The sequence below is a fragment of the Silicimonas algicola genome (genome assembly GCF_003148765.1).
Classification (GTDB): domain Bacteria; phylum Pseudomonadota; class Alphaproteobacteria; order Rhodobacterales; family Rhodobacteraceae; genus Silicimonas; species Silicimonas algicola.
This window is the reverse complement of record NZ_QGGV01000009.1, coordinates 52,931-110,601: the sequence shown is the minus strand read 5'-3', so window position 1 is coordinate 110,601 and position 57,671 is coordinate 52,931. Positions and strand designations below refer to the sequence as shown.

The 57,671-nt window shown below is 63.4% G+C and carries 42 protein-coding genes (1 of these 42 cut by a window edge); 17 read left to right on the top strand and 25 right to left on the bottom strand.

The features are described 5' to 3' along the window. Positions 1-41: 41 nt before the first annotated feature. Both C8D95_RS17135 and C8D95_RS17130 read right to left on the bottom strand, forming a co-directional pair. Entirely contained in the window at positions 42-1,136 is a 1,095-nt protein-coding gene (locus tag C8D95_RS17135) for an ABC transporter ATP-binding protein (RefSeq protein WP_420902646.1), read from the bottom strand. Positions 1,137-1,276: 140 nt separating this feature from the next. Continuing rightward, positions 1,277-2,485, bottom strand: coding sequence for an aminopeptidase P family protein (locus C8D95_RS17130; protein WP_109760425.1), 1,209 nt, complete (start codon positions 2,483-2,485; stop codon positions 1,277-1,279). A 267-nt stretch (positions 2,486-2,752) separates the two neighbouring features. On the opposite strand from C8D95_RS17130, the gene C8D95_RS17125 reads away from it, so the two are divergent. Beyond that, positions 2,753-3,562, top strand: a complete 810-nt coding sequence (locus C8D95_RS17125) for a division plane positioning ATPase MipZ (protein ID WP_109760424.1) — start codon at positions 2,753-2,755, stop codon at positions 3,560-3,562. Here the strand turns inward: C8D95_RS17125 and C8D95_RS17120 are convergent. Continuing rightward, entirely contained in the window at positions 3,559-4,344 is a 786-nt protein-coding gene (locus C8D95_RS17120) for a hypothetical protein (protein ID WP_146203011.1), read from the bottom strand. The genes C8D95_RS17125 and C8D95_RS17120 overlap by 4 nt on opposite strands. Positions 4,345-4,660: 316 nt before the next feature. On the opposite strand from C8D95_RS17120, the gene C8D95_RS17115 reads away from it, so the two are divergent. Further along, positions 4,661-5,680: a Gfo/Idh/MocA family protein gene (locus tag C8D95_RS17115; RefSeq protein WP_109760422.1), complete on the top strand. Its 1,020-nt coding sequence runs from the start codon at positions 4,661-4,663 to the stop codon at positions 5,678-5,680. A 303-nt stretch (positions 5,681-5,983) separates the two neighbouring features. On the opposite strand, the gene C8D95_RS17110 is transcribed toward C8D95_RS17115, so the two are convergent. From C8D95_RS17110 to C8D95_RS17050, 13 genes are all read right to left on the bottom strand, one after another. Further along, entirely contained in the window at positions 5,984-7,447 is a 1,464-nt protein-coding gene (locus tag C8D95_RS17110) for a mannitol dehydrogenase family protein (protein WP_109760421.1), read from the bottom strand. Positions 7,448-7,516: 69 nt separating this feature from the next. Further along, on the bottom strand, positions 7,517-8,521 hold the full coding sequence (locus C8D95_RS17105; RefSeq protein WP_109760420.1) for an ABC transporter ATP-binding protein: 1,005 nt from the start codon (positions 8,519-8,521) through the stop codon (positions 7,517-7,519). A gap of 10 nt (positions 8,522-8,531) precedes the next feature. Further along, the gene (locus C8D95_RS17100; protein ID WP_109760419.1) at positions 8,532-9,362 is read right to left on the bottom strand and encodes a carbohydrate ABC transporter permease; all 831 of its coding nucleotides are present in this window, start codon (positions 9,360-9,362) and stop codon (positions 8,532-8,534) included. Positions 9,363-9,372: 10 nt separating this feature from the next. Then, on the bottom strand, positions 9,373-10,239 hold the full coding sequence (locus C8D95_RS17095) for a carbohydrate ABC transporter permease (protein ID WP_109760418.1): 867 nt from the start codon (positions 10,237-10,239) through the stop codon (positions 9,373-9,375). Between the two features lie 111 nt (positions 10,240-10,350). Continuing rightward, the gene (locus tag C8D95_RS17090) at positions 10,351-11,658 is read right to left on the bottom strand and encodes an ABC transporter substrate-binding protein (RefSeq protein ID WP_109760417.1); all 1,308 of its coding nucleotides are present in this window, start codon (positions 11,656-11,658) and stop codon (positions 10,351-10,353) included. A 97-nt stretch (positions 11,659-11,755) separates the two neighbouring features. After that, the gene (locus C8D95_RS17085) at positions 11,756-12,715 is read right to left on the bottom strand and encodes a sugar-binding transcriptional regulator (RefSeq protein ID WP_109760416.1); all 960 of its coding nucleotides are present in this window, start codon (positions 12,713-12,715) and stop codon (positions 11,756-11,758) included. After that, entirely contained in the window at positions 12,712-13,392 is a 681-nt protein-coding gene (locus C8D95_RS17080; protein WP_109760415.1) for an HAD family hydrolase, read from the bottom strand. The genes C8D95_RS17085 and C8D95_RS17080 overlap by 4 nt, the downstream gene beginning before the upstream one ends. A gap of 32 nt (positions 13,393-13,424) precedes the next feature. Continuing rightward, positions 13,425-14,843 (bottom strand): sensor histidine kinase, encoded by a 1,419-nt coding sequence (locus C8D95_RS17075; RefSeq protein WP_109760414.1) that lies wholly within the window; start codon positions 14,841-14,843, stop codon positions 13,425-13,427. Beyond that, positions 14,836-15,507, bottom strand: a complete 672-nt coding sequence (locus C8D95_RS17070) for a winged helix-turn-helix domain-containing protein (RefSeq protein ID WP_109760499.1) — start codon at positions 15,505-15,507, stop codon at positions 14,836-14,838. The genes C8D95_RS17075 and C8D95_RS17070 overlap by 8 nt, the downstream gene beginning before the upstream one ends. A gap of 73 nt (positions 15,508-15,580) precedes the next feature. Next, the gene (locus C8D95_RS17065; RefSeq protein ID WP_109760413.1) at positions 15,581-16,963 is read right to left on the bottom strand and encodes an ArnT family glycosyltransferase; all 1,383 of its coding nucleotides are present in this window, start codon (positions 16,961-16,963) and stop codon (positions 15,581-15,583) included. Continuing rightward, positions 16,960-17,265: a lipid-A-disaccharide synthase N-terminal domain-containing protein gene (locus C8D95_RS17060; RefSeq protein WP_109760412.1), complete on the bottom strand. Its 306-nt coding sequence runs from the start codon at positions 17,263-17,265 to the stop codon at positions 16,960-16,962. The genes C8D95_RS17065 and C8D95_RS17060 overlap by 4 nt, the downstream gene beginning before the upstream one ends. 23 nt (positions 17,266-17,288) lie before the next feature. Further along, entirely contained in the window at positions 17,289-18,035 is a 747-nt protein-coding gene (locus C8D95_RS17055; protein ID WP_241239748.1) for a glycosyltransferase family 2 protein, read from the bottom strand. 4 nt (positions 18,036-18,039) lie between these two features. Then, positions 18,040-18,720 (bottom strand): phosphatase PAP2 family protein, encoded by a 681-nt coding sequence (locus tag C8D95_RS17050; protein ID WP_109760410.1) that lies wholly within the window; start codon positions 18,718-18,720, stop codon positions 18,040-18,042. Positions 18,721-19,010: 290 nt separating this feature from the next. On the opposite strand from C8D95_RS17050, the gene C8D95_RS17045 reads away from it, so the two are divergent. Then, on the top strand, positions 19,011-20,597 hold the full coding sequence (locus tag C8D95_RS17045; protein ID WP_109760409.1) for an ArnT family glycosyltransferase: 1,587 nt from the start codon (positions 19,011-19,013) through the stop codon (positions 20,595-20,597). 38 nt (positions 20,598-20,635) lie between these two features. Here the strand turns inward: C8D95_RS17045 and C8D95_RS17040 are convergent, their stop codons facing one another. Beyond that, positions 20,636-20,983 (bottom strand): hypothetical protein, encoded by a 348-nt coding sequence (locus tag C8D95_RS17040; RefSeq protein ID WP_109760408.1) that lies wholly within the window; start codon positions 20,981-20,983, stop codon positions 20,636-20,638. After that, entirely contained in the window at positions 20,980-21,924 is a 945-nt protein-coding gene (locus tag C8D95_RS17035) for a DnaJ C-terminal domain-containing protein (protein ID WP_109760407.1), read from the bottom strand. Before C8D95_RS17035 ends, C8D95_RS17040 begins: the two co-directional genes overlap by 4 nt. A gap of 623 nt (positions 21,925-22,547) precedes the next feature. Between C8D95_RS17035 and C8D95_RS17030 the strand changes: the two genes are divergently transcribed. From C8D95_RS17030 to C8D95_RS22115, 5 genes are all read left to right on the top strand, one after another. Next, complete coding sequence (locus tag C8D95_RS17030) at positions 22,548-23,321, top strand: SDR family NAD(P)-dependent oxidoreductase (RefSeq protein WP_109760406.1); 774 nt, start codon at positions 22,548-22,550, stop codon at positions 23,319-23,321. A gap of 257 nt (positions 23,322-23,578) precedes the next feature. Beyond that, positions 23,579-24,769, top strand: coding sequence for a tyrosine-type recombinase/integrase (locus C8D95_RS17025; RefSeq protein ID WP_109760405.1), 1,191 nt, complete (start codon positions 23,579-23,581; stop codon positions 24,767-24,769). A 41-nt stretch (positions 24,770-24,810) separates the two neighbouring features. Beyond that, a complete protein-coding gene (locus C8D95_RS21800; protein WP_146203010.1) occupies positions 24,811-25,389 on the top strand; it encodes a hypothetical protein in 579 nt (192 codons plus the stop codon). 69 nt (positions 25,390-25,458) lie between these two features. Then, entirely contained in the window at positions 25,459-25,644 is a 186-nt protein-coding gene (locus C8D95_RS17020) for a helix-turn-helix transcriptional regulator (protein WP_109760404.1), read from the top strand. 108 nt (positions 25,645-25,752) lie between these two features. Beyond that, positions 25,753-25,926 (top strand): hypothetical protein, encoded by a 174-nt coding sequence (locus tag C8D95_RS22115; protein ID WP_164721764.1) that lies wholly within the window; start codon positions 25,753-25,755, stop codon positions 25,924-25,926. Positions 25,927-26,856: 930 nt separating this feature from the next. On the opposite strand, the gene C8D95_RS17015 is transcribed toward C8D95_RS22115, so the two are convergent. Both C8D95_RS17015 and C8D95_RS17010 read right to left on the bottom strand, forming a co-directional pair. Next, positions 26,857-30,552, bottom strand: a complete 3,696-nt coding sequence (locus C8D95_RS17015) for an ATP-dependent DNA helicase (RefSeq protein WP_109760403.1) — start codon at positions 30,550-30,552, stop codon at positions 26,857-26,859. Between the two features lie 267 nt (positions 30,553-30,819). Next, entirely contained in the window at positions 30,820-31,815 is a 996-nt protein-coding gene (locus C8D95_RS17010) for an HNH endonuclease signature motif containing protein (protein WP_109760402.1), read from the bottom strand. A 498-nt stretch (positions 31,816-32,313) separates the two neighbouring features. Here C8D95_RS17010 and C8D95_RS17005 point away from each other — a divergent pair, with 498 nt between their 5' ends. Next, a complete protein-coding gene (locus C8D95_RS17005) occupies positions 32,314-32,763 on the top strand; it encodes a terminase small subunit (RefSeq protein WP_109760401.1) in 450 nt (149 codons plus the stop codon). Between the two features lie 703 nt (positions 32,764-33,466). On the opposite strand, the gene C8D95_RS22340 is transcribed toward C8D95_RS17005, so the two are convergent. Further along, positions 33,467-33,691 (bottom strand): VOC family protein, encoded by a 225-nt coding sequence (locus C8D95_RS22340; protein ID WP_206508377.1) that lies wholly within the window; start codon positions 33,689-33,691, stop codon positions 33,467-33,469. A gap of 893 nt (positions 33,692-34,584) precedes the next feature. On the opposite strand from C8D95_RS22340, the gene C8D95_RS16995 reads away from it, so the two are divergent. After that, positions 34,585-35,142, top strand: a complete 558-nt coding sequence (locus C8D95_RS16995) for a hypothetical protein (protein WP_126918618.1) — start codon at positions 34,585-34,587, stop codon at positions 35,140-35,142. Positions 35,143-35,183: 41 nt separating this feature from the next. Here the strand turns inward: C8D95_RS16995 and C8D95_RS16990 are convergent, their stop codons facing one another. The 3 genes from C8D95_RS16990 to C8D95_RS16980 form a co-directional block, all read right to left on the bottom strand. Further along, positions 35,184-39,371, bottom strand: a complete 4,188-nt coding sequence (locus C8D95_RS16990) for a hypothetical protein (protein WP_109760399.1) — start codon at positions 39,369-39,371, stop codon at positions 35,184-35,186. A 208-nt stretch (positions 39,372-39,579) separates the two neighbouring features. After that, positions 39,580-39,945: a response regulator gene (locus tag C8D95_RS16985; RefSeq protein ID WP_109760398.1), complete on the bottom strand. Its 366-nt coding sequence runs from the start codon at positions 39,943-39,945 to the stop codon at positions 39,580-39,582. 16 nt (positions 39,946-39,961) lie between these two features. Then, positions 39,962-42,544: a CHASE2 domain-containing protein gene (locus C8D95_RS16980; protein WP_109760397.1), complete on the bottom strand. Its 2,583-nt coding sequence runs from the start codon at positions 42,542-42,544 to the stop codon at positions 39,962-39,964. 671 nt (positions 42,545-43,215) lie between these two features. On the opposite strand from C8D95_RS16980, the gene C8D95_RS16975 reads away from it, so the two are divergent. Genes C8D95_RS16975 through C8D95_RS16965 form a run of 3 tightly spaced genes read left to right on the top strand, consistent with a single transcriptional unit; the run spans position 43,216 to position 50,882 of the window. Continuing rightward, positions 43,216-45,198, top strand: a complete 1,983-nt coding sequence (locus C8D95_RS16975; protein ID WP_164721766.1) for a CapA family protein — start codon at positions 43,216-43,218, stop codon at positions 45,196-45,198. Between the two features lie 3 nt (positions 45,199-45,201). After that, positions 45,202-48,345, top strand: a complete 3,144-nt coding sequence (locus C8D95_RS16970; protein WP_109760395.1) for a poly-gamma-glutamate biosynthesis protein PgsC/CapC — start codon at positions 45,202-45,204, stop codon at positions 48,343-48,345. 2 nt (positions 48,346-48,347) lie between these two features. Continuing rightward, positions 48,348-50,882: a hypothetical protein gene (locus C8D95_RS16965; RefSeq protein WP_109760394.1), complete on the top strand. Its 2,535-nt coding sequence runs from the start codon at positions 48,348-48,350 to the stop codon at positions 50,880-50,882. An 18-nt stretch (positions 50,883-50,900) separates the two neighbouring features. Here C8D95_RS16965 and C8D95_RS16960 read toward each other — a convergent pair whose 3' ends face one another. Further along, a complete protein-coding gene (locus tag C8D95_RS16960) occupies positions 50,901-51,839 on the bottom strand; it encodes a hypothetical protein (protein WP_109760393.1) in 939 nt (312 codons plus the stop codon). Positions 51,840-52,848: 1,009 nt separating this feature from the next. On the opposite strand from C8D95_RS16960, the gene C8D95_RS16955 reads away from it, so the two are divergent. From C8D95_RS16955 to C8D95_RS16940, 4 genes are all read left to right on the top strand, one after another. Beyond that, positions 52,849-55,581: an ATP-binding protein gene (locus C8D95_RS16955; RefSeq protein WP_109760392.1), complete on the top strand. Its 2,733-nt coding sequence runs from the start codon at positions 52,849-52,851 to the stop codon at positions 55,579-55,581. Next, entirely contained in the window at positions 55,574-55,978 is a 405-nt protein-coding gene (locus C8D95_RS16950) for a response regulator (RefSeq protein ID WP_109760391.1), read from the top strand. Before C8D95_RS16955 ends, C8D95_RS16950 begins: the two co-directional genes overlap by 8 nt. 71 nt (positions 55,979-56,049) lie before the next feature. Further along, positions 56,050-56,376, top strand: coding sequence for an Hpt domain-containing protein (locus tag C8D95_RS16945; RefSeq protein WP_164721768.1), 327 nt, complete (start codon positions 56,050-56,052; stop codon positions 56,374-56,376). A 572-nt stretch (positions 56,377-56,948) separates the two neighbouring features. Further along, positions 56,949-57,671 carry the 5' portion of a tyrosine-type recombinase/integrase gene (locus tag C8D95_RS16940; RefSeq protein WP_109760389.1) on the top strand. It continues 558 nt past the right edge of the window, so only the first 723 of its 1,281 coding nucleotides appear in the window; its start codon is at positions 56,949-56,951; the stop codon falls past the right edge of the window.

Genomic DNA, 57,671 nt, shown 5'->3' with positions numbered 1-57,671 from the left:
CTTGGCCGATGCGCCCCGGGCCGGGCGCGCCGGTGATCCGCTCAGGCGTCCAGCGCCCGGCAATCGGACGGAAGCCAGCCGATCTCGATCTGGCGGCCCGGCTCGAGCCGGGCCTGATCGGGGGCGTTCCGTGTCTTGACGACAAAATCGTCCTTGCCCGCGACCCGCAGCCGGGTCCGGAAGATGTCACCCATGTAGATGAATTCCAGCACCTCGGCCTTGAGCGTGTGCGCCCCAGGCATAAGCCGGTCCTTGTTGAACTCGACGCGCTCCGGACGGATCGAAACAAGGGTCTTTTCCCCAGGTTTGGTGACGTTCACGGGCTTGGCGTCGATCAGGTCGCCCGACGTCAGTCGGACGGTGCAGCGATCGCCGTCGATCTTGTCGATGACACCCGACAGCGTGTTGTTCTCGCCGATGAACTGCGCCACGAAACTGTTCTCTGGCTCTTCGTAAAGCTTGTCTGGCGGCGCCAGCTGCTGGATGCGGCCATCATCGAAGACTGCCACGCGGTCGGACATGGTCAGCGCCTCGGTCTGGTCGTGCGTCACATAGACCGTGGTGATGCCCAGAGAATGCGCAAGGTTCGTTATCTCGAACTGCATGTGCTCGCGCAGCTGCTTGTCGAGAGCGCCGAGGGGTTCGTCCATGAGGACGAGCTCGGGCTCGAAGACCAGCGCGCGCGCAAGAGCGACGCGTTGTTGTTGGCCGCCTGAAAGCTGCGCCGGGCGGCGCCCGCCGAAGGCACCCATCTGCACCATGTCGAGCGCGCTCTTCACGCGCTCTTCCCGCGCGGACTTGTCCACCTTCCGGACTTCCAGTGGGAAGGCCAGGTTTTCGGCGACGGTCATATGCGGGAAAAGCGCGTAGTTCTGAAACACCATGCCGATGCCTCGCTTGTGCGGCGGGATGTTGTTGATCGGCCGCCCATCGAGAAGGATCTCTCCGTGGGTCGCCGTCTCGAACCCGGCCAGCATCATGAGGCAGGTGGTCTTGCCCGACCCCGAGGGCCCCAGCATCGTCAGGAATTCGCCCTTGCCGATCGAGAGGTTCAGATCCTTCACGACAAGCGTTTCGCCGTCGTAACTCTTCTGCACATGGTCGAATACAACGAACTCGTCTGTGCCGTCTCTCACGTCGGACAATCCCCCCGGATCCCTGCTGCGTTCCCGCGATTCAACACGATGCGGGCTCCAAGTGCAACTTTCCCCTAGGTAAGGCCGCCTCGACCGCCGTTTGCGGCGTTCCTGATGCGGATTCCGGCATTGCCAGGGTGTCATGCGGAAATCGTGTTCGCTTCGATGCCGTAGGGGAACCCGGTGATGTCGACAGCGCCCTTTTCGTTCAGGACGAGAATATCGTGCTCTCGATATCCGCCCGCGCCAGGCTGCCCTTCGGGGATCGTCAGCATCGGCTCCATCGAAACGACCATGCCGGGTTCAAGCACGGTGTCGATATCCTCGCGCAGTTCCAAGCCTGCTTCCCGTCCGTAATAGTGACTGAGAATGCCGAAAGAGTGGCCGTACCCGAAGGTGCGGGACTGCAGCAGCCCCTCATCTGCGAAGAAACGGTTGATCTCGGCGCAGATACCCGAACATGTGGCGCCGGGGCGGATAAGGCTCATCCCAAGCTCATGTGCCGCGACGTTTGCTTGCCAGATCCGCTGCGTCTCGGGATCCGGCTCGCCAAGGTACAAGGTGCGCTCGAGCGCGGTGTAGTAGCCCGAGATCATGGGGAAGGTATTGAGGCTGAGAAGATCCCCTGCCGCAAGCTTCCGCGCCGTGACCGGGTTGTGCGCGCCATCGGTGTTCAGGCCCGACTGGAACCAGACCCAGGTGTCCCGATATTCGGCCTCGGGGAACGCCTCCGCGATCGCCAACTCCATCGCGTCCCGTCCCGCCATCGCCACGTCGATCTCTCTCGTGCCGATCCGGATCGCGTCGCGGATCGCCTTGCCGCCGATGTCGGCGACGCGGGCGCCTTCAGTGATCAGCCGGATTTCGGCGGGCGACTTGATCATGCGCGCACGCATGACGTCCGGCGCGATGTCGATCAGGTCCGACAGACCCAGCATCTCGCGAGCGGCCCGCTCGGACGCCAGCGTCATGTGGTCGCCTTCGATCCCCAGGCGATCGACGCGGCCCAGGACCGATCCGACCGCGCGCCAGTAGTTGTTTCGCTGCCAGTCGGTATAGATCACGTTGTCCGCGACCGACCGCCGCCAGGGCTGGCCCAAGTCGATGTTGGCCGAGATCGTGGTGCAGCGGTCCGGCGTCACGACACAGCCGTAGGGCCGTCCGAAGCTGCAATAGAGAAAGCCCGAGTAGTAGGCGATGTTATGCATCGAGGTGAAGAGAACGGCGGGGATATCGCGCCTTGCCATGATGGCCCGCAGCGTCGAAAGACGCGCGTCGTATTCATCGCGGCCGAATGGCAGGGTGGCCTTTTCGCCGTTTTCAAGCGTCAGGAAGTCGGGTCGGGTCATGGCGGTCGCTCCAGGTTCGCCACCCCCGGCGTACAGGGGCAATGAACGGGCCATACCGGCGACCGCCGGGCAGCGACGCCATCGCTGCGAGCGATTGGGAATCTATGACACCTGCCCGCCATCCGTCAATCGGTCGAGATGCGAGAGGCGTTGCATCCCTGTCCTCTCCCGGCGGTAAGCGCCAAGGGGTGCTTTTCTTAGGCACTAATCCTCAATATAGTGACCGAAACAGGCGGGGCGGTCCGTTCCAGAAGAAAAGGCAGGGCAGTGGCGCATATCATCGTCGTCGGGAACGAGAAGGGCGGCGCGGGCAAATCGACCGTCGCGATGCACATCGCGACGGCGCTCGTGCGCATGGGCCATGTGGTGGGGGTCCTCGACCTCGACCTGAGGCAGCGAAGCTTCGGGCGATACATCGACAACCGGAAGGATTTCATGGCGGCCGAAGGGCTTGACCTTCCCTGTCCGATCTACCGCGAGCTTCCGAACATCGCCAAGGAGTCGCTCGGTCCGGGCGAGAACGTCTACGACCAGCGCCTGTCGGCGGCCGTGACGGGGCTCGAGCGGGAGGTCGAATTCATCCTGATCGACTGCCCCGGCTCGCACACCCGTCTCAGCCAGGTCGCACACTCCCTTGCCGATACGCTTGTCACGCCATTGAACGACAGCTTTGTCGACTTCGACCTGCTGGCGCACATAGACCCGCGGACGAACCGCGTGCTGGGGCCTTCCGTCTATGCCGAGATGGTGTGGAACGCGCGCCAGCTTCGGGCGCAGGCCGGCCTTGATCCGATCGACTGGGTGGTGGTCCGCAACAGGGTCGGCGCACAGGCGATGCACAACAAGAAGAAGATGGAGGACGCCGTCAACGCGTTGGCCAGACGCGTCGGCTTCCGTGTTGCGTCGGGATTTTCCGAACGCGTGATCTTTCGCGAACTCTTCCCGCGCGGGCTTACCCTTCTCGACCTCCGCGACATCGGGGTTCAGAACCTGAACCTCTCGAACGTGGCCGCCCGGCAGGAGCTACGTGAACTGGTGAAAGAGTTGCGGCTTCCTGGTGTGACCGTCGACTTTTAGCGAATGGTAGCGGCGCTGGGTCTACGAGGCTCGGACGCTGCACCGGGGCGGCGGCTATGGGATCGACGGCGCTGTATGACGGCAGACATCGCCGCAACCGGTGTCACGTCGTCATCTCTCTCATTTCTCTTCCGGTCACGGCGCAGGATCGACGTCGCGCTTCCCATCGACAGGAGTGCGATGCCCGCCAGCAGCGTACCGACGACAGCCAAAGCGTGCCTAACGTTGGTCAATCTGTCGTCCTGAAGGACAACGGCGCCATCCATCGGGTCTGCGGACAGCAGCAAGACATCAGGCATGAGATGCAGGTCGGCACTGTCGAAGGCTGCCTCGACCGCACCGCGGATGGGACGGCCGGTCACCATCTCTCCCCGCACTCCGGTGACGTTGCCTACGCTGTCGCCCCTGGACGCCGTGGATGCGCCCAGAGCGTCGCCATCATGCTCGAACAGGACGGCGACCGGCACGGTCGCCAGTCGGGCGAGGTCAGCCATGTAACGCGCGTGGGTGCCGGCATCGTCGCGCGCAATCGGGCGTCGCGGCAGTCCGGATTCCTTCGAGATGAGATGCAGCGCGAGCGGCAGGGCGTCGGGCCGCACAGGGAAGATGGGATAGGCCGTGATCCAGTGGGGCCTGTCTTTGGTCCCCACGTTGACACGAGCCGCCTTGTCTTTGCCGATGTCGCCCACGACATGGACCTGGCCGATCATGTTGGTGTGACGATCCGCAATGAAATCCTGGACCATCACTTCAGTCGGATTCCCGACCTTCGAAGCGAGCATGTCCGCAGCGAACATCTGGTCCTGATGGTAGCCGATAACAGCCGACGTCCCAAAGCAGAGGACCGCGGCTGACATCCAGACGCGTGGCGACAGAAGCTGGGTCCTCCAAAGGGAGATCAATGTCCGTCCTCGTACATGCGCATTCGTTACGCTTTGATCCTGAGGGTCCAAGGGGGCGGGAACGTGGCGATTGTCTGGAAGATTGACCATGGTGTTTGAACAATGTGTTTATCCACAGGGGAGTTCCGATGCCGCTGCCGATTTCGGCGATCAGTCGTGTCGCGAGCTTTCTAGCAGTGGAAAGCGGAGATGAGGCATGAAGGTCGGGCTTATCGGGACAGGCATGGTGGCAAGGACCTATGCCGATGCCATCGCGAGCTCCAAGGTTGTGGCGCTGGGGCCCGTCTACTCACGAAATCCCCTTAATAGAGACGCTTTTCTGGCCTCGCATCCCGCTTTGGACGGCTCGCCCGCGTTCGACGTGGACCAGATCGCAAACGACCACAGCGTGGACTTTGCCATCGTCATCACGCCGCCAGATGCGCGACTTGAAATCGTCGAGACCCTCGCGCGCGCCGGGAAGCCAATCCTGATGGAAAAGCCCGTAGAGCGCACGCTCGAGAACGCCACGCACCTCGTCGAGCTTTGCGAAGACCTTGGCGTGCCACTCGGTATCGTCCTCCAGCATCGCGCGAGACCCGTGGTCGCCGAACTGAACGCCCGGCGCGACCAACTGGGGCCTTTGCTCTCGGTCGAGGTGGACGTGCCGTGGTGGCGTCCGCAAGAGTATTATGACCAGCCCGGGCGCGGCACCTACGCCCGCGACGGCGGCGGCGTTCTGATCACTCAGGCGATCCACACCATGGACCTCATGGTGAGCCTCACGGGACCCGTCCGCGACGTCACCGCCATGTGCGCGACCACCGGGGCTCACAATATGGAGGCCGAAGATTTCGTCGTTGCAGGACTGTCATTCGAAAACGGCGCGTTCGGCAAGCTTTTCGCCACGACCGCCGGCTTTCCAGGTTCCGGTGAAACGATCTCGCTGCACTGTCGTGACGGCTCCGCGCGGCTCGAGGCCGGTATACTGAGGCTCGATTATCGCGACGGGACATCCGAAACTGTCGGCCGGGCCACGAGCAGCGGCGCGGGAGCCGATCCCATGGCCTTCACCAGCGACTGGCACCGCGCGATGATCGAGGATTTCGCCGAGGCGATCAGGGAAGGTCGTCCGCCGCTCGTTCCAGGCCGGGCAGCGCTCGAGGTGCATCGCCTGATCGCCGCGATCGAGAAGGCCGGCGAGACCGGAAAGCGTGTCACTCTGGAAAGGGTGTGATCCACGTCCTTCAAGCCTGGCGTCTCGGCATCGATTACGGGCAAATCTTCGCCTGTTCATCCAGAGAACCGAAAGCACCATCTAGCTGCGCAAGGACACCGACATCGGGCGTCCGCACGTCAGCAACACTCTGCTTCTGCTGAATATTGACCAGAACGAGCCGATGCTTTGCGGCGAGGCGGGGCTGCCATATTTCCCGCGCCTCGTCGGGGACGTTCAGGACCGGAGGGAAACGGCCGTGAGACTGGCGCATACCTTCACGGTCATGAACTTGGCCGTACGCTCGCAGATGAGGACCGAGGGTCAGGCCGCGTAGGTGTCCAGCGCAGCTTTCATGCCGTCGGCGTGGATCATGCGCAGCCATCTGGCGAAGGGCTCGGCAAACCGCTTGTCATTGCCGAGGTCGCCATAGAACGGAAGCGCCAGCCAGGCCCCGGGATCGTCCTTCGCCGCGGTTGCCGCCGCCTGAAGTTCATCCCACATTGGGTCGTTCGGTTCCACCGTCGTTCCGTTCTCGCGGACTCCGGTGCAGTAGCGGCACCACGCCGCCTCGACCAGCGCCAGCCCTTCGATCGAGGTGCCGGCCGCCAGGGCCTCATGGATGATCGGCAAGAGGAAACCGGGATGCCGGCTCGATCCGTCGAATGCGACGCGCCGTGTGGTGTCCACGATCCGCGGGTTTGAGAAACGACGGTCTATCAGGTCTATGTATTCGGCCGGCGTCTTGCCCGGCACAGGCTTCACGAAGGGCAGGATCTCGGTCGCCTCGACCTTGTGGAAATAGGCGTGGATCGAGGGGTGCTCCATAGTGGCTGAAATCGTCTCTAATCCTAAGACTTCGGCAGGTGCCACGATGACCTGATGCCCGCCGTTCAGGATTCGGATCTTCATGGTCTCGTAGTCATGGACGTGGCGCGAGAAGGTCGCACCCGCCTTGTCCCAATCCGGGCGACCCGCGCAAAAATCATCCTCGATCACCCACTGGCGGAAGTTCTCGTGCGTGACCGGAACCTTGTCGTCGATGCCAAGGCCCCGTGCGAGCGCAAGCTCGTTCGGCCCGGTCGCCGGCACGATGCAGTCGACCATCGAGTTCGGGAAGGTGCAGTTCGCCCCTATCCAGTCCGCGAGGTCGGCGTCGCCCATCCGCGCAAGCGACAGGATTGTCCGCTTCAGGACTTCGCCATTGCCCTGGAGGTTGTCGCAGCTCTGTCCCGTGAAGGGCCCAGCGCCTGAATCCCGTCGCCGCTTGAGCGCCGCGATCATCGCACCGAAGGCGGTGCGCGGGCGGTCGGGGTGAGCGGCGTCATGGACGATGTCGGGGTGAGCGGCATCTAAGCCCTTGTTGGCAGCGTCGATGAAGTAGCCGCCCTCGGTCACGGTCAATGCAACGATACGGATTGCCGGATCTGCCATTCTGGCGATCAGCGCACCGTTGCCTTCTTCGATCGGAACGTAGTCGATCATGGACCCCGTCACCTCGGCCGAGCTTCCTCCCGGGTCGAGTTCGATCAGCGTCGTCAGGTAGTCCTGCGATTTCATCTTCTCGCGCATCGCGGCGTCGTAGGGGCGCACGCCAGCGCCGACGATAGCCCAGTCGTGGGCCAGTCCCTCCTGCATCAGCCGGTGCAGATACCAGGCCTGGTGAGCGCGATGAAAGTTGCCGAGACCGATGTGGACGATACCTGCCCTCAAGGCGCCGCGATCATAGGTCGGGCGCAGCACGGCGTCGGGAAGCTGGTCTAGCGTCTCGTTGGACAGGGGTATCATTCGGCTATCACTCGTTTCCTTTGCCGCTGCCTCTGGCAGTGGCGTCACGCAGGCATCGACCATACCGCACTATGAGATTCGCAGGCCTGCCTTGTCGAAGCGATGCATCCGGCTTTCGTCCGGCGTCAACCAGATCGTGTCACCGTGATGCATATCCACCTCGCCCCCGGCCCGCACCGTGATGGGTTCGTCGCGTCCCTCCAAGTGGACGTGGAAGAACGTGTCCGACCCCAGATGCTCCGACACGCCGACGCGGCCTTTCCATAGACCCTCGGTCGGCGAGGGGGTGATGTGCTCGGGCCGGATGCCCACGGTATGAGCACCCCGTTTCTGGGCCTCGGGGCCTTCGAGAAGGTTCATCCTGGGGCTTCCGATGAACCCGGCCACAAACTTGTTGCGGGGCGTATGATACAGCGTCAGCGGGCTGCCGACCTGCTCGATCACGCCTGCCTGAAGCACGACGATCTTGTCCGCCATCGTCATCGCCTCGACCTGGTCGTGGGTGACGTAGACCATCGTGGTGGCGAGGCGTTTGTGAAGTTCACTGATCTCGAGCCGCATCCCGACCCGCAACGCCGCGTCGAGGTTCGACAAGGGCTCGTCGAAGAGGAACGCCGCCGGTTCGCGCACGATGGCGCGACCGATCGCGACCCTCTGCCGCTGTCCGCCCGAAAGCTGGCCCGGACGCCGCTCGAGGTATGGCGTCAGGTTCAGGACTGACGCCGCGCTGTCGACGCGCCGGTCGATTTCGGCCTGCTCCATCTTCGCCATCTTCAGCGGAAAGGCGATGTTCTTCCGGACGCTCATGTGCGGGTAAAGCGCGTAGGACTGAAACACCATCGCCAGACCGCGCTTGGCGGGAGCCACGTTCGTCGCATCCTGCCCGTCGATCCGGATCTGGCCCGAGGACACGTCCTCGAGCCCCGCGATCAGGCGCAGAAGCGTGGACTTGCCGCAGCCCGACGGGCCGACGAAGACCACGAATTCTCCATCCTCGATCTCGAGGTCCAGCGGCGGGATGACGGTGACCTCGCCGAACGTCTTCTTCACCTTGTCGAGTACGATGCGTCCCATGTCGTTTCCCTCACTTCACCGCGCCGAACGTCAGTCCGCGGACGAGTTGTTTCTGGCTGAACCAGCCAAGGATCAGGATCGGCGCGATGGCCATGGTCGAGGCCGCCGACAGCTTTGCGTAGAACAGGCCCTCGGGGCTGGAGTAGCTGGCGATGAAGGCGGTCAAGGGAGCGGCCTTCGCGGCAGTCAGGTTTAGGGTCCAGAATGCCTCGTTCCACGCCAGGATGAAGTTCAGGAGCATGGTCGAGGCGATGCCGGGCACCGCCATCGGTGTCAGCACATACAGGATCTCGGCCTTGAGTGAAGCTCCGTCCATCCGGGCAGCTTCGAGGATCTCCCCGGGGATCTCCTTGAAGTAGGTATAGAGCATCCAGACGATGATCGGCAGGTTGATGAGCATCAGCACCACGACGAGGGCGGCGCGGCTGTCCAGGATCCCCAGCTCGATGCAGATGAGGTAGATCGGATAAAGAACACCCACCGCCGGCAGCATCTTCGTCGACAGCATCCACATGAGGATGTCCTTCGTCCGCCTCGACGGGACGAACGCCATCGACCAGGCCGCCGGGATGGCGATCAGCACGCCAAGAACGGTCGATCCGCCGGCGATGATGACCGAGTTCCAGAGAAAGCGCATGTAGTTCGAGCGCTCCTGCACCACTGCATAGTTCTCGAGCGTCCAGTCGAAGAACAGGAACACGGGAGGGCTGCTTATCGCCTGCGCCTCGGTCTTGAAGCTGGTCAGGATGGTCCAGAGGATCGGGAAGAAGATCAGCAAGCCCGCCGCCCAGGCGATGACGGTGTTGATGGCCTTGCGCTGCGGTGTGACGTTTCGTGCCATGCTCTGTCTCCTACGCGTCCAGGTTCTTGCCGACGATGCGCATCAGGAAGATGGCGACGATGTTGGCCAGGATGACGGCGTAAATGCCGCCAGCGCTTCCCAGTCCAACGTTCTGGCTTTCCAGCACACGCTGGTAGATCAGGTAGGTCAGCGTGCGGGTGCCGAACGAACCCTGAGTCGTGACGAAGATCTCGGCGAAGATCGACAGAAGGAAGATGGTCTGGATCAGCACCACGACCGTCAGCGCGCGGCTGAGGTGGGGCAAGATGATGTAGGCGAAGCGCTTCAGCGGAGGCGCACCGTCCATCTCGGCCGCCTCGAGCTGCTCGCTGTCGAGCGACTGGATCGCCGTCAAAAGGATCAGCGTCGCGAACGGCAGCCACTGCCAGGCCACGATGATGATGATCGAGAACAGCGACCACTGGCTCAGCCACTCGACGGGCTGCGCTCCGAAGAATTTCCAGATGTGGGCGAAGAGTCCGTTCACGGGGTCCATGAACATGTTCTTCCACACCAGCGCCGTCACCGTGGGCATAACGAAGAAGGGTGCGATGACGAGGATCCGGACGATCCCCTGACCCCACATCGGCTGGTCGAGGAGAAGCGCCAGGAGGATGCCGAAGATCGTCGTGATCAGAAGGACGCCACCGACGAGGACCAGCGTCGTCTGCACGCTTGGCCAGAAGGCCGAAGAGGTGACGAAGCGGATGTAGTTCTCCAAGCCGACGAACCCCATGTCGCCGCCTCTCAGCGGCAGGTACTCGCGGAACGAGAACCACAGGGTCATGACGAGCGGCACCAGCATCCAGCCTAGAAGCAGGATCACGGCAGGGGCCATCATCAGTCGGGCGGCGGATCGGGAATGTTGGGTCGCCATGACAAATCCTCTCGGGCCGTGGGCTGCACCCACAGGGAAAGATCATCACTCGTGCCGGGTACGGTAGGTCCGGAGGCAGCCCGAAGACCGCCCCCGGCAGGGAGGAGTCCGTCAGTAGCCTGCGGCTTCCATTTCTTCAGTCGTCAGGGCCTGAGCCTTTTCAAGCGCCTGCTCGACGGTCTGCTGACCGGCCAGCGCGGCCGAGAACTCCTGGCCAACGGTGGTGGCGATGCCAGCGAACTCGGGGATCGCGACGAACTGGACGCCCGTGTAGGGAACCGGATCGATGGTCGGATTGGTCGGGTCGGCCGAGTTGATCGAGTCGAGCGTCATCTTGGCGAACGGCACCTGGGCGTATTCCGGATTCTCATAGAGCGAGGTGCGGGTGCCCGGCGGGACGTTTGCCCAGCCTTCATTTTCGGCGACGAGGGCGGTGTATTCCTTCGACGTCGCCCAGGCCACGAACTTCTTCGCGGCGTCCGTGGCATCCGATCCGGCGGGGATGGCCAGCGACCAGGCCCACAGCCAGTTGCCCCGCTTGCCGAGCCCGTTGTCAGGCGCGAGAGCGAAGCCGACCTGGTCGGCAACAGTGGAATCCGCCGGATTAGTGACGAAAGACGCCGCAACCGTGGCGTCGATCCACATGCCGCACTTGCCCTGCTGGAACAGCGAGAGGTTCTCGTTGAAGCCGTTGGTCGAAGCGCCCGGAGGGCCGTAGTTGGTCATCAGGTCCATGTAGAAGTTCAGCGTGTTGGCCCAGGCTTCGGAGTCGAACTGAGCCGTCCACTCCTCGTCGAACCACTTGGCGCCGAACGAGTTGCCCATGGCCGTCAGGAAGGCCATGTTCTCACCCCAGCCGGCCTTGCCGCGCAGGCAGATGCCATAGACTTCGGCATCCTTGTCGGTCATCGCCGCTGCGGCTTCCTTGATGAAATCCCAAGTGGGCGCCTCGGGCATTTCCAACCCGGCCTTTTCCATCAGGTCCTTGCGGTACATGACCATGGACGACTCGCCATAGAACGGCGCCGCGTAAAGCTCGCCGTCCACCGTCAGGCCATTCCGTATCGCGGGGAGAATGTCGTCGGCATCCCACTCCGCGGGAAGGTCGTTCAGCGACACGAGCCAGCCCTGCTTGCCCCAGATCGGCACTTCGTAGGTGCCGATGGTCAGCACGTCGAACTGGCCGCCTTTGCTCGCGATGTCCTGCGTCACACGCTGGCGCAACACGTTCTCTTCCAGAGTAACCCACTCCAGCGTGATGTCGGGGTTCTGGGCCGTGAAGTCCTCGGTCAGACCCTGCATCCGGATCATGTCGCCGTTGTTGACGGTCGCGATCGTAACGGTGGTCTGGGCGTTCGCCGCGGCGGCAATCGCACAAACGGCTGCCGCACCCATGAGGGTGCGAATCTTGAAAGTCATCGATGTTCCTCCCAGTTCAAGAGCATAAACATATGCTCATGTAGTGAACATATGCTCAACCATTGCCATGATTCTGTCAAGTGGTTCCGAATTCTGCTCAGGCGCGCAGCAAGTGGCGCGCCGTCTCCTCGTCCGTGATGAGCTGGTCGATCAACCCGCCTGCCAGCGCAGCGCGAAGTGCGGTAACCTTCTTGCGCCCCGCCGCGATACAGCAAAGCGGCATTCCTGCGACAGGCACCCTGACGCCCATTGTCCGGTCATTCACCGAGTGGTCCAGAAACCGTCCTTCCATGTCGAAAACATGGCCCGCGATCTCGCCCGCCGCGCCCACGCTCCTCAGATCCTCGAGCTCGGCCTCCGAGATGAAGCCGTCCACAAAAAGCGGTGCGTCGTCGCTGGTCTGGCCGATGCCCACGATGGCCAGGTCCGCCGCCTGAGCCAGCGTGCGGGACGCCTGGACGTGCGGCAGCTTCATGTAAAGCTCGTACTCGTCAGGCGTCCGGGCGATCAGCGGAATCGCCAGCGGATACTGGGGCGCCTGGGTCTTTTCGGCCAGTCGCACGATAACTTCGTAGGCTGTCGCAGACCCGTCCGGCGCCACGTTGCCGTTCAGCGCCACAAGCTTGTGATGCGCTCCCTCGATCCGCTGCATCTGCTCGATCACCGCGCGCAGCGTCCGGCCCGTTCCAAGGCCCACGGTCCTTGGCTCGTCCGACTGGAAGATGCCTTCCAACACTGGTGCCGCGAACACGGCGACGCCCCGTACCGGATCTGCGTCGGGCCCGAGGCTGGGCGACACCCAAGCCCGATCAAGGTTGAACCGCGTCTTAAGATCGCGCTCCATCTCCAGACAGGCCACGATCGGATGGTCGATGCTGATGCGCACCAGCCCCTCGGCGGCCGCACGCGCGACGAGGCGCTGAGCCCTCTGACGCGAAATTCCCAGCTCTCGTGCGATCTGGTCCTGTGTCAGGCCACCAACGTACGACAGCCACGCCGCGCGCGCCGCCCAGTCGCGGGGCGAGACGTCGGGATCGTCGACGGATGGACGGTTCATGGATCAGTGCTCCGCTCGAGGCCGCGGGCACCATCGAAGAAAACGTCGAACGAATCAATCTTGGCATGGGGAGGCGCCGTCGGATCGTCCAACAGCTCAAGACCGGTCAAGTGGCTGCCGCCGGTGAATTGCCACACCGTCATGCCCGCCGCCAGGCCCGCACGGATGCCCGCGAAGCTGTCCTCGATCACCAGGCACCGATCGGGCTGCGCACCCATCTTCCCGGCAGCCGCAAGGAACAGGTCGGGCGCGGGCTTGCCCCGCTCGACCTCGCTCGACGTCGTCACGCGGCCCGCGAAGGTCTTTTCGAGGTTCACGATCTTCAGGCTGCGCGCCACGCGTTCGGGACTGGAACTGGTGGCAAGGCAATAGGGCACGCCGAGACGGCTCAGGACAGCGGTGAAGCCCGGCATCACGGTCAGCTCACTGTCGAAGGCGGCCAGAAGCCGGGTGCGGTAATCAGCCTCGAACCCCTCCGGCAGGGCGATGTCGAAATCCGTCCGGATCTGCGCCATGACGACCGGATAGCTCCGGCCCAGGAAGTGGCGCGCGACATAGGCGCGGTCGACCTCGACCCGATAGCCCGCCAACGTCTCGATCAGCATACGTGCCGAGATGGCCTCGCTGTCGATGACGACGCCGTCGCAGTCGAAGATCACGAGCTCGAAGGGGGCCATGAGGCGCAGTGTCCCGGAGATGTCCCGACGATCTAGCGCGCGACGCGGCCCTCGAACAAGGCGGCTTCGTTCACGCTCGAACTGAAGAGTCCGGACACAAGTACGCATAGACCGGGATCGAGATTGTTCAGGGTGACGGTCGCTCCATGGCCGATGGCAATTGCCCTCACCATGGCGAGACCCAAGCCATTTCCGGGAATATGACGTGACGGGTCCTCCCGCGAGAAACGGTCGTAGGCGTGAGGGAGAAACCCTTCCGCCATGCCGGGCCCGCTGTCGCGCACCGTGAAATCGACCTGCCGACCCCTGGACGTCGCCGACACCGCGACCCTCGCGCCGCGCGGGCAATACTTGATGGCGTTCTCGACGAGGTTCCCAAGCATTTGCAGCAGCAGGTTGCGATTGCCGAGGACGGCGACGTCAGGGCCGGGAGACGAGACGTCGAACGTCATGCCGGCAATCACCGCCGCCTCTTCGTAGAGATCGCGCAGGTCGTCCAGCATCGGACCGACTGGCACGGCGGCGAGGTCGAAGGCGGACTGGCCGTGCTCCAGGTCGGCGATCGTGAGAAGTGCGTTGAAGGTCCTTTCGATCTGGTCGATCGCAGCCAACCCCGCGGCCTTGTCGTCTTCAAACCGCGAGGTCGGGGCAAGACGCTCCAGTCTCTGCCGAAGTCGCTGGAGCGGCGAACGCAGGTCGTGCGCCACATCCACGGTGATTTGGCGTTGCGCGGTCACGAGCGACTCGATCTGCCCAAGCGCGTGATCGATCCTCGTCTCGACCTGCCCCAGATCGTCGAAAGCAGGATCCTTCGCCGCGATCCGGGCAGACAGATCGCCCGACGACGCACGTCCCAGAACGTCGGAGATTATGGCGACGCGATCCTCCGTCAGACGGCCTATGCGGCTTCCCAGCAAGAGGCCGAGCGCAAGAAGCGAGACGAAACCGAACACAAGCGCGGCGACGAGCGCCTCGAGAAGTTCGAAGATCACCTCATCGCTGATGCCCTGGATCAGTGTCCAGGGCCCGATCCGGTCGATCTGAACCCAGTATCCATCCACCTCCCCCGACGGGTCCGGCGGCAAGCCGAGTTCCCTTAGAGAGACATGCGTGCTCGACCTGACATCGGGCACCGACTCCAGTTTCCCGGAGATCGCGTTGCCTGCTTCATCGAATAGCCCGAAGATCCGCATGCGGGCGGCGCTCAGTCGCGACAGTGCTTCGACACTTGCGCGGAGGCTGTCCAAGTCGCCTTCGTCGAACACCACCTGAAGCGATGCGGCATCGTCGCGCATCAAGTCCTTCGCCCAGTCCCGCATCTCGTAGCGAGACACGAAATACGCGAGAAGGAAAATGACGAGAACGAGCCCCGTGTAGAGAAGCGAATACTGGACGGAGAGCCGCCGACTGGTACGACGCAGCCAGAGGCTGCGCATCTTCCGGTCAACCATGGATACGATATCCGGATCCGCGCACGGTATGGATTAGCGGCCTGTCGAAGGGCTTGTCGACCTTGTCGCGCAGGCGGCTGATCTGTGTTTCTACGACGTTCGTACGGGGATCGAAATTGATGTCCCAGACCGACTCGAGCAGCATCGTGCGAGTCACGACGCGGTCCGCGTTCCGCATCAGGTAGCAGAGCAGCCGATACTCCCGTGGCTGCAAACGGATCTCGGTACCTGCCCGTGTGACCTTCTGAATCAGCAGATCGACGATCAGGTCCGACGTGCGCAACTCGGTCTCTTCCGTCGCAAGCGCAGGCCGTCTGGCCAATGCCTGAACACGAGCCGAAAGCTCTGCGAAGGCGAAGGGCTTGGAGAGGTAATCGTCTCCGCCGCCCTGAAGGCCGTCGACCCGATCCCGTATCGCGGTCAACGCGCTGAGAAAAATGACCGGGGTCCGGTTTCCGGCGTCGCGAAGCGCCTTGACCAGAGACAGCCCGTCGAGCTTCGGGATCATGCGATCGACGATGAGAATGTCGTAGTCGTCGTCGAGCGCCGCGAGGAAGCCGTCTGATCCATTCGCCGCGTGCCGGACCGAGTGGCCCTCCTCGTGGAAACCGGACGTCACATAGGCCGCGGTTTCTGCATCGTCTTCGATGAGGAGGATGTTCATGCTCTCGAGTTCCAAGCCGACTTCCTCCTTTCTTATGATGCGCTGATGGGAATGGCGACGGAGTTGCGCCGTCTCAGGGGCAGCTCGACGGCAGGTGGTAGAGGTAGAGGTGACGCCCGGAGTAGGCGCCGCGATCGGGCGCGATGGACGCTTCCGGAGCGATAGACACGCCGTCGCACTCGTACGACGCCGCGTAGGTGACCAGAGCAACTGCGGTGGTCTCAGACCGGGGTGCGGCCATGTCGTACCAATGGCGAGGGGCTCCCGAATGGGTCCGTGCCAGGATCTGGGCCCCACTGTTGTCGCGGGCGGCGTAGGTCAGGTCGGCAAGGATCTCGCGCTCGTCCGATGCGATTGGCCGCCCCCGTGCGATGGCAAGGATGTTACCCATGACGGCGCTTCGACCCGTGTAGCGGTCGGTGAGTTTCGGCGCGAGCCCGGGACTGACGATAAGCACCGTCACGGCGAGTATCAGAACCAGATTGACCCCAAGCCCGGCAAGAAGGGTCTTCGTCTGGCCCGTGCGCGACAGCCGAAGCCCGACCAGAGCCGCAGCGGCGGGGTAGGCCGCGAAGGCCCAGTTGGCATTGGCCTTCGCGGTCAAAGCCTGGAAGGCAACGAGGACAAGGATAGGAACAGAGGCGACCAGAAGATAAGTCTCGATCCGGCTGTGCGAACGCCTGACTGCGCCGAGCCAGAGAACCGCGAACACAGGTCCGATGACGAAAGCCTGGGAGGCGAGAAACTCCAGAAGACCGCCTATGTCCATTGCAAGGCCGCTGCCCAAGCGGGCATTGTCAGCGGTGTGCGACAGGGTGACCAATCCGTTCTGCACGTTCCAGAGAAGGTTCGGCGCGATCGTGATCAGGAATGCGAGCAAGGCTGCGCCGAGGGCGCGCGGCACGGGCCGCAATCCGGGCCAGAAGGCGGCGATGGCCACCGTAAGCCAGAAGTACGCCCCGGCGTATTTTGCAAGCACGGCGATCCCCGCCAGCGCCCCGGCGAGCGCTCCGAATTGCCATTTGCGCGTCTCGAGGGCCCGCCACCAACTCCAGAGGGCAGCGGCGAGGAACGGGGCCATGATCGTGTCGGTCGAGATCATCCACGAACCGATGACCAGCACTGGCATGGCCAGGTAGACCGCGGCGACCCATAGCGCGGCGGGGCGATGGATCCGCCCCATCCATTCCGCGAGGATCAAGGCTGTGGCCCCGTGGAACAGAGGCGCCGCCACGCGGACCCAGAACGTGGAGTCGCTTCCCGCCAACGACGTGGTCGACCCGATAACCCAGGCGATGAGCGGCGGCTTCGAGAAATAGCCCCAGGCAAAGCCCCGTCCCCAGGCCCAGTACTGTGCCTCGTCATAAAACAGGTCGGTCGGCGTCAGGGCGAGGACGGCCAACCGGAGCGCGGTGACGACACCGACAAGCAGGAAAAGTCCCGCGCGATCGTTCATCCCGTAACGACGGACTCGTGCCGGATCAGCCAGAGATTCCGCGCGTAGATGAAGACACCCATGCTTTGACCGAGGATGAATACCGGGTCGGCGCGATAGATGGCATAGGTGAGGAGAACGAAACCGCCGCAGATCGAGAACCACCAGAACGCGATCGGTATTGTCGATCGACCGGCACGTTCGGATGCGATCCACTGGACGATGAACCGGGCCGTGAAGAGAAGCTGCCCGGCCAGGCCAATAGCCACCCAGGTCAACTCGGTAGCCGAGGTGACTCCCAGAAAGTCGTAAATGGCGGACATTTCGTGGCCTTCCTATCTCGCGCTCACTGAACGTTACTAAGTTTTGCCGGCGCCTTCTGAAGTTCGCGCGCATGCGTCGTTTTTTTACGTCGGATCAACCACATGACGCCAACCAGATCGACGACGCCGACGAGCGCGCGCTGCAGGTTGGTGTATTTCGAAACACCCCCCTGCCGGGCGGCGTGGGCGACATCCACATGCACGACCACCAAGCCCGACCGCACCACGAGGGCGGGTAGGAAACGGTGCATGTGGTCGAAATAGGGGAGTGACAGAAACACCTCTCGCGGAAAGACCTTCAGCCCGCAGCCCGTATCTCGCGTTCCATCCTTGAGAGCAGCGCCCCGAATGAAGTTGGCGGCGCGCGATGCCCACAGCTTTGCCCGACGGTCCTGCCGCTTGATGCGCTGGCCGGCGACCAAACCCAGTTCGACCTTGCCCTTGTTTTCCGACCATGCAGCAAGCAGCTTCGGAATTTCCTCGGGTGGGTTCTGCCCGTCGGCATCGAGCGTGACGATGAGTTCGCTGCGAGCGGCGACGACGCCAGTGTGAATGGCCGCCGACTGACCGGCGCGCACATCATGCTGGATGACCCGCCAATGCGATGGACCGGCGAGAACCTGCGCTGCCGTGCCGTCATCCGATCCGTCGTCCACGACGATGATGTCGAAGCTCCGCCCAGCGAGCGCGGCATCGATCCGGCGCAACAGGTCGCCGATGACCTGTTCTTCATTGAGGGCGGGAATGACGATCGTGAATTCCCGGGGCAAGCCTCTATTCTGCAGCAAGTGTCACCTCCGCCGTCGCGCGTCTGCGATACTTAAGCATGACCAATGCAATTCCCGTCACGATGAGGACAGCGAAAACGACATCGGACAAGAAATGACGTCCCGCCGCGATACGCAACGCCGAGCCGACAATGGGAATGGCAACGGCACAGGCACGAATGGTCCGGCGCAGCCAAGGACTGGATATAGGCGCCGACAAGAGCCAGATCGCCACCGCGGCGGCAGCCGCCCCGGACGCCTCGCCCGAGACGAACGAGCAGTTCCACTCGCATTGGTCTGTTGGCCAAAGGGCCGAAGTGAAATCGGTCGCGCCTCCGAACTCGGTGATGGACGCAGGCCTCGCTCGTCCCCAATAGCTCTTGAGAACGAGGTTCGCGGCTATGCCAGGGCCGAGGATGTAGACGGCGACGACGATGTTCCAGATACGGTAGGTCGAGCCCAGGAAACTGCCGCGCACAATCGCGACGAGGGCCCCCACAAGCGCAAACAGCGCTACACAGATTGACGCCGTCCAGATCGACTGTCTCACCGCTTCCAGAACATTTGATCCGGTGCCGGAAAAGCCGCCGTTTCTGTAAAACAGCGATGAAAACGCGATGTCCACCTGGGGCACAAGTGTGAAGACCACACAGGACGCCACAAGCGCCATGAACCACAGGCGAGTCATATGTTGTTGCGAGCCTTCATATGCGTAGAATATACGGCCGGCCCCTCGCTCTGCGCAATGGTCGTAGTGTCCGCAAGGCCGAGGGTAATATCCGGACAGGCCAGACCGTTGGTGTTGGAAGTCCGTGTCACTCGCCACCCCGAATCCGTTCCAGCCGCAGTGAAGCGGCTACTTCAAAGTCGGACCTAAGGAGGTAAGATTGAACTCAGTTTGCCGAAATATTACGATTTTGCAATGTCGCGAATTTTCGATTGTTGCAGCTCAGACGGGCTGCGTAGGGACGCGGCACCATGCTTCTCGCACAAGACCTCGATAAGCGAACCGAACGCGCCACGGACCTGTGGCAGGTTTGGTGCCTTGCTGGACTTCTGGCGGTAGTTTTCGTCGGTGGCGTTCTCCTGCGGCCCGCGCTTCCGATCGACGAAACCCGGTATCTTTCGGTTGCGTGGGAGATGCACCTCTCGGGCGATTACTTCGTCCCGACGAAGAACGGAGAGACCTACGCGCACAAGCCTCCGTTGCTCTTCTGGCTGATTAACGCAGTCTGGTCGGTGACCGGGGTGTCGGAAGTTGCAGCGCGACTTGTCGGACCCGCGTTCGCCATCCTCAATCTTCCGCTGACCTTCGTTCTTGCGCGCCGCCTGTATCCGGACCGGCCCGATATTGCCCCCGCCGCAGCCGCCGTGCTGACCTCGCTGCTCTTCTATGGGCTTTACGCCGGCCTCACGATGTTCGACGCGATGCTGACGGCGATGACACTTCTGTTCCTTAGCGGCGCATGGGCAGCCCTGCGCGAGGACCGGCGCATGGGTTGGCTGGTCTGCGGTCTGGCCCTCGGGCTCGGTATACTCGCGAAGGGTCCGGTCATACTTCTCCACACGTTGCCGGTCTTGCTGTTTTCGGGCGCGTGGCGGGCATCAAACGTAAAGCTGTCCTCGGTGCTCAAGGGAACGCTGTCCGCTCTGGGGATCGGCGCGGTCATCGCTGCCGCCTGGCTTCTGCCCGCTCTCGTGCTTGGCGGCGATGCCTATCGCGACGAACTGCTCTGGACCCAGACGGCTGGACGAGTGGCGAACGCCTTCGACCACGCCCGCCCGGCTTGGTTCTTCCTGGCGCTGCTGCCGATCTATCTTCTGCCATGGTCCCTGAACCTCGACGCATGGCGCGCGATGGGGCGAATTGAACTCGCACATCCGGCTGTACGGATGCTGGTCCTTCACGTCGCCGGAGCACTTCTGCTCTTCAGTTTGATCGCAAGCAAGCAGGTGCATTACCTTCTTCCTGAACTGCCTGCGTTGTCGATCCTGCTCGCGAGCGTCCTGCAGACCCGAAGGCTTCGGGTCAGAAGCAACCTCGCCGTCATCGGCTCTGGCTTGGCAGCATCAGGAGTTGCCATCGGCCTGTTCGTAAACGGGGACCAATGGACCTCAATCTGGATTACGGACAGCACTCTTGCCGGTGCGGCGCTTCTGCTTGGATACGCGGCGCTCACGGTGATCTTTCTTGGCCGAAGGACGCTGTTCGGCATCACCCTGTGGACACTGTCGACGTTCGCCGTTCTGAATGCCTGGATTGGGGCCAGTGCCCTTGGACGTAACAACGATATTCAGGAATTCACTAGACACTTCGCGGGCCGAGATGGCCAGGACATTGCCTACCTCGGAAAGCCCTACAACGCCGAGTTCAACTTCATAGGGCGCCTCACCTCTCCCATCTACGACGCGTCCTCGCTCCATGACGTCAAGGTTTGGGCGACCAGGCATCCCCGTGGTTTGATCGTGGCACCGGTAGGGACTCTCCCTGACGCGCCCTCGGTCACGGTCACATACGGCAGACGCAGCTTCGGAATTTGGAACGCCGAGGTCGCGGTCGACTAAAGAAGGTCCGGGCGTGGATCACGAACACGGGTCCGGCATCATCTGACGAACCGCACGATTGCCGAACCGATCCGGGCACGGACGTCTGGTGTTTCGGCATCCACGGCACGAGCAATGGCCAGAAGGTCGCGGCGTGTGGCATGAAGTTGATCGATGAGCGTGATCACGACGCCAAGCGCCGCGTCGTCGAGCTCAAGACCTTCTGTCAGATCGAAAATCAGGTGCAGGCGGGCGCAATCAACCCGGCGAAAGACATGGACGGGGGCACCCGCATCCTCTCGGCGCAGCGGTGTGATCAACTCGGACTCGACGAAGGCTGCAAGACGGGTGTGCGTCAGACCCGGGACAGCGGCAAGCACCTCGTCCGCAGTCAGGTGTTCGGTCATGGTGCGGCCTCGCTGAGCAGATCGACACGCGGGTCGTGGGAATGGGTCTTGCGCCATTCGGTCAGGAAATCCCGCAAGGCTTCGTCGATCTCCGGGGGTGTCACGATATTGAGTTCCACAAGCTGATCCCCGGCGGTCTTTCCCCCTGGATGTGATACGCCGCGCCCACGTAGGCGCAGAACCCGGCCGGAACTCGCACCTTTCGGGATCGTCAGATTTACGGGCCCCTTGACGGTCGGCGCGGTGACTTTTGCCCCGAGTATGGCCTCGTCGATCGTGATGGGCAGGGTGAGAAGTATATCGTCACCCTCGCGCCTGAAAACGGGATGCGGGCGGACCGACAGGGTTATCAGGGCATCGCCCGGCGCACCGTCCCCAAAGCCCGACCCCCCCTTTCCGCGCAGGCGCAGTGTCTGGCCGTCGTGCGCCCCCTCGGGGATCTTCACCGCGACACTGCCTCCTTCCGGAAGGGTGAGACGCATTTCGCCTCCACGAACGGCGTCGAGAAAGGGAACTTCTAGCGCATATCGAAAATCAGGGCCGGGCGCGGAAAACCCGCGACCGTTGAAGTCGCCGCCGCCCTGGCGTGTTCGCTGCCGCAGGATTTCCGCAAAGATGTCTGCAGGATCGACGTTGCGCTCGAAACCGCGTCGTTGCTGGTAGGGGTTGTCTCCGGCATCGGCAAAATCGCGGTAGTATTGGCGCTGCGGCCGTTCAGCGCCCGCCCCATCGATCTCGCCCGCGTCGAAACGGGCACGGGTGACGGGATCCTTCAGCAGATCATAGGCGGTGGCGATGGCCTTGAACCGCGCTTCCGCCCCGGCGTCGTCGGGATGCAGGTCGGGATGGCTGGTGCGCACCAGCTTGCGGTACGCCTTCTTGATGTCATCCGCAGTGGCGGATTTGGTCAGGCCAAGCGTCTCGTAGGGATCGACAGTCATCCGTCAGCCTTCCCTTTCCGGCAGGACTTCCATTCGCCTGCTTCACATGGGGTGCTGGTGCGCGCCTTGATACAGATCAGCATGTGACGAAAACCAAGCTTGTAGAATTCCGCGATCATCCGTCTGCCGTCCCGCCCGGACCGTTCGCGGGTTTCCGGGGGTCCGATGGACATGCCGGAACACCACACTGCGTCCGACTTTTCGACCAAGGTCGTTGACGCATCCGACGAGGCCTGTGAGCGGCGGTTGCCAGCGGTGCGTCCGCAACCCGCAGCATCCCGCTCCCGACCATCGCGGCACCTCCGGGTCTGAGCCCTCGGCGACATTACTGCCGGGGTGGCAGGTCGCCGCGCCGCAGGCCATGGTGCGGCAGGCGAACCTGGACGCAGCCCAGACTGCGACCGACGGACGACAAGAACTTCGACCGCCTGCACCAACCTGAGGCAGTGCGCGGCCCTGATTGATGATCCATATTCAGTCATGACCCTGCGGTGGAACACGTCCCGTTGCCGCCGCCGGGGAACGACCCGTCCCACCCGATGCAACTGTCCCCTTCGTCCCAAGCACCGGGTGGGCGGCCCGACTATCCGTTGTGCAGCAGGAATTACCGTAAAGGAAAGACGATGACCCAATCCATGACCGGAAAGATCGCCCTCGTGACCGGCGCCGCGGGTGCGCTCGGATTGGCGTCCGCCAGACTGCTTGCAGCCCGGGGGGCGACTATTGCCGCTACCGACGTGGCAGGTGCGGACTTCGGTCCGCTGCGCGCTGCGGTCCCGGATGCCGCGCGCCTTCTGGTGCTGGAGGCGGACGTGACCGACGAGGCAGCCTTCAGCGCCGCCGTCGCTGCGACCGTCGAAAACTTCGGCACCATCGACATCTTCTTCAACAATGCAGGGATCGAGGGCCCGGTCGCCCCAATCCCGGACTTCCCGACGGACGCCTTCCGGAAAGTGATGGAGGTCAACGTGATCGGCATCTTCCTTGGAATGAAGCTTGTCATACCGGTCATGGCCAGGGCTGGGCACGGCAGCATCATCAATTCCTCCAGCGTGGCCGGTCTGACCGGATCGGCGGGCCTGAGCGCCTATGTGGCCAGCAAGCATGCCGTGTTGGGCCTGACGAGAGCGGCGGCAGTGGAATGGGGTCCCAAGGGCATTCGCGTGAACTGCATCAACCCCGGCCCTATCGACAGCCGAATGATGAAGTCGATCGAGGAAGGCGCCAGACCCGGAGCGGCAGCAGCCGCCCATGACGCATTCGCGGCGACAATCCCGATGCGGCGCTATGGCACCCCCGACGAGGTGGCTGGTGTCGTGGCCTTCCTTGCGTCCGACGACGCGGCCTATGTCAACGGAGCCGCCTATACGGTGGACGGCGGGATGACCGCTGCGTGAGCTCTCGCGCTAACCGCCTGACCCGCGTCCATCTGCCTTACAGCATTGACAACGTTTAGGCTTCGAATGCGCAATTGCGCAGAAAGCTTATGTAAATTGGCGCGCTGGGGAGGCGCCATAGCAGGGGCCACCAAATACCGTAGATGTCCGCCTAATATCAAACGATGTTTTGATACCTTGACGATTTTCGACCTAGACGTTCTTGTAGGTTCCGACATGTTCCCCCATTTTTAGGGGGGACTAAAGGAGGAACGCCGTTGTCTCGCTCAAAGGCTCTGACTGCAGCCTTCGTCGGTTCGGTGAAGGAACCAGGCAAGTATCACGATGGAAAAGGCACAGGCCTGTTCCTGTTGGTCAAACCAAACGGCAGCCGGTTCTGGGTGCAGCGCGTCACCGTTCGCCGCAAGCGGCGTGAACTTGGCCTAGGCAGTCCGCCGGTCGTCACGCTCGCCGAAGCACGGGAGCAGGCGCTGGAGAACAAGAGGTTAGTGCGGGGCGGCGGGGACCCACTAGCCGAGAAGCGTCGCGTCAAGGCAGCGTTGACCTTTCGGGAGGCAGCAAAAAAGACCCACGAAGAGCTGTCTCCAACTTGGAAAAACCCGAAAGACCGCGCTGCCTTTCTGTCTTCTCTCGAGACTTACATCTGGCCCAGATTCGGCGATGTCTCGCTGCCGGATGTGACTAGCGCAGAAGTTCGTCAGGCGATCCTTGGTGCACGAGAAAGGGCACCGGGGGTCGCCAAGAAACTGATCTACCGGGTCTCGTCGGTGTTCAAGTGGGGGATCGCCGAAGGCGTGTGCAAGGACAACCCGGCAACGACACAAGCGCTCGCCCTGCCCCGTGAGACGCGCGAGCCGCAGCATCGCAAGTCGCTCCACTACTCGGAAGTCGCTGACTGCATCGAGGCCATACACGCCTCGCGTGCATGGACGGCGACAAAGATGGCAATCGAGTTCCTGATCCTGACCGCGAGCCGATCTGGAGAGGTTCGCTTGGCCCATTGGGAAGAGATCGATTTCGAGACGAAGACCTGGACCGTGCCAGCGTCAAGGGCGAAGCAGAAGCGTCCGCATCGCGTCCCACTTTCAGAACGAGCGCTGGAAATTCTCGATGAAGCGATATCTCTGCAGGATGGCCCCGGTCTCGTGTTTCCCAGCGTCCGCGGAAAGGCGCTGTCAGACATGACACTTTCCAAGTTGGTCAAAGAACTGGGTTTCAATGCCGACATACACGGCTTCAGAACGTCTTTCCGTACTTGGGGCCAAGAGCGCACGAATTTTCCGCGCGAAGTACAGGAGGCCGCCCTTGGACACAAGATGGGCGACGCAGCGGAGCAGGCTTATGCACGAAGTGATCTCTTCCAGAAGCGTCGAGCAATGATGAGTAGCTGGGATCACTTTCTGAGCGGGAAAGAAGGTGCGGTAATTGTGCCGTTGCAGAGCTACTAATGTCTCACAAAAAAGATTACGGTAGGTTGAAAAATGCTATCTTGAAGCATCTCCCGCGTTGCGGTGATCCAGAGTATCGCGCTTGGCAGATTTCTGCGATGGGCCTCGGTAGCAGCGCATTCTTGCTTGGGCATCAGCGTGACGTCGCAAGTCTGGAAAGCCTTCGAAGGCATCTGCAAGGTGCGATATCGTGCCTCGAGGATATGCAAGAGGAGACAAGAACTACGATCTATCGTTCAATCGAATTCGAGTTTCCGGGACAAGGACATCAAGATTTTAAAGATGCCGAGGACTTTGTTCAAATATCATTAGTGAAGATTCGAGACACAGCGACTGGCTTGCTAAAGTATGCCCGTCGATATCGGATCCCAGATGCTAAAGAGCGGCGGAACTGGGAAGCGGCTGCCGTGGCGCACATTTGCCGGAATATCTGGGAATCCGAGACGGGCAAAAAGGCGCCGACCTCGCAGCGCTTCCACGGCCCAGGACCTTTCGGTCGCTTTCTCGAAGAGGTCCTTGAGGCGCTTGAGTTCCGCGATGGTGACGGAAACACACTCAGGGCAGCGACCGCGCTCCGTTCTCTCAGCTCAGTACCCAACAAGGACCAGATTGAACGCTAGCTGCTGACCAATCCACGGTGCTTTTCTGTTGAGGTCCCTGCAGTTCCGATAACTGCAAGGAAGGGCTCGATGTCAGAGAAGTTACTTCGTCGCGGCGAAGTTGAAACCCGCACCGGGCTTTCACGTTCGACAATCTACGCGTGGATGAAGCAGGGGGAGTTCCCCCAGCCGCTAAAGCTCGGCGCTCGAGCCGTCAGATGGCGCTCGGGTGATATCTCTGCGTGGCTCGAAAGCCGCGCGGAGCAGGCAACTTAGCTAATGTCCAGGGGAATCCAGACCAGGGATGGAGCACGAAAAGGGAGAACACGTAGCCGCTCCACGATGTCTCGACGCGCCAAACCACGACTCAAGGCGGTCGCAAGAATGGTTGGTTATTCACTGACGCTACAGGACGAGTGGGCAATGTGGAGCCTGGCGGCTGTCCTCTACCTGCGACTATCGCCAGAGGAGCGCGCCTTTCTCGCGAAGGCCGTTCTCTGGTCGATGACTGATGAACAGTATCAGCGCTTGCTCCAGCGCATGGGGGCGAGCCAGTGACTGGACGCCCACTCGACCTGCTTCTCTATCACATGCGCGCAACTGCCAAGGAGCCGGGGAACGAATGGGCAAAGGGATTTGCTCGTTCTGTTCTAAAGCAGGCGAAGAACCCGGCATGGCACCCCAGTAATAAGCAGCGATCGACTATGGAGCACCTTGTCGATGAGCTGGTCGGGTCCGAGCCACAAGATGACATTCAGTTGATTGAGGAGAACTGAAAAAGAGTGACCCCGCACTCTTAGCACGGGGTCGATCTGGTGGACGGTTTGCAAGACGGTGGCACCAGATCGGAAAGGCATACCACGGGGCGGGACCACATGCCACGGGCAGTCCGAAAGGTAGAAGCCCGGTTCCCGGCGCAGCGTTCAGGCGTCGCAAGTAGCTACCGACTAGCTGGCGAGGACGCACGACCAGTTGGGCCTGAAGCGACGGGGCGGCTCCGGCCGACAGGACTGCTGAGGGCATGGGGACGGTCCGGGCAAGATGCCGGGGCTGGTCGTCCTATGCCTTTTGCTCGGGAGCTCACCTGCCGACAGAAAGCGAGAGTGTTATGCCGCTAAGATCGCGCTAGGCTCGAATGGACACCTATGCAGAGCATTCGGATATCAGCTCTCCCTCGCTTGCTGGTGAGTGGCGGACGTCGGTCCACGAGTTTGTAACTGCGAATTCCTTCTGCCGTTAGCGGTCGCACCAAACATGCGGCAATGTCTGGATCGGGGACCTTCCTGCTATTCGCCGTACGTGCTCGATTTCTGTCGCCGCCGCCAAGACTTTCGGGAAGAAGGGGCGGAGAGCAGTCGTTCGATGCGGCAGTCGTGAATGGCTATTTCCGGGTGAACTGCAGACAGGCGTCAATGCTCAGCCAAGCGCCGAGAACAAACGCCCCGTTTCGAGATCGGACAATCACTCGACTACCGAACCTGTGAGTAATTAAAGGGTGTAGTGGTGCAGTGACCAGCCCAAGTCGGCCCGCCCGGCGAGATTGCCCGCGGTGATGTCGCGGACAACTTTCGCGAGTTGATCGGCGCGGACGCCGGACAGATCGTCGGTTGTCAGCAGCGCCGCTTCATACCCGGCGGCGGCATAGGCACGCCGTCGCTCGCGCCAGTCGCGGGCATAATCCTGTCGGTCGAGCATGCCAAGGTGCTCCCAAAAGTAAGTCCGACCACCCGACTGGACGACGAAGTCGGGATGCACTGTGACGGTCCGCTCCCCGAACGGCAGGTCGAGCGCTGACTCATAGCTGAAATTCAAGGTGCCCGCGTTGCGTGCGGTGACCAGCGCCTGGTAAATCATGTATTCAATCTTGGAGCGAACCTTGACCCCGTTCTCAGGCTCGAACAGCCTTGCGGCGTCAAATGGGCGTGCGAATACCGAGGAGTTGCGCTGCGCAAGCACCGAGCGATCGCGCGCCACCGCCAACGGGTTAGCGCGTTCTGACTTTTCGACGAGCAGGGTGAGGCGCGTCTTTGACCGTGTCATCGCGGTGTAGATCATTTCGCGTGACAACAGCGCCCGACGGTCGGGCACCACGACCAGCACTTCCTCGAATTCGCTGCCCTGCGCCTTGTGGACGGTCAGGCCATAGGCGAGTTCGAAATCCTCAGGATCAAGCTTGCCCCAGTCGAATCCACACTTGCTCTCGGCAAAGAATGCTTTCCAGCCCTTGCGGCCTCCGCACAACACTCCGACCGATCCGTTCGACAGGCGCAACTCGCGTTGCTTGGTTTTGTCGTTGTAGACATAGTAATTGCGAATGCGGACGATCTTGTCCGAGTGGACGAAGCCGTTCTTTTGCTTCCACTCGTCCTCCTTGGCTTCGGCGCGATATGTGTCCCGCACGAAGTTGCTAAGGCCGAGCGCACCGGTCGGGCCGCCGCGATAGGGCGAAAGCAACTGCACCCGGTCCAGCTCCAGCGCCGCCGCATCGTTCTTGGGGACATGGCCCTTGTCGTAGAGTTTAAGGAGCAGGTTGAATGCTTCCTGCTGCGAGCGGTCGCGGTGATCAGGCACTGCGATGTCAAGCGTGGTGGTCACGAAATCGGCGACGTGGCTCTGCAGTTCTTGGGCACCACTGAAATACCGGACATCGAGATAGTCGCTGACCCTTCCGCCCTCGCGAAGCTTCGCATAGAGCTCGTCATGGTAGCGGCTCTTGCCGACAAAGAGGTGCGCCGCCTCAATCACGGTCGAATCGTGGCGCTGCCTGCAGTTGGCGGTGAGGCGGACGGTGTTGACGGTCTGATAGTCAGGCTCCCCGCGCAAATAGCTAATCACGTCTTGGAATGGCTTACCGCAGCCGATTGGGGGCAACTGATTCTCATCACCGACAAGGATCACGCGTAGCGTGGATGTCGGCTGATGCACTTCGATTGCACGGAACAACAAGGCGACGTGATGGAGATTTACCATCGACATTTCGTCGATGACGAGATTGTCGAATTGCTCGAAGCGCGGCTCTCGTGCCATGGCCATTGAATCAGCGCCATCGCTCAGATAATTACTTAGGCCCGATCGCCAAATCCACCGGTCGATAGTCTCCGCTTCCCATGTCACATCTTCCGGTGCCTCGGCATTGAGGCGCAGCGCCGCCTTGCCCGTGGGTGCAAGCACGATTGTGCGCTCGTTCGCGGCATCGAAGCGCTTGAGCAGCTCGGCGATCGCTTGGCTCTTGCCCGACCCTGGCCGGCCCGTCACGCAGTAGAAGCGCTGCGTCATCGCGCTCGTCATCATCCGCGTGCGTTCGATGCCGAATCCCTCGGCGTCGAACCCGTCGATCTCAGCAGCAAGCGCGGTGGACTCGGTGCTGACATAGCCGGCGATCCAAGAGAGATTGCGCGTTAGTGCCGGCAGCTTGAGCCGTTCGCAAACGAAGCGGGTAACTATTTGTTCGGCATGCCAGGCGCGCTGGAGATAGAAGTAGTGGGTGCCGTCAACATTCTCGATGTGCATCCTCTCGCGGAAATGGGCGAGATGCTCATTCGAGAGGAACTGCGCCTCGTTGACGTTGAGCTTGTCGCGGTAAAAGAGCGGATGGCGTGCGGCATGCTCGACCAACGTGCCGGTCGACACGAAGCTATGACCTTGCGCCTCAGCGGCGGTCAGCGCCTCATACACGAAGGCGCGGAGCCGCTCGGGGCCGGTGACCGTGAGATCGTGGAGATCATCGCGGCGTTCGAGATGGCGATGATCGGGGAACATACCGATGTCGATGACGCCATAGTCGATCGCTGCATCGCTGCGCTGCTCGCGGTCGAGATCCTCGCGTTCGTTGCGCGCATTGCGGGTCGCAGGAACATAGCTTTCGGCGAGCACGTAGGGGTTGGCGGCGATGTCGTCCGGTGACAGCGCGAGGCCGGCGAAAGCGTGCGGGTCGCCGTCCTCGGGAAACAGGATGCGCCCTACCTGACGTGGGGTCAGCGTGAACAGCGTCAGCTTACGGAGCAGCGTCTTGAGGCTCTTGTTGTCGCGATACCCCGCCCGCGCATCGCGCACCGTCGCCTTATGCGCCGACAATGCCCGGGGCAAGGGGTCCTTGGATTCGAGCAGCGAGATCGCTGAATCGAGCAAGTCCTCGCCCTCGCCGAGCGAGTCGCGCAGCGCTGCGGTAAGCGCTGCGCCGCGGCTGCCTTCGACCTGAAATTCGCCTTCCGCCAGGTCGGCGAGGACGTTGAGCACCGATCCGAGACCCGGATAGAGGCCGCGGTCGGTCCAGGCGTCAGCGATATAATTCTCAATCCGGTCGACCATGGCATCGACATCGGCGATGCCGTGTTCCTGTGCTCGCGCCAGTGCGCGCTTGAGCTTGTAGAGCAGCCCGAGCGCGTGGTCGTCATGGACCTGCTCGGAGACATACTTGAAGTTGGGAAGCAGCGCTGGCTCGTCGACCAGCACGCGAATTTCGTCGAGCTTGGCTTCGTCGTCGGGATTCGCAGCGATGTGGGCTAAATAGGCATGATACGGAAGCACGATGCCATCGGCGGCACCTTCATGGCTCAACTGCAACGCCCAATTCTCGACCGGGAAGTTCTTCATCCGCGGATTCGAGCCGCGGATTTCTGCCAACTCATCTGCGTCGAACGGGAATTCGCCGCTCATTGCGAAGTCAGCAAGGCGGGCACACCCTACGAGTGCATATTTGTAATCGTCCGCTGAGACCGGGTTGTCGTAGTTCAGGTAGAAGAAGACCAGTGACCGACCGGGACTGAGCCTTCCGGCAAAGCGTTTGATCCGGGCATCAAGGTCAGGAAAGTAATTGCCGTGCCGGTTCTTCGACGAATGCGTCATCGCGAGGCGGAATGGCCAAGTGTAAACCGAATTTGCGGGAAGCATCTCCTCGATCTGCTTCTCGTCACGATATTGCGGGAACGGATGACGGTGCAAGACTTTCGTCGGCTTCGGCGCGAAAGCGGATGACGTCCAGAAGCAGGGCGGCTGATAGTCGGGCAAGTCGGCGTCGAGCGCCGCGCATGGCCGCTCGCATTCGATCCGCTTTTCCCGCGCAAGTCGCTCTGAAAGAAGCGAATGGCTGCCCGTGCAGTATGTGTTGGCTGCTGGATCATCGCAGACCCGGCCGTCCCAGCCGCGATCATGCCAAGCCATGCGAGCGGTGATATGCCAAGTCATAGCTTCTCCGACAACTTAACCATATGAATTACTAATTGATAAACTTGAATTATCGAAATTTCTACTGATCAAGTGGCACTAGTATCCGTGCGGTGCAACCCATGCCTGAGGTGGAACCTCCCTTTCCTGCGAAACGCTGTGCCACACCATAAACGGCTGCTTCGGGGAGCATCGCGGCGCGGCGTCGGCAAGCTCTCGACCGCCAGCTAAGGGCCGAACCGGCATCAGGGATTGCACGGCGGTTACACGTAGTAGCGCCGCACGCCTTCACGTATAGTCATCGATGCTATCGCTCAAACTTTCGCCGGTCAGCTCGCAGAAGGTTTTCAGCGCACCCTGAAGCGTGAAATATTGATGCTCGCTGCGGTGAACGAACAGCTCGCCTCGGATCGTGATCATGGCGACAGCCCAGTCCTTGATCGCGTCAGCTTCGGCAGCACGGGTAAGAACGACCAGACCACCTTCTACGAGCGCGCATTGAACGACTAAGCTCTGGTAGATGTTGTTCCGAGCGAAGACCTCACCGAACCGGAGGTTCTGAGCGTATCGCTCCAACCCATCTTCTGATACCGCCTCCGGGCATCCCGGAAACTCGGTCGGGACCCTCCATTTTAGTTGGATGGCCGATGGCGTCCGGCTTTCATACTCTTCCGGCTCCGGCTCGAAGTCAGCTCGCTCACGGGTGCCATAGAGCCACTCGCCGATTGCGCCTCCGCTTGGAACCGATCCGCTCCTTGCCCATGATTCGAAGCGGGACTTGGTTCTGGCACCCTCTTCCTTGGTCACGGTCCGCATCCATGAGACGTCGGGAAATGATGTCTCGTTTCTGGGCCTGGAGGGATCTTGGAGAAACGCATCAATCGACCCATAAGCCAGCTCAATGCGGCGGGCGGTTATTTCGTTCAGGAGTGCGTTTTCCAGCCTTGTGAGCCAGCGCAGATTCTCGGGCCTGTTGTTCGCGCGGTTCGTGTCGATGTGATCGACGACGTGTTGATCGGTGGGTGGCGGACCGTTGAAAGCGGTGCAGACTATGCGATGGATCGGTTCACCGGCCAAGAAATGGTAGCCGGTCGTGAGGCTCTGGCGTCCAAAGGACCATGTTTTGTCGAGCGGACGTGCGCGTTTCCGGAACTCGTTTAGTCGATAGACCGCGCCGTTGTTACGGACGCGGTATCGCTCGCCGCGATATTCGACCTCAACTTCGGCTTCATAGGTTTCCAACAGGTGGTCATGCTCGCCCACAAGCGTGTTCAAGGAAGGCATCTTGCTCTCCAGTGCAAGGGTGTCTCGGCCTTCTCCGGAAGGGCCCGGTGCCGGTTATTGTTGGCAGGCTTGAAACATGCGTCTGGCGCTGCCTTGTGCTCTGGACGCGCCCCGAAACTGTCGAATGTGCGAGGTTGGAGTCAAGGAAAACCAGGGACAGCGCACATTCACCCTGCGCCCGCTAATGGGTAGCAACTCCAATGTCGGCTGTGCAGACTGCAACCGCAGCATCGAAGCATGGCGGTGATGGTCCGCTCTGGGCCGGTCGCGACCAAGAGAGCATTGCTTCACGCCGGAAGCCGGTGCCGCGCGTCATGGTCATTCTGCGCTCGGCCCGGTCATCTGTTCAAAACAGTCGATGACTGGTTTGGAGTACGGCTGGTCCCAATAGTTCATCGTAGGACTATCGCTCAAAACTGAGCGAGACTTGCGAACACTCAAAGCACTGGCGAGCCCAACCTTTGGCAGGGTACTCGGTCGCATGCTAACGTTCTAGTGATGGCTACCCGCGGCACAAAGGTTTTCAGGTCAGTCGACGAGCTTGAGGCTCGCATTGAGGCGTATTTTAAAGGGCTTGAGTACGAGAAGACGGAAACAGCCATACGCAATGGTCAAAGGATCACGGTCACAACCGAAGCCATGCGCCCCCCAACTCTGTCGGGCCTCGCGCTTGTGCTCGAGGTGTCCAGAAGAACTCTTCTAAACTACTCTAGGAAGGATGAGTTTTCCCACGTCATCGCGCGCGCGAGAAGTCGGATCGAAGAATGGCATGAGGAGGCCCTGTACAGCCGTCAGACCTACTGCGCAGCCCGCTTCATGCTTGCTGTCAACCTTGGCTATCGAAAATCACCTGGATCGGAGAACGATGCGGTCCGAGTCCGGACTGTTGAGACAACTCTGGTACAGCCGCGACGAAGTGAGGGGAGCGCGCGAAAATGGCGGGGCTGATATCGAATGGGGGAACGCTTGAGGGTCAAGTCGCTTGGATGCTAAATTTTATTCAACACAGCCAATTAGTTGAGGGATCTGCGTGGCGCACTCAACCGGCGCCATGCGCGGGAATGTGAGCGTAGTTCAGCTGGTATAGCACGTCATTCGTAGTGATGGGGTCGGGGGCTCGAGTCTTCACCGGCACCAATACACCTAATACGTATGTTCCAAAACAATGGGATAGGTGTCTCGGCGTTTTTCTATCCACCTACCTCTCCACTCTAACGGTCCGCTAACAGGCCGCGCTCCCCTCAGATGATCATGCCCGACCGTCGAGGCCGTAAGGGACTTCTGACGCGTTCTTGCCGCAAGGGGGGGCTAGCGAGCGTGGGCTGCCGCGATATGGCGCGACCGGGCCGAGATAGCTGCCCTGCCGTCTGGCGCTTGGTTGCTCAGAGAAGCGGGGCGCATCCTGGGCCTGCTTCAAGAAACGGCGGACGACGCCCACTGGCGCTTCCCAAGGCGCTGGGGAGGACTTCTCGGCATCATGCAACCGTAAATTCGGTAGGCGCGTCGCTTGTTGACTGGAGCGTCGATTTGTCCACTGTCTCGTGGAGTCTTTTCTTAGTTCATACAGCGGACCCTCCGGACCAGACTGCAACGGTAAGGCGAACTGCGTGGCGAAGCTCAGACGTGGGAGACTGGAGGGCGCGTTTACGGTCTACTTGCTGCTGGGCCTTGGTCTGCTGCTCCCTGCGCTTGCCGTCGTTTTCATGCTGTTGCCCTGGCCGCTCGCGAGGCCGAACTCAATCCAACCTGCGTCCGGTAACTCGTACAGCGGCTCACCAAGACCAAGGACCTCGGAATAGAACTCCCTGGCCGCGTCGAGATCAGGCACCGATATCGACACGACGCTGATTCCCTTTAACACTGGCGTTTGCTGCATGGTTTTCTCCCTCGGCAGCGAGCACGCCTCTGAGGATAGGCGCCGCAGTGCATTGGTCCAGTCTTTGGCATTCGTGCTGTAGAACGCCCCTGTGCGAGGTGGCGTCGGGTTGCTTGGCGCGGTAATTAGGCGTCTCAGCAAGGCAGAAGGAACGAGACCTTGAAGGACCCATTCCATACCCGCCTGGACTACCCGGAAGTGCCAGGGCAAGAGAACAAGCCGGAAGCAGACTACCCACCATTTCGGGAGCCGGGTACGAAGCGCTTCTCGGCCGTCCCGATGTTCATCGCCGTCGGCTTTGCCGCTGCCTACGTCGGGGTATACCTCTAACGCCGAGCGCGAGAACATGCCTACTGTCAGGCAGCCTTCCGCTCCATTCCGCCAGGGCAGTTTGCGTCTATTCCCCAAGCGGGTCTAGCTGAACTCCTCAGACATCCAGTCTGGCCGGGCGGCTCGAGCGTCAGGCTATAGATGCAGCAAGGGTTCGCTGTGAGGCTTTTGGAATACAGGAAACTTCGCCAGAGTTTGGTAATTACCTCCGCGAGGAGAGAGAAAGCATCGCTAAAGCTGACGACGAAAGGCGGACGAGAATTGCCGCTCTAGGGGCAGCGCTCTCGGACGAGCCCGAGCCCTCATTGTGAGGCAGGTCTACGATGACGCGGGATGTGAAACTTAGGCCGATCCCGGCTCCTCAACTTCCAAATGGACGGGTACCTTCGGGCAGCTGCCAAAAAACTTATCGTTGCTCTTGGCATCTCGGGGGCTACTCTAAAACCTCATAGAACGAAGAACCCGACCCGGAGGACGGACATGGAACTGCGAATTGTTAAACCCGAGGGTGCACTCATTCAAAGGTGCGTGGGGGAATCGCTTTTATGAGAATCCTGAGAGGGATGGGCCTGCTGATCTGCCTCGCTGGCGCCAGTGCCGCCGGCGCGCAGAGTATTGCAGAGTTGAGAGTCGCGGCTGAGCAGGGTGACCGAAACGCCGCGCGCGACCTTGTGGACGCATACATCGACGGCAGCGACGAGCAGCCGCGCGACCTCAAGGCGGCGTCGCGCGAGCTCGATAGCTTCAGGGAGGTCCTAAGCGAAAATCAAGCTCAGCTCCGCCGCTACCTCATCTACGTGGGTGCGGTCCCGGCGTCGCCCGAGTATTTTCGGCAGGTCGCCACCGGCTTTGCCGCGCAGGCTGAATCGCAGAAGCGGTCGGCACTGCGCCGCACTCTACGGCTGAATCGCAATGCCTATGTGTTTGTTCTTGAGCGGGAGCTCGCGGCCCGAGGGTTCCACCCATGGCCTACCGACTCACAGCTCGACAAGGACACGCTGAGTGGCATTTTGAGCTTCTGCGCCTCCGTATCGATTTTGAAAGAGTGCCAGCGCGGCCCAATGCGGCGTTCGGTCGCCCGGGTAATTGCGAACCATCTCTGGCCGCGGGATCCGGACTGAGTCCGGAGGGTCCAGCGCGGCAAAGGTAGCTCGACCGTGCATCAGGCGCCGCGGAGGGGCCGACGCGCCGCAGCCAAGGTCCGGTGAAGGGATTCCGCGAGCCACCCTCCTTTCTGGCGGGCGTTCAGCTTCTTGAGTTCGACCGCGGCGCGGTCGTGGCTGATGCGCTCGGCGACGAGGTCGCGGGTAATTCGATCCGCGGCGCGGCGGCGGCGCACCGCGTCGCCAGCGTCGAGCAATCCCTCAAAGAGCGAGGCGAGCCTGTCCAGCCTTCCCGCCCTGCCGACGCCTCCCATACCGGCGCGCAGGGCCGCGACCTGCTGGTCGTGTTTGGCCTCGATCATGCCGACTTGGTCTATGAAGGCCAGGCCGGGCAGCGGCGGGTCTGCCTTGAGAGCCGCCAAAGTCGCCCGCACCGTTTCCTCACCTAGCAAGCCGAACTCCTGGAAGGCCGCGAGTGCCCGCACCCCCTCGGCGGAGGCGGAGGGATCGCGGCTCAGCGCGTGACGGCAAGCTATGGCGCAGGCGTCCCAGGCCATCCAGCGATACACGAAATCCAAGCCAGTCCCCTTGATGTTCTGGATGCCCATGACGCGGTTCAGGAAGCCGGGGGGGGTTTCGGTGCGGATACGGTCCACCACCTCCTCGCCGCTCGCGTGGAAGTTTCTGACCACCACGATCTTGCGGCGGAACCATACGCCGGACAGCCGAGCGAAGTCGGCGTCGAGCTTTTGCCGGTCGTCCCCCTTGCGGATGCGCTCTGCCAAGTTCTCGTAATCCGAAAGATCCTGAAGGACCCGACGCTGGTACGACACGATCGCCGACGTCTCCGCGATCCCTTCCTGCAAGAGCCGGGCCTCGAGCGCGTGAGGGTCGTCCGCGAGGCCGTCGATTTCGTCGGGATCGAGCGGAGCTCCTTGGGCGCGGAGCATGGCTTCCAGGACCCGGCGGGCCTGATCGAGTTGGCGGGGAACTCGCAGCCAGCGAGCGGCGGCAGCGAGTACCCCAAGTGGGTCAGACTCGGTGCCGGCCTCGCCCTCAGGCCACAGGGTGAGCTCGCGCGCCCGCTCGGTCCAGGCCTCCTCGATGTAGCCTTGCAGACCCTCGAGGTTGGAGCCGATCAGGAGGTGCATGTCGGCCGACAGGTCGTTGGCGAGCATTGATGCAAAGACCCGCGAGCGCGGCACGCGATCGGCGCGGTTGTTGACGACGGTCGAGATCCAGACCCCTGGCTCGGCCTCGGGGTCCTGGCGGTCGAAGCCCATGCGCTCCCAGTTGCCGAGCGCGCCGTAGCGCTCGTTTGCGGACATGCCATTGACGAACTCGAGCCGGCGGGTCCCGATCGACGCCGGCGGGAAGGCCCGCAGGACGCCCAAGTCCGGCACTACGCGGTCGGCCATCTCTGCAAGCGCACGGTCGCGGTCGGCTCCGAGCTCATCGGCGAGCGCGAGGACCAGGGCGATGTTGAAAGGGTGTTCCTCATAGGGAAAGCGTGAGAGGGCGTCAGAGGGCAGGAGGCCGGCTTCAAGCCAGCCCACACCGAGCAGCCGGGTGCCCAGACGCCGCGCGGCCTGTGCGAGGATGGGGCGCATCTGCTCCTCTGTGGTGAGCACCGTCCCGCGCTCAGGCAGGAATTCAGTCATCACCTCGGGGATGTTGCGCCCGGCGGGACCCTGAAGGTCCTCGTGGTCGGGGTAGGTGTTGGTAATGGTGGAAATGTCGTCGCGCATCCAGTGGCGCTGAAGGACCCGAACATAGGCCGGGCTCAGCCCCATGCACTCCCACAGGAACACCCCCGCCCCCAGTTGGCGGGCAAGCCTGGCGACATTCATCTGCTCCCAGATGGTGGCCTTGTCGTAGGGCCGGAACAGGAACATCTCGCGTAGTGGGCCGAAGGCGCGACCGTGCAGGAACATGGCCTCGCAGCCTGTGGTCTTGCAAACGAGCGGATAGCCGAGGCCGTTCAGGAGGCCGGCCTTGAGCCGCTCGGTGCCGGACTTGCCCCTGGTACCCCAGCCGCCAAGCACGAGGGGCAGCGCGTTGCGGGTCCGGCGCATTGCGACGCTGAGCGCGAGGTGCCGGCCGATGAAGGCCGAGAGCGCCGCGCCGATGAACAGCGCAAGCTGGCCCAGAGAGTTCTGGTAGAGCGAGAAGAAGTAGCCCTCGAGGTCGCGCCAAAGCGAGCCGCCCATCAGGGGCAGCGGGATCACGACCGGAAAGAAGCGCGCGACGGCCGGATCGACCTCCGTATGCGCGCCGGGCCCGATCCCCGTCTCGTAGGGGCGCAGGCGGAAACGGAAACCCAGCTCCTCGAGGGCGCGCACATAGGCTGCGGGCGACTGGCCACGCGCCTCAGACCAGTTGCGCTGGGCGGCGAAGGCAGGGAAATTCCAGGTCAGCCGGAGGCGCGCCACAAGGCGCCGAGCGAGGCCCGAGGGTGGCGTGATCTCCGTGATGCCCTCCGCGGTGAAGATCCGCACGAGGCAGCCAGTGTCGACGATTGAAAGCGCGTGATCCGGGAGGGGCAAGTAAGGCCGCCACCCCCCTTCCTCGGCAATGAAGAGTGGCTCCCCGGGGACCTTGGTTTGGGCGAGCTCGGCCATGATCGTCGAAGGCGAGGATAATGTGCCGGTATAAACCCGGCCGATCACGTGGCTGAAGGCCTGGCGCTTGTCGGTGGAGGGGTTGCGGAACTCATGGAGCAGCCGCCAGAGTCGCGTGCGGAAGCGGTCGCCGCGCATGACGCGCGGGGCGGGCCAGCGGGGGGCCACATCGTGGCCGAAATCCCCCTGAGAGAGCACGGAAAGCACTCGTCCTAGCAAGAGGGGGTCGGATTTTATCAGGTTCTTCGCGGGCGAGAGGCGGCGGCTGCGGCCCTCGCACAGGGATTCGAGGCCAGCGCGGACGCGGTCAGCGAGCGCGCGCGCCTCGGGGTCCGAGAGACACCACATCCGCTCGCGGGCCTGCGCTGCCCATCGCCGCACCGCCAGCGAGCCGGCAGAGACGTGCAGACGCTCAATCGCCGGGACCAATGCTTCGGTCCAGGCCTCAGCTCCTTGGGGATCGAGGCGCAAGAGCGCATCCATGGCCTTGTCCGCAAAGAAGAGGGCGGTCCGCAGGACTAAGGGGCTGGTCTCGCTGTCGAGGACCCGGACCCAGAGGGCCGCTACCTCCTCGACACCCACTCGCTCCAGGAGGCGCTCGACGCTCGTCAGCGCTGCCGCCCGCACCTCGGGCGCCGGGTCGGCGCAGGCTAGCTCCGCAAGCTGCTCCCGAAGCGGCGCAACGGGAACCCTCCATAGGTCTAGCGCGAGGACTTGGCGCACGGCGGGGCTTTTGTCCCGCCTGGCTACATCGAGAAGGGGCGCCAGGCCAGGCCGGGCTTCCACGGCGGCGCAAAGCATGCCGACGGCCTTGCGGCGTAGGAAAAGGTCGTCGCCGGGTGCAGGGCGCGTGAGGCGGAGCGTCAGCGCGGCCTCGAAAACGTCGGGAGAAGCGGCCCGCAGGAGGTCCAGCGCCTCGACCCCGGTCCAGACGTCGCCGCTCGCCTCCATCGCTGCGCGATGCACGGTCCGGAGGCTTCGTTCCCCCAGCGCGCCCTCACGCTCCGCGGTCGGCAGCCCCTCTAGCGCCCGGGCGAGGCAGCGGAAGGCCGCGGCGCCCACGCGGGCGTCGCCTGCGTGGGCCGTTAGCCGGTCCGCCGTGGCCTCGATGGCTAGGCGCCGCCAAAGGCGTTGGCGCAGCGCCGGTTCTTTTAGCTCGGACAGGACAGAGGCGGCCACGAGACCCAGGCGGTCCAAAGCGAATGCAAGGGCCCGCTCGGCGACGCCGACGCGATGCTCATACCGATCGACCATCGCGTCGAAGCCGAACCACCGCCGGAGGGCGCGGCGATCTCCCCGCAGCCCTCGCCCGTCGGCCCCTAAGCTGCGGGCGAAATCGAGGACGTGGCCTTGGCGTTCGGCAGCGTCGAGGGCGCCCGCGTGGCCTGCGGAGAACCTAGCGAAGGCCTCGTGGAGCGTCTCGATTTGGTCGGCGAGCGCGTTCGCGTGCTGGCCGAGATAGACGGCAAGGCGACCGGCCGGACCGAGGTCCGGGTCGTCCGCGGCCTCGGGCCATGCGGCGAAGCCCTCCGCTAACTCGCGCAAGAGTGGAGCCTCGACCTGCCGCAGGCGGTCGGGCACACCGAGGAACAGGAGGTCCTCGCCCGTCAGCGCCCCCCTCCCCACCGAGCCTGCGCTACCTAAGATGCGTGATGTGGCAGAACTGATCATCCCCAGGCACTGCGGAGGGCGCGGACCAAGGCCGAGCCGTCGGGCCGCTTGGAAAGTGATGCAGGATCCGCCCCGCCGCGACACGGAGACAGGCGGCAGGCGAAGAGAACGCGCAAGCTGGCGGCTCCAGGGCGCGGGAGGGCCAAGGATTTGGCCATGCGCTTCAGCCCCGCCCCGTTAGTGCGGCGAGCTTTGACAGGAACATCTCCAGGTCCACCGGCTTGCGCAGGATCTCTCGGACGCCTGCCGCCAGCAGATCGGTCTCGACCGCCGGGCGGTGGAGTGCCGAAAGCACGACCACGGGCGGCGGATCGGCCAAGGCGTCGGCCAGCGCCCTCATGAACTGCAGCCCGTCCATGACTGGCATCATTAGGTCGAGCACGACGGCGTTGCAGCGCTCCAGCTCCAGCAGGGAGAGACCCTCGAGGCCGTCGGATGCCGTGACCACCTCGTAGTCCTCAACCTCTAGCCGGATCTGCAGGAGGTCCCGCAAAAGTTCGTCGTCCTCAATAAGCATCACACGCGGCATCCGGCCCCTCTCCCGCTCAGGTAAACCTTGTCATGGTCAGACCGAACTGGAAGCCTACGCCCGGCCTCCCCTCGCCGACGAGGCGGCCGCCCCAGCGCTCGGCTGCGCGCACGCCATGGCGCAGGTCGCGGAGCTCGGTCGATTGCGGCTCCTCCTCGCCGCGAAGGATAGCCTCGAGCCGAGCCTGTGGCAATCCGAGGCCGTTGTTTCGGAGGAAGATCTCGACCACGGTCGTTCCCTCTTCGAAGGTCACGGAGACCTCCGTCTCGCGACGCGCGTCCCCAACCAGAAGCCGCAGGAGTGCGCCAAGCAGGCTGCGCAGTTCAAGAGGGTCGGCAATGACCAGCCCGGCCAAGCTCGATCGCTGGGCCTCGAGGCGCACTCCTTTCTGCTCGGCCGCTTCAGCGACTGTCGCGAGGGCCGATTTTAGGGCAAGCGCAGGGTCCACCGGCAGGACAACGGCGGATCGCGTCTCGATCTCCTCCTCCATGAAGGTCTCGACCTTGGCGAGCCGCTCAAGCGTCCTCTCGACGGCCGCCTGGAGGTGGGCGCTGGATCGGCGCCGCTTTCCCTCGGGGAGACGCTCGTCGGCCATGAGGGTCGCCGCCATGTGGATCGTGGCGACCTCATGTCGGAGCTGCAGGCCGACATGCTGGACGAAGCTCCGCTGGAACTGCGCAAGCCGGACGAGGTCGGTCACGTCGAGGAGCTCGCACATTAACCCTTCGGAAATCCCGGGCCTTGGAGAAGGGCGGAGGGGCGAGAACCTGAGGAGATAGCGGCGCCCCTCTACATCCACCAGCGCCGGCAGTTCGATTCCTGACCCCTCCAGGAGCACGCGGCGGGTCAGGCGTGAGCCCTGCTCCTCAGGGAGGCGGCAAAGGGCCGCCATCAAGTCCGACGGAGTGAGCGCATCTAGAGGGACACCAATCGCCGCCGTCAGCGGCGACATGGGGCCGTTCGCGTGCAGGACGCGGCCGAGTTGGTCGAAGACGACGAGAGCGGTGGACACCTCGTCGAGGATGCTGTCCAGCATCCGGGCCCGAAGGCTCATAGAGCCTAGCCTGCTGTAAAGCAGGGCGTCGACTGCCTTCGTGGCGGAGTCATATCGAAGTCCTGCAGGTTTCCGCTCGTCGTCGAGCAGGTCGGCCGCGGTCTGCAGGGCGCGATGCATGTCGGGGACTTCCGTTGCTTCATCCCCGGCGACCGTGAAAGCCCAATAGCCAGCTGCTGCGCCGTTGCGCCTCATCGGGGCGAGATAGATGAGCTCATCCTCGCTGGCGCAGTCCAGGAAAGTGCTAGGGACCTGGACAGGCTCGCCGGCGCGGGCGGCATCCAGGTAGGGCGGCCGGCGCGGATCAAGGCAGTCGTCCGGCAGGTCGGCTAGGCAGCACCCGATGGCCGCGGCCTGCTCCAGCCGGGACGGACGCTTACCGGGCACGAGGAATATAGACCGGCGCAGCCCCAGGAGCCTCCGAGTCATAGAGCAGAGCACGGGCCAGTCAGGCGGCAGGGCCGCCTCCGCCCTGCGACCGCTGTCCTCGGACGAGAATTGCCGTAGCAGGCCGCGCAGCATTCTGTCCTGGTTCCCCTCGCGGTTCTGCCAGACCAGGATCGACACGAGGACCTGTGAAAAGATAATCTCGGTCACAGGGAGGAGCCTGTCGCCCGCCTCGAGCGCCGCGGTGCCTAGGAGCACGATCCCCGCGAGGACGAGCGCCATCGCCCAGGGCCAGTTCTTTGGCCCGACGCGGCTGTAAACGAGCGCCCCGGCCAAGGTCGTCGCTAGTAGGAGGAAGGACGCGGGAACGAGTTCAAGATCCCTGACAGTGCGCCTGTTCAGAAGCGTCTCGAGAGCGATGGCGCTGAAGTCCAGCGGCCGGGTCGTTGGCGCATCTGGCGAAATTGGGGTAGTGAGGCCAACCGCTGCTGGCCCCTCTGCGACACCCACGAGGATTGTGCGCCCGTCGAAGAGGTCGCGAACGACTTCACCCTCCAGAACGCGCCCCAACTCGATGCGCGGTACGCGGTCCGCACTCTCGGGGAAACGCAGCAGAAAACTGGTGCCGGGCGGCGGAACGTCCGTGGCGCCGGCCCTTTCAGCTGCCAAGCCAACAAGGCTCGGCACCACTTCCCCGTCGACCGTGATAGAAATGGGCTGCCGGCGATGGATGCCGTATTCGGCCGGAGGGACAAAGACGGCGCCCCAGGTCGTGCCGGTTGGCGGTGCCGGGGTAAGGAACTCCCATTCCTCAGAGCTGCTCCCAAACTGGCGAGCGAGGCGGCCCACCGTGAGGTCGTCCCCAGCGAGGCCCGGTGAGGGGCCTAATGCGTCCGCCGCATGGGGGTCGAAGGCGAAGACGATCTGCCGCGCCCCAAGGCCCCGGAGGTCTTGGGCAAGCTCGCCCCAAGCGGCCGCGGGCCGGTCCTGCGCCCCGTCCGGCACTTCTACCACCAGCACGGCGGAGACGGGAGTAGGGCGGAGCTGCAGCCAAGTGTCGTAGGCCATGCCGTTGGGCGCCACGAACAGGCCAAAGACGTGAAGCGCACCTGTTACGAATGTAACGCTAATGGCGATGACAGCGTAAGATCGGGTCATTTCTGTAGGTGTTCGGCGGGAGACAATCCCAAGCTTGAGGACACAGTCGCGCTCACCAACAGCACTTCCGCTGAAAGACACAAAGCACGTGAGCGCAAGACGAATCCGACTTGCGGGCTGTCATCGTCTTCGCAGCGCCATTGAGGTGGTGATCGCGAAGCACCAACTTGAAGGCGCCAAGGCTGACCGCGTGCTCCGCCACCGTACGGGCTGTAAGGCCTGATACTTAAGCTCAGCAGAAACGAGATAATGACGATAAGAAGAGATCCACCCACCATTGTACCTTTATGCCGCTGAGCTGGCGTGTCTAGATGTATAAAAGAAAAGTGGACGTGGGTTCTGATGTGCGCATCTTGGTGGTGATGAATTCGAATGTTGTGATTTCACTCGGTCGCTACGCGCTCAGCTTACTGGTTAGTTCGCTTCTCTGGCCTTCGGCTGGTATGGCACAGCCAATCGAGTCGCGAGCTTCGGAGATACGTGGCTGCGTCGTGGGCCTTGCGGGAGAGGCCTTGCCCCATGCGACGGTCCGCTCCGCGACAGATCAAACGGAGGCGGGCTCGGATGGTTGCTTTGTTCTGCCGGCTGCCTCCGGCGCGCAATGGGTGACCGCCGCGCATCCCAATTACCTGTCCCGGACCCGAGCCGCCAGCACCGACGAGCCTCTGCTCATGCGGCTCACTCCTGACGATGGAGAGACGATCTCGCTGCATTTCGTCGGCGATACGATGTTCGGGCGGCGTTTCTACGACGCCAACGGCGACGGCGAGCTTTCGGATGGGCTCCTGCGGCCCGGCGCAGGAGCTGAGGAACACGCCGCGCTGCTGGAGGCAGTGGCGCCGCTCCTCGCCGGCGCCGACCTGACCGCGCTCAACCTCGAGACGCCGCTGCTGGAGGATCCCTACTTCCCCCCCGCCGGTCCTCGACCGGAACGGTTCCACCCCATGAAGGTCTATGCCTTCGGTAGTGACACAGCCGCGGCTAAGGGGCTGCGGCTCGCGGGGGTGGATGTCGTGGACCTCGGCAACAATCACCTCTTCGACGCCCTCGAGGAGGGCATAGCCTCTACGATCCGCGCGCTTGAGGAGGCCGGATTCAGCGGGCCGACGGCCGGCCATTTCGGGGCGGGGCCGGACGTAGCGACGGCGTGGGCGCCGGCCTTGGTTGAGGTGCCAACCTCATCGGGCGGGGCGGTAAAGCTGGCCTTCATTGGCTGCACCACCATCCTCGGGCTTGATCATGAGGTCTCCTACGTGGCCGACGAGGGCAAGGGCGGCGCCGCGGCCTGCGACCCCGGGTTAATACGGCAAGCCGTGTTGGCGGCTCGCCAAGAAAGCGACGCCGTGGTCGTCATGATCCATGGCGGTTTCGAATACGAGGCCTCGCCTTCGGCCAGCGTCTTGGCGAACACCGAGGCGGCACTCGGGGCGGGCGCGACACTGGTGATGAACCACCATCCCCATGTGGTCGGCGGTTTCCGCCACGTGGAGGTGGAAGGGCAGGATTCCCTCGTCGCCTGGACTCTGGGAAACTTCCTCTTCGACCAGGACCGGCGGGAGACCTTCGAGACCTATCTCGTCGCCGTCCATCTCCGACGCGGCGAGATCGTGCGGGCTTATGCCGAGGCGCTGATGATCGAGCGCTACACTCCAAAGGGGCTGGTGGGGGATTTGGCACGGCACGTCGCGCGCGGTGCCGCGGGGCGCGAGCCGGGTCGCTTTGTAATGGAAAATGGGGCAATGGAGGTGGACTTGGCTGGCGCGGCGCGCCGGATCGAGTCGATGTTGCCGGCGGTAGGGAGCGACGGCGCAGGCAGCATCTACCGAGTGCCTCCAGAATGGTTCGTCCGCGGCCTCCGCGCCGCGCCTGGTTCCGCCTCACGCCTCGGCCGGGACGTCCTCTGGACCGGCGCCTTCGAGGACGACCTTGTTGGGGCGGTGTTCCCGGACGGAGCCCCTCTTTGGTCGATCGAAGGCGGAGGCAAGGTTGCGGGGGCCGACTTCGCACAGGAGGGCCGGGTCGGGGTCCGCCTGTGGCGATCCGCACTCAGCCCGGAGCCCGTCTCGGTCACCCACATCCGGCGCCTAGCTGTCGAGGGGGGAAGTGATCTCACGGTCACGGGCATGCTGCGCTCAACATTCGGCGCCGATGTCGCATTGGGGGCCGCTTTCTTTCCGAGGACCGAGGGCGACCCGCTGAACTATGGGTCACGCCCCGAGTTCCAGTCCGAGGCTGCCGAGCCGATGGCCGACCCGGCCGAGAGCGGCTGGGCAGAGGTCCCGCTCGAGACAACGGGCGGGGAGTGGCGGCCGTTCCGGCTGGACCTTCGTGCGCCGGAAGGGGCCGGGCTCCTGCAGGTGCGGGTGCGTCTTACCCCGCCCGCCGAGGGCACGGCCACGGCCGACTTCGACGCGATCCGGGTCATCCGCTGGGCCCCGCCCGGGACCGAGCCCTCTCCCCGACATGAGTTCCTGCTCGTGCACGATGAGACAGTGGTGACGCTTGCGCGGGACGTGTTGCCGGGCGCCGAGGCCTGGACCGGCGACCCGGGCCTCGTGCGGCTCTGGCCCGCCGATCTCTTCTCTTCAAAGGCCGTGCCGCGGCCGGCGCTCCTGCCCGAGCCCCTGGCGTCTCCCACCAGGGCGCGTCGTTAAGCAATGGGGGGCTTCGTCCTTGATATCTTTCCGGAAGGAAGCCTCGCGAGCTCGGTCATCACCACGACTTGGCTCGGCGTGTTCGTCGTCGCCTTCTTCAACCTGCGCTTCGGTTGGGTTCTATCGGGGCTCGTCGTGCCGGGTTACCTCGTCCCCCTCCTCATCGCCAAGCCGCTCGCCGCGGGCGTGGTTATCGTCGAGGCGATCGTAACCTATCTGATTGTCTGGACCTTCTCCGAAAGGTGGTCGGGCGGGCGGACCTGGAGCAGCGTTTTCGGCCGCGACCGCTTCCTCGCACTCGTGCTTACCAGTGTGCTCGTGCGCTTGGTCTTCGACGCCTGGGCGCTGCCGGAATTGGGCGCCTGGCTCGTCGAGCGCCACGGCATCCGCTTCGACTACCGCAGTGACCTGCATAGCTTTGGCCTCATCATTATCTCGCTCCTCGCCAACCAGTTCTGGAAGCCCGGGCTGCTGCGGGGTCTCGCTTCGGCGGCGGTGACAATCGGCGTTACATGGCTCCTCGTGCGCTTCGTGCTGATCGAGTTCACCAACTTCCGCATCAGCGAGGTCGGCTACCTCTACGAAGGCTTCGCAAGCTCGATCTTGGCGAGTCCTAAGTCCTACATTATCCTAGTCACGACGGCCGTGATCGCCTCGCGGATGAACCTGCTCTACGGCTGGGACTTCAGCGGCATCCTGATCCCTGCGCTGATCGCGCTGCAGTGGTACCAGCCGGTCAAAGTATTGGCATCCTTCGCCGAGGCCTTCGTGGTCCTGGGGGTCGCCACAATGCTCCTGCGTTCGCGCTTCTTCGCGGACGCGACCATCGAGGGCGCGCGCAAGCTCATCCTCTTCTTCAACGTCAGCTTTGCCTACAAGCTCCTGCTCGGCCACGCACTTCTATGGACTGGCTGGGAGATCAAGGTCACCGACTATTTCGGCTTCGGATACCTGCTCTCGACGCTGATGGCGATGAAAATGCATGAGAAGCAGATCGCTGCGCGCTTCAGCCGGGCCGTGCTGCAGGTGTCGCTCGTGGGTGCGGCGCTGGGGAGCCTGATCGGCTTTGCCCTCAAGCCTGTGCGCCTGCCCGATGCCTGGCTGCCCGCCCCGCCGACGCCCACGGAGAGCCTACCAGCGGTGGCGCAGGTGGAAGAGCTGGGCGACGCGGTGGTACGCGCCACTATGGGCGCCTATCTGACCCTCGGCGGCGCCGGGATATCGCAGGCGACCCCTGGCGAGCTGGACGCGTTTCGGCGAGGAGTTGAGCTGCTACTAGAGCGGGGGGCCGAGCCGGAGGCCATGGCGCGCGCCTCCGCCCTCCTGGCTGAGGCGCGCTTCGACCTCTCGCTGGCCAACGGGCGGTACCTGATCCTCTCCGGAAAGGGCGCGGCCCACGGTGGCACTTATGTGTTGGACCCCTCCGCCTCAGGCGGCCTGACTGTCCAAGTGCCCGATCCGCTGGAGGTCCCCCTCCTGGTCTCGGCCGGCGCCGCACTGCTCGGGGAGCCTGGCGTCGGCGCCCTAGCGGTCGCCGGCACCAGTTCACGGAACGGCGGCGAGGCCCTGGGCGTGGCGGGGGAGCTCGGGACCTTCTTCCAAGCCTTTCACGAGATGCTCGACGCGATGGGGACGCTACAGCTCCGCGGCTCCTTGGGTCCAGGAGCCCGCCTTCAGGTGGACGGAGCCATCCCTGATGTGTTGGACCTGCCGCGCCTCCAGGTTCTTTTCGGAGACCTCGAGGTGGACTTCGGCGGCGGAGAGGAGGCTAACCTGCAGCGCGACACCGCACGCGGCGGTTTCGCCGAGCTGTTCGTGGGCGAAGAGGCTGTCCGCAACGCGCTAGCTGGGCTCGGTGCCTTAGCCACTGTGGCCAAGGTCGAGGGCACTTCGAGCCTCGATGGGTTCCTCGTCGAGTGGATGCTCGACAGGATCGCCCAAGCGGGCAGCAAAGAGTATCGCCCGCCGCGGACAGAGGAGCTGATCTACCTCGACCGAGCGGTCCTCGCACCACTGCTGGAAAGCCTCGCCGCGGGGCCGGAGCCCGACGCGGCGAGGCTGGCGGCGATCGACACCTCTGCCCGGGCTCTCGACTACCAGCTCCTGCTCCACCGGCACAGGCGCAGCGGCAGCGATCATGTGCTGCTGTTGCCCCGGCCAAAGGGCGACTCGTCGCGCCGACATTGGGGGGCGTTCGCCTTCCGGGTCGGGGGGCAGGGGAGCTACGCGGTCTACGTGCCCCGGCCGCTCCCCGACATCGGCACCCTTGAGGCGGGCCTCGCCTTGTACGGTGCGCTCAAGGCACGCGCGCTGCTCGTCGCCGGAGCCCATCCAGGGGCAGGGCGGGGAGGGGAGGCGGACGTGCTTCGGGCGGACGCACCCTTCTCGCTCTACGCGTTGGCGAGCCGCGCGGTGGTTCGCCAGGCGGAAGAGGAGCCGCTTATGCACCTCCTTGTGCGCGGCATGGCTGCCCCGCTTGAGGGGGACGTGGCTTCCCTCGAGGCCCTCCTGGCCTTCGACCGCTCCGGGCTCGGAGAGGAGCCGCCCACCGCCCTCGCTGGCAATCTCCGCAGGGACCTCCTCGAGCTGGGTTTCGAGGTAGGCCTCGTGGACGGCGGGGCCGACCGGGTAAGATACGAGATAGGGCAGGTGCCGCTGGCCCGGCACCTCGAGCCCAAAGCTACCCAAGGGGTCGCGGCGGTCTGGCTGTCCCCCATCCTGCGGTCGAGCTTCGCCGAGCGGCTGACGGATGATATCGAAGCGGCGCTATTCGAGGCGCTGGCGATTCCTACGGTTGAGGCGGAGCCTCTCGACGCCCTACTGGCGCCTGCCCCCGCCACAGTGCAGCCCCTTCCCGCCCGCGCCCGTGCTCTCGTCGATGACTTCCTTCTCCACCGCGACGCGGTGTCCCTGGCGCGTCTGCAGCAGGAGTTCTCCCAGCTCAGGCTCACTCGGCTCGCAGACCCGGCGAGCGCCCAGACCTTTCTCTTAATCACCGATCCCGGCGGGGCGCCGATCGCCATGGCGAATATCGGCGCGAGGGAGCCGGCCGACGCGGTCAAGGTTGTCCCTGGCGATCCGGACCCCTTGGTGGTGTCGCGCTTCGTCCACGGCCGACTGGCGTGGCTCCTGGTGGAGGGGAGCTAGGCGTGCGGATCCTTGGGCGCCTCCTCTTCCTTGCTATCCTCATGCCTCTGCTGGCCTGGGGGGTGTGGCCCATATGGAACGCTAGCCTGGGCCTCATCAGCGACCGCGAGCCGGGAAACCAGCTCGACAAGGTCGACCGGACCGTCGCCTATGAGCTCGACCGGGAGCGCTGGACCATCTTTCCGCTCGTCGGCGGCCGCGACAGGGTCCGCCTCGTAACCCAGGCCGCTCTGCCCATAGCAGCGGTCGAAGGAGCCGGGTTAGGGACCGACCAGGGCCGATGGACTTATGCGATCGCCTACGAGATCGTCGCGGCGGACGGCCGGGTCCTGGCGGAAGGGCTGCGGCACGCCTTAGCTGCCGTCGAGATTTGCCGAGATCCTCTCACCGGGGACCTCGCCTCGTCAGTCGCCTACATTGAGGAAAGGTTGCAGCCGACGCTCGCCAAGGTGACCGTCCTCGACCTGTCGGAGCAGCCGGAGGCGGCTAAGATCCGGCTCCGCTTTATATCGCTCGATCCCAAGGTAGATCACGTCATTGCTCGGGTTTACGAGCGAGAGCCCCTCGCTGAGTTCCGGGCCCAGTCCTCTTGGCAGCGGCTGAGCGAAGGGCAGCGGGAGCGGCTCGCCGCCGAAGTCGGCCTGCCGGTCGCGCTCCTTGACAACGCGGAACAGTTGGAGGTCTTGCGCAACCGTTGGCATCCGGTCGGCCCGCAGGGGCTGGAAGGAAAAGACTACCTAGTGCGCGCGTTATATGTCTGGCCTGGCGGCTGCGACGATCCGGTGGCGGAGCCGACCCTGGCGCCAGGGTTTTATGCGGACGCCCTTCGCCACGCCATCATACAATTCCCTCCCGATGCCGAGGGCCTGGTCCTGTCGTTCGAACCTCCGTTCGGGGAGGATGCGGGGGCAGAGGCGGGCATGCTGGAGCTTCGCTGGCACGGCCCCGTGCCCGGCCTTCCGCTCGTCACCCGCGCGCGCTGGTCGATGGCCGAGGGCGCCCTTGCTTTGCCGGTGCGAGGCGCGGCTCTGGAAGTGATCCCGGACCGGCCGCTCGTGCTACACGCGCGGTCCTCTGGGCAATCGGCCAGCGGGACAGAAATCGACTTCCGCCCGCTCCACCTCCGCATGGTGCAGGCAACGGCGGAGGCCCCGGTCACCTTCCCGGTTACCCATGTCGGCGGCGAGCCGACGCCGTTCAGACTTCACCTGCGCTGCCTCTGCGGGGCCGAGGAGACAGTACCGGCACCCCGCCGCGTGGACTACGAGTTCCTGGGGACGAAGGGAGAGGTGGTTGGGGCCGGCAGCCTTGAGGCGGCCCTCGGGCCCGCGCCGCTTGAGCAGGTTCCGGGCGACCCCTCGCTACGGGTGCTCGGGCCGGCCTTTGCGCACTTCAACCTGCCTTTGTCCGTTCGCGCCATCCGCGTCTCGGGGCCGCAGCCTTACCTCGTCGCCGCGTCAAATCGCCCGCCAGATATGCCAGTCTTGGCAGCGATGATCGCTCCCGAGGCTGAGCCAGTGGCCGAGGAGGTCGCGCCGCGTGAGGCCCGGGTTTGGTTCCCACTCCGGCCGATCGGCTGGAAGGAGTTCGTGGAGGGTGACGGCTCGACGTCGCTGGTCGTGCAGGAGCGGGTGGTGCCAGACGAGACGGCTCTCCTGTTTCAGCGCCTGAACTGGGAGCCTTGGGAACCAGACGTACCCCTGCCTCGCGTCGAAATCCTGTCCCCCTTTAACCGTCGCCCAGGTCTGTTAAGCACCTTCAGCGGCGATATCTTTGTGCCCTTGGCGGCTGGGCGGCCCCATTTCTTCGACTTTCTGCCCGCCTCCGGCGCGGCGACCGTGGAGCCGGAGCTGCTTTTCCTGTCCCCCGCGGCAGAGCCGACAGAAGTCCGGATCACCCTGGACGGCCAGCTTGCCCGCGCGCAGGAGGTCGCCGGCCCGGGCGCCAGCCTCCGCCTGCCCCCCTTCGCGCCCCGGTGGCACTCCGTTGAGGCTCGCTGGTCCGGATCGGGCCGGCTGATGATCGGCCAAGTCGACCCAACGACACAGGCCTGGGTCAGGCGGCGGGCAATCCGCCTCGGCGCTGGTGAGGGCGTGAGCCTGAGCTTCGACAAGCGGCAGGAGGGGCGCGAATTCCTCGTCATCCACGTCCACCCGGAGGAGGTCGGCGGCAGAGGCCGGCTGGAGGTGGAGCTCGGGATCGGTCCCCGGAGGGTCGGCCCCCTGTCCGACTGGACGTCTGGGCTGTGGCGAGCCGACTTAGACGGGGCTTCCGGGACCGGCGAGGGCTTCCTGCAACGTTCCGGCGAGCAACTGGGCACCGAGCGGACGGTGGTGGTTCCCTTCGGGGCCGACCTGCTCCCGGGGACCTATGATTTGCGGCTGCGCCTCGAAGGACTGGCGGGATACCTCGCCTTCACCCGGTCGGGCCCCGATCTGGCGGCGCAGGTGGCTCTTGGGGAGGAGGGGACGATTGGCGCCATGAACTGTGGGCAGGACGCGGCGGGCGCCTGGTCCTGCGGAGCAGCCCTACCTTGAGCGCTATGCCCGGTCCTGTCAGAGCGGACGGAGGCAGGCGGCTAGGCGAGCGCGGAGCCCGGCCTCAGCGACGAGCTTCCACCGTAGCTCCCGCGAGAGCTCGAGATGGACGAAGCCGCTGAAGCCAGCGGCACGCAGAGCTCGCCCATTCGTGTTGATGGTCGCCCCGAGTTCGCACACTTCCTCGGGGAAGAGCCGCACGGTCTCCTCTGGCATGGTCGCGGCGAGACAGTTCGCGACAGCCCGCGCTTGTGCGCTCGGCTCATGCGTACCCGAGGAGACGATCACGCTGGCCGAGCGGCCCTCGGCGCTCCGCCGCTTCTCCCGCGCGTGGCCATGGATCTGGACGACAAGTCCCTCAGGGTGGACCTCGGCGAAGGCGAGGCCGAAGGAGTTAAAAAAGCTGACCGGTGCACGAGTGAGATCGGCGTTGACGCGCCCGCCATCCGCCTCGAAGGCGCGGGGCACGGAGTTCCAAGCCCCCGACGCGAAGTTGCCTTCCACTAGGAGGAAGTCGAGAATCCGGCCGGTGTCGAGGTCGGTGTCGCTGTGGGGGGCTTGGAGGAGGACCGGAGCTCCTCCGGGCACCAACAGATAGGAGCCGAGCCCGACCCCTTCCTTTCCGGGCTCACGCAGTAAGGTCCGGCCCCCGTTCCGGGGTAGCAGGGCGAGGCCCAGCGCGTTAAGCTCGTGCACCAAATTGGAGGTCGGAAGGCCGCGCAGCAGCGAGGCGGCGACGGCCTGCGCCCGATCAGGCGAGCCGTACAGGAGAACGGGTTGAGCAGGCATGGCGTTCCGCGTCAGCAAGAGTGAAAGGATCTCGGCCGGCGCGGCGACTTCTAGCTGGGCGGGCACCTCGTCCGGAGGCGGAAGCCCGACACGCTGCGCTTCCCGCTTGGCCGGACCGCCACCGCCATGATCGAACGAGCCCCATGCAAAGATAAGGCCCAGGCTCAAGATGATCTTGCCAGACCAATCAATATTGAGGCGATGCGAGGCTATGGTGTCCTCCGCAGGCGTATCTAGTTTAGCATATCGCTGAGCCCTCCATAGGGCAAGAACGAGCGGTGTGTAAGTAGGGTCTGGAGTGCACGCCTGACTGGGGCGGAAGCGATTGACCGAAGATCGGTGTAGCTGAGGGAAAAAGCCCATCCCCGGACACCGCAGCCACAGCGTCGCCTTTAAGCGTCAGATCGTCCTGCGTGCCACGTCGGGGAGACGCTTCAGGCCCTTGGCCGACGCCATTGTTTTTTCCTATGCTCGCAGCGTGGCGTCCACGACGGAAAACAGCGTGCCACAGAGGCTCCTTGCCCTCAGCTTTTGCAGCCCCAACGCTCGAAACCTTTGCGACGCGCTCACGTGCGGGCCGTTGGTTCATGGGATTTCGTGCGCCTACGCCTCGGCTGCTTTGTGGGCATCCGTGTGCGCTACATGGCAACGGCCAGCAACTCTGATAGCTGAAGCCTAATGCAAGCAGTTTGGGTAAAAGGACACCATTTTCCTCTCCCAGGACAGGAGAAGCGGGAGACAGCCTGCGCACTGCGGGGGTGAGGATGACGTAGGCATCGCATCGGCGTATCATCGCCAGGATAAGGCGCCCTATGGTGGTCTTGAGGTTAAGTTCGGCCGGGCGGAACATCCTCGCAGAGAGTGTGTCGCTTCCGTCCCGCGCCGTGTATGCTCGCTGCAAAGCACGGTGGATGCGCGCTGTCTCACCACATCACGTTCCCTAAATGGCAAGTCGGTCGGACAGCGACCATAGTTACGCGCTTCCGGTATCTAAATGGAACAGACCAATGGTTTCGCAGACGGCGAAGGCGCGGACGTTTCCCGGTTCCGCCGTGGGCAGGCCGCTCATGCGGTTTGAAAAGGGAGAAGGGAATGTAAAAGGTACCAACAGGCGCCAAATGCTCCGCTGACGTGATTGGCAGCGCCGTCCGCGTCCTCCAGTTCGCCACGCAACAGTATGCTTCTGCTGCAATCGAGGGACTACTTCAGCATGATTCTTCCCCCCCTTCCTGTGGACGAGGACGATCGCCTTTCTGCGCTCAAGAGTTACTGCCTTGATAACATCTCGGCCGAGCCGGCCTTCGGTAGGCTGGCAGCGATTGTAGCCGAGTCGCTAGAAGTGCCGATCGCGTACCTCAGCTTCGTCGAGAATAAGAGTTGCAACATCATCGGCGCGGTGGGTCTGCCGACCGGGCCAGGCCCACGTGAGGTCGCATTCTGCGGGTACACGATCCTGGGGAACCCGCTCGTGGTCCCGGATGCGCTTTTGGACGAGCGATTCGTAGACAATCCGCACGTCCTCGGGCCTCCTCACATCAGGTTCTTCGCCGGCGTGCCCGTACGCGCGCTGGGGCAGCCGGTAGGGACACTCAGCATCATTGACACAACGCCGCGCGACCTGAGCGGACCTGGACTGCGTAAATTGCAGGGCCTCGCTCGGACAGCGGAGGACCTGATTCAATTTCGGCTCGGCAACATCCGCCACGCTGCTGCCGAAAGGCGCCTGGAAAGCATCATTGAAAGCAACCCTGTAGCGATGGCGGTATACGATGCCCAAGATCGCCTGCTGCTCAGCAACGGCAGGTACCGCGAGACCTTCTTAGGAAGCGCGGAAGTGAAACTTGATGCGCTGATTACGCTCTCTGACCTATTTGACCGGATCGCAGCCGGCGGGCGGCGGATATGGATCGAGGGGCAGACCGTCGACTGGAAGACCCGCCGGATGGAGTTGCGGCGCGAGGGAGTCAGCCCGTACTACATCCAGATAGACGGTCAACAATGGTTACTCTGCCACGAGACCCGGACGGAGGCGGGAGAGCTTGTCGCAAGCTTTGCTGATGTCACCGCGCTCAAGGAGCGCGAGGCGGTTGCTGCGGAACAGGCGGCGGTCCTGAGAACCACGCTGGAGAATATCGACCAAGGCCTTGCCCTCTTTGACTCGGGCCGGCGCTTGGTGGCCTGCAGCAAGGCCTACTTTGACCTATTCGACGTCTCCCCCAAGCTGCGCAGGAACGGCACGAGGCTCGAGACCATGATCCACGACCTTGCCCGGCGCGGAGTCGTTTTGGGGCGTGAGGCAGGGGGCGACCTGCCGCGTCCTGAAGAGCTTCTGAGGGATCGTGGCACGCGCCGCTTCGAGCTGCGGCTTGACGGCGGACGGGTGCTGTCCACCACCATGGCCGCGCTCGATGACGGCCGTCTGGTCGTAACCTGCCTCGACATCACCGAGCGCAAGGAGGTCGAACGCCTCAAGGACGAGTTCGTCTCGACGGTGAGCCACGAGCTCCGGACGCCCCTCACCTCAATCGCCGGGTCGCTGGGCCTCATGGCTGCGGGAGCCACCGGTGAACTGCCGCCCGCGGCAGCGCGCCTCGTAGGGATAGCCCACCGCAACACGGACCGGCTCACCCGACTGGTCAACGACCTTCTTGACATCGATAAGGTCGAGTCGGGCCAAATGCAATTCGAGCTGAAAAGAATAGACCTGAATGTTCTGGCGGTCCAAGCAGTCGAGCAGAGCCACCCCCTCGCCGAGAGGGTTAACGTAGCGATCGAGGCGCGCACCGCCCCCAAGCCGATTCTGGTCGAAGGAGACGTCAACCGGCTGCTCCAAGTCGCCGACAATCTCGTGTCGAATGCCATTAAGTATTCCGCCCCGGGACAGTCGGTGACGGTCACGGTCGGGCTCAAGGGCGAACGTGCCTGCTTGTCAGTGATCGACCGGGGCCCCGGCATCCCCGAAGAGTTCCGATCGCAGATGTTCCGGCGCTTCTCCCAAGCGGACGCCTCGGACCGTCGCAGCCAGGAGGGCAGCGGGCTGGGCCTGGCAATTGCCCTGGCGATCTGCCACCGGCACGGCGGCACGATCTCCTACGAGTCCACGATAGGGATCGGCACCCGCTTCGACCTCGAGCTGCCGCTGGCCGACTCAAGTGCCTTGCCGGATCCGTCCGGGGCCGGGGTGCAGTGCCTCGTCTGCCAGGGCGACGAGCTGGCCAGCGATCGGATCCGGCACGCTCTCGAGCAGGCGGGGCTCACGGTCGAGATCGCCCAAGGGCTGGAGGCTGCACTGAGTGCGATCCATGCGCAGCTCTTCGAAGTGCTCGTGACCGACCTCCTGCTCCCCGATGGCGACGGCTTCGATCTGGTTCGCCGGGCGCGGGCTTTGCGGAACGGGAACGAACTCGCGGTCGTCGTGACCGCCTCCCGCCCTGATCCGCGCCGCAACTCGGTCGAGACGGTGGCGCTCAACATCTTGGACTGGATCGAGGGCGACTTGGACATTAACCGGCTTACGAGCGCCGTGGAGCGGCGGGGCAGGTTTTTCGATCGGGCCCTGCGCGTGCTCCACGTGGAGGATGCCGCGGACCTCTCCCAGGTCGTCGCCATCGCCCTAGGCAGCACGGCTGGCGTGGATCTGGCGACGGACCTCGAGACAGCACGGTTGCGGCTAGTTTCGAAGGAGTACGACGTTGTCATCCTCGACATTGCGCTGCCGGACGGATCGGCGCTGGACTTGCTCCCAATGATTGCCGCCGGCCCACATCCACCGGCGGTAGTCATCTTCTCGGGCATAGAACCCTCGAGTGACGTTTCCGCAATGGTCCATCGGGTGCTGATGAAGTCGCGAAGCGGCGTGACGCAGCTTGCTGAGACCGTTCGGGAGATTGCGAGGGAGCGCCATGGCTGACCCCGAAACTATCCTTCTTGTCGAGGACGACCCCGACATCCGGGAAATCGTGGCCTTGAGTCTGGAGGCGCTAGGAGGGTTCTCGGTCGTATCCTGCAGCGACGGCGAGGAAGCCCTGCGCGAGTTGCGCCATTGCCGCCCTGACCTGGTCCTGCTCGACTGGATGATGCCGGGGATGAATGGCGGCGAGACGCTCGCGGCGATGAGGCGGGAGGAACTTCTGGGCGACACGCCGGTGGCCTTCATGACCGCGAAGACGCGACCCCATGAGGTTGAGCGGATAATGGAGCTCGGCGCCTGTGCGGTAATAACCAAGCCATTCGATCCAACGGCGCTTGCCAGGCAAGTGCGTGGCTTAATCGGGCAGGCGGAGGGCGGGTTCGGCGAGCCGGGGTAGGAAGAGCCCGGGTGGAGACGCCTGGCGGCGCTCGGCTGCCGAAGCGGCGGCAGGATGGAAGGAGTCAATTGTTGGATAAGAGAACTGAGGCTCGACTGGCAGCCGTGCGCGCGCGGTTCGCTGTCCGCCTGGAAGAGGGCGTAGCGAGGCTCGAGACGTATCGCAGAGCGCTCTCGAAGGGGGACCCGGCCCCGCTTGGAGATCTTGAATCCTTTGCACACAATCTCGCGGGGGCCGCGGCCAGCTTCGACTTCCCTGAGGTGGGGGATGCGGCCCTCACGCTTGAGGACCACATCCAGGACTTCCGTTCGGGAAACGCCCGACTGGAACAGTTGGAGCGCCCCATCGCATCGCTCCAGTCGACGCTGAGAGGGGCGGTGTCCGGCGGTCAGAGGTAACCCGTAGCGGGTAAGAGCTCCAGAAGGGCGATAGCGATGAATGACAGGCATGCGCCGTTTCATCGGGGTGCGCAACAGCGACATCGTCGCTGTGCTGGCCTGGTCAGTGCTCGCTCCCGAAGCCTTTCGTGCAAGAAGAGCTTGATGAGCATTTTGAATGGCCCGTAGTAGACCAAGTCGAGAAGGTGAACGACTACTTTAGAGAGAGGTTGTTCCCATATTGACCCCGTGGACAGCTGGCCTCTCTCGACGCGAAGGGTGAGGCGACGTCGGGTGACGGAAAGCGGCCGAGTGGGGGAATAATTGGGGGAACGCCTCACCCAGAAACCCCGCAAGTCGTTGCCTTACACCAATAAGTGTCAGAAAATTGGCGCGCTGGGGAGGATTCGAACCCCCGACCCCTTGATTCGTAGTTTTCCAGCGGCACGCCTGCGATTGCCAGCGATTGCCAGCATCAACCAATTTTTCCTCACATAGTCAGATACTTGACGCCATTGCTAGCCGGCGCGAGAATGTCCTAAACGGTTCTAGCGTGCTGGTATGTTGCTAGCACGCTAGCCAAGGAGAGCCACATGGCGAAGCTTACGAAGACCTTCATCGACCGGGTCCAACCGCCCGCAAAAGGTTACGAAATTCACTGGGATGACCGAGTGTCAGGATACGGCCTGCGCATTACTGCGAGCGGGGTCCGTGCCTTCGTCGCCCAGGGGCGCGTGAACGGGAAAGCAGTCATCGTCACCATCGGGAGATTTGGTCTTTATACCGAGGACCAAGCTCGCAAGCGGGCGCAGAGTATCCTCCAGCAGATGCGCGAAGGCATCGACCCTCGGGACGCGAAGAAGGTCGATGCCACCAAGCAGATCACATTGCGCGAACTGGCCGACGCTTATTTGGCCCGAGGGCTGCTGAAGGAAAGCACCCGGCGCGATATGGACCGTCACATCGAAACCGCGTTCAAGAAGTGGAAGGACCGCGCCATCACCAGCATCACGCCTGCCGAATGCCGGGCGCTGTTCGAGAAGATCGCCGCTGAGGGGTTGCGCAAGAAACCCGCGCCCGCCCCCAGCGCCGCGCGCCTCTACATGGTCACGTTGCGCACGTTGCTGAACTTCGCCATCGAGGAATACCGCCTTCAGGACGGGACACCGATCATCCTGCACAACCCGGTCTCGATCTTGAAGCGGGACTTAAAACCGTCACCGCCGCGCACCGAGCATATCGACAAGCGGCAGATCGGCGAATTCTGGAACTGGCTTGATGACGTTCGCGCCGAAGCCATCAACGACGACGCCGCG

Bases quoted from the DNA above. Each gene is read 5' to 3' on its own strand.
- C8D95_RS17130 (WP_109760425.1), bottom strand. From the start codon at position 2,485: ATGACCCGACCCGACTTCCTGACGCTTGAAAACGGCGAAAAGGCCACC.
- C8D95_RS17120 (WP_146203011.1), bottom strand. From the start codon at position 4,344: ATGCTCGCTTCGAAGGTCGGGAATCCGACTGAAGTGATGGTCCAGGAT.
- C8D95_RS17115 (WP_109760422.1), top strand. From the start codon at position 4,661: ATGAAGGTCGGGCTTATCGGGACAGGCATGGTGGCAAGGACCTATGCC.
- C8D95_RS17110 (WP_109760421.1), bottom strand. From the start codon at position 7,447: ATGATACCCCTGTCCAACGAGACGCTAGACCAGCTTCCCGACGCCGTG.
- C8D95_RS17105 (WP_109760420.1), bottom strand. From the start codon at position 8,521: ATGGGACGCATCGTACTCGACAAGGTGAAGAAGACGTTCGGCGAGGTC.
- C8D95_RS17100 (WP_109760419.1), bottom strand. From the start codon at position 9,362: ATGGCACGAAACGTCACACCGCAGCGCAAGGCCATCAACACCGTCATC.
- C8D95_RS17095 (WP_109760418.1), bottom strand. From the start codon at position 10,239: ATGGCGACCCAACATTCCCGATCCGCCGCCCGACTGATGATGGCCCCT.
- C8D95_RS17090 (WP_109760417.1), bottom strand. From the start codon at position 11,658: ATGACTTTCAAGATTCGCACCCTCATGGGTGCGGCAGCCGTTTGTGCG.
- C8D95_RS17085 (WP_109760416.1), bottom strand. From the start codon at position 12,715: ATGAACCGTCCATCCGTCGACGATCCCGACGTCTCGCCCCGCGACTGG.
- C8D95_RS17080 (WP_109760415.1), bottom strand. From the start codon at position 13,392: ATGGCCCCCTTCGAGCTCGTGATCTTCGACTGCGACGGCGTCGTCATC.
- C8D95_RS17075 (WP_109760414.1), bottom strand. From the start codon at position 14,843: ATGGTTGACCGGAAGATGCGCAGCCTCTGGCTGCGTCGTACCAGTCGG.
- C8D95_RS17070 (WP_109760499.1), bottom strand. From the start codon at position 15,507: ATGAACATCCTCCTCATCGAAGACGATGCAGAAACCGCGGCCTATGTG.
- C8D95_RS17065 (WP_109760413.1), bottom strand. From the start codon at position 16,963: ATGAACGATCGCGCGGGACTTTTCCTGCTTGTCGGTGTCGTCACCGCG.
- C8D95_RS17060 (WP_109760412.1), bottom strand. From the start codon at position 17,265: ATGTCCGCCATTTACGACTTTCTGGGAGTCACCTCGGCTACCGAGTTG.
- C8D95_RS17050 (WP_109760410.1), bottom strand. From the start codon at position 18,720: ATGACTCGCCTGTGGTTCATGGCGCTTGTGGCGTCCTGTGTGGTCTTC.
- C8D95_RS17045 (WP_109760409.1), top strand. From the start codon at position 19,011: ATGCTTCTCGCACAAGACCTCGATAAGCGAACCGAACGCGCCACGGAC.
- C8D95_RS17040 (WP_109760408.1), bottom strand. From the start codon at position 20,983: ATGACCGAACACCTGACTGCGGACGAGGTGCTTGCCGCTGTCCCGGGT.
- C8D95_RS17035 (WP_109760407.1), bottom strand. From the start codon at position 21,924: ATGACTGTCGATCCCTACGAGACGCTTGGCCTGACCAAATCCGCCACT.
- C8D95_RS17030 (WP_109760406.1), top strand. From the start codon at position 22,548: ATGACCCAATCCATGACCGGAAAGATCGCCCTCGTGACCGGCGCCGCG.
- C8D95_RS17020 (WP_109760404.1), top strand. From the start codon at position 25,459: ATGTCAGAGAAGTTACTTCGTCGCGGCGAAGTTGAAACCCGCACCGGG.
- C8D95_RS22115 (WP_164721764.1), top strand. From the start codon at position 25,753: ATGGTTGGTTATTCACTGACGCTACAGGACGAGTGGGCAATGTGGAGC.
- C8D95_RS17015 (WP_109760403.1), bottom strand. From the start codon at position 30,552: ATGACTTGGCATATCACCGCTCGCATGGCTTGGCATGATCGCGGCTGG.
- C8D95_RS17010 (WP_109760402.1), bottom strand. From the start codon at position 31,815: ATGCCTTCCTTGAACACGCTTGTGGGCGAGCATGACCACCTGTTGGAA.
- C8D95_RS17005 (WP_109760401.1), top strand. From the start codon at position 32,314: ATGGCTACCCGCGGCACAAAGGTTTTCAGGTCAGTCGACGAGCTTGAG.
- C8D95_RS22340 (WP_206508377.1), bottom strand. From the start codon at position 33,691: ATGCAGCAAACGCCAGTGTTAAAGGGAATCAGCGTCGTGTCGATATCG.
- C8D95_RS16995 (WP_126918618.1), top strand. From the start codon at position 34,585: ATGGGCCTGCTGATCTGCCTCGCTGGCGCCAGTGCCGCCGGCGCGCAG.
- C8D95_RS16985 (WP_109760398.1), bottom strand. From the start codon at position 39,945: ATGCCGCGTGTGATGCTTATTGAGGACGACGAACTTTTGCGGGACCTC.
- C8D95_RS16980 (WP_109760397.1), bottom strand. From the start codon at position 42,544: ATGACCCGATCTTACGCTGTCATCGCCATTAGCGTTACATTCGTAACA.
- C8D95_RS16975 (WP_164721766.1), top strand. From the start codon at position 43,216: ATGCGGCTCACTCCTGACGATGGAGAGACGATCTCGCTGCATTTCGTC.
- C8D95_RS16970 (WP_109760395.1), top strand. From the start codon at position 45,202: ATGGGGGGCTTCGTCCTTGATATCTTTCCGGAAGGAAGCCTCGCGAGC.
- C8D95_RS16955 (WP_109760392.1), top strand. From the start codon at position 52,849: ATGCTTCTGCTGCAATCGAGGGACTACTTCAGCATGATTCTTCCCCCC.
- C8D95_RS16950 (WP_109760391.1), top strand. From the start codon at position 55,574: ATGGCTGACCCCGAAACTATCCTTCTTGTCGAGGACGACCCCGACATC.